The sequence below is a fragment of the Bradyrhizobium sp. JYMT SZCCT0428 genome (assembly GCF_018131075.1).
Classification (GTDB): domain Bacteria; phylum Pseudomonadota; class Alphaproteobacteria; order Rhizobiales; family Xanthobacteraceae; genus Bradyrhizobium.
In genome coordinates this window covers 169768-227438 of record NZ_JAFCLS010000006.1, presented here as the reverse complement: position 1 = coordinate 227438, position 57671 = coordinate 169768, and the positions used below count along the sequence as shown (strand labels likewise).

General features: G+C 63.1%; 51 protein-coding genes (2 of these 51 only partly in view). 28 read left to right on the top strand and 23 right to left on the bottom strand.

Annotated features, from left to right (window positions below; genetic code table 11):
• A protein-coding gene (locus JQ575_RS08680) for a tripartite tricarboxylate transporter substrate binding protein (RefSeq protein ID WP_212032790.1) crosses the window boundary here: on the bottom strand, window positions 1-647 show its 5' portion. Its footprint begins 280 nt before the window's first position; 647 of the gene's 927 nt are visible here — the first part of the coding sequence; the start codon lies at window positions 645-647; its stop codon lies off the left edge, out of view.
• Window positions 648-881: 234 nt separating this feature from the next.
• On the opposite strand from JQ575_RS08680, the gene JQ575_RS08675 reads away from it, so the two are divergent.
• Entirely contained in the window at window positions 882-1880 is a 999-nt protein-coding gene (locus JQ575_RS08675) for a LysR family transcriptional regulator (protein WP_212032789.1), read from the top strand.
• Window positions 1881-1901: 21 nt separating this feature from the next.
• Here the strand turns inward: JQ575_RS08675 and JQ575_RS44480 are convergent, their stop codons facing one another.
• The 3 genes from JQ575_RS44480 to JQ575_RS08665 form a co-directional block, all read right to left on the bottom strand.
• Window positions 1902-2597, bottom strand: a complete 696-nt coding sequence (locus JQ575_RS44480) for a M48 family metallopeptidase (protein WP_312015906.1) — start codon at window positions 2595-2597, stop codon at window positions 1902-1904.
• Window positions 2483-3748: a DUF898 family protein gene (locus tag JQ575_RS44475; RefSeq protein ID WP_312015905.1), complete on the bottom strand. Its 1266-nt coding sequence runs from the start codon at window positions 3746-3748 to the stop codon at window positions 2483-2485. The genes JQ575_RS44480 and JQ575_RS44475 overlap by 115 nt, the downstream gene beginning before the upstream one ends.
• 73 nt (window positions 3749-3821) lie before the next feature.
• Window positions 3822-4994, bottom strand: a complete 1173-nt coding sequence (locus JQ575_RS08665; protein ID WP_192736591.1) for an isovaleryl-CoA dehydrogenase — start codon at window positions 4992-4994, stop codon at window positions 3822-3824.
• Window positions 4995-5226: 232 nt separating this feature from the next.
• Here JQ575_RS08665 and JQ575_RS08660 point away from each other — a divergent pair, with 232 nt between their 5' ends.
• From JQ575_RS08660 to JQ575_RS08645, 4 genes are all read left to right on the top strand, one after another.
• Complete coding sequence (locus JQ575_RS08660; RefSeq protein ID WP_212032788.1) at window positions 5227-6513, top strand: cytochrome P450; 1287 nt, start codon at window positions 5227-5229, stop codon at window positions 6511-6513.
• 106 nt (window positions 6514-6619) lie between these two features.
• Window positions 6620-7891: a cytochrome P450 gene (locus JQ575_RS08655; protein ID WP_212032787.1), complete on the top strand. Its 1272-nt coding sequence runs from the start codon at window positions 6620-6622 to the stop codon at window positions 7889-7891.
• 155 nt (window positions 7892-8046) lie between these two features.
• A complete protein-coding gene (locus JQ575_RS08650) occupies window positions 8047-8613 on the top strand; it encodes a thiamine pyrophosphate-binding protein (RefSeq protein WP_212032786.1) in 567 nt (188 codons plus the stop codon).
• Window positions 8613-9203: a thiamine pyrophosphate-dependent enzyme gene (locus tag JQ575_RS08645; RefSeq protein WP_249166524.1), complete on the top strand. Its 591-nt coding sequence runs from the start codon at window positions 8613-8615 to the stop codon at window positions 9201-9203. Before JQ575_RS08650 ends, JQ575_RS08645 begins: the two co-directional genes overlap by 1 nt.
• A gap of 165 nt (window positions 9204-9368) precedes the next feature.
• Here JQ575_RS08645 and JQ575_RS08640 read toward each other — a convergent pair whose 3' ends face one another.
• Window positions 9369-10292 (bottom strand): LysR substrate-binding domain-containing protein, encoded by a 924-nt coding sequence (locus JQ575_RS08640; RefSeq protein ID WP_212032784.1) that lies wholly within the window; start codon window positions 10290-10292, stop codon window positions 9369-9371.
• Between the two features lie 110 nt (window positions 10293-10402).
• Between JQ575_RS08640 and JQ575_RS08635 the strand changes: the two genes are divergently transcribed.
• The 4 genes from JQ575_RS08635 (at window position 10403) to mdlC (ending at window position 15287) form a co-directional block, all read left to right on the top strand.
• Window positions 10403-11572 carry an acyl-CoA dehydrogenase family protein gene (locus JQ575_RS08635; protein ID WP_212032783.1) on the top strand — a complete coding sequence of 390 codons (1170 nt, stop codon included), beginning with the start codon at window positions 10403-10405 and terminating at the stop codon, window positions 11570-11572.
• A 9-nt stretch (window positions 11573-11581) separates the two neighbouring features.
• Window positions 11582-12709: a CaiB/BaiF CoA-transferase family protein gene (locus tag JQ575_RS08630; protein WP_212032782.1), complete on the top strand. Its 1128-nt coding sequence runs from the start codon at window positions 11582-11584 to the stop codon at window positions 12707-12709.
• Window positions 12706-13560 (top strand): MaoC family dehydratase N-terminal domain-containing protein, encoded by an 855-nt coding sequence (locus JQ575_RS08625; RefSeq protein WP_212032781.1) that lies wholly within the window; start codon window positions 12706-12708, stop codon window positions 13558-13560. The genes JQ575_RS08630 and JQ575_RS08625 overlap by 4 nt, the downstream gene beginning before the upstream one ends.
• Before the next feature lie 107 nt (window positions 13561-13667).
• A complete protein-coding gene (gene mdlC, locus JQ575_RS08620; protein ID WP_212032780.1) occupies window positions 13668-15287 on the top strand; it encodes a benzoylformate decarboxylase in 1620 nt (539 codons plus the stop codon).
• A gap of 114 nt (window positions 15288-15401) precedes the next feature.
• On the opposite strand, the gene JQ575_RS08615 is transcribed toward mdlC, so the two are convergent.
• Window positions 15402-16196: an SDR family oxidoreductase gene (locus tag JQ575_RS08615; RefSeq protein WP_192736602.1), complete on the bottom strand. Its 795-nt coding sequence runs from the start codon at window positions 16194-16196 to the stop codon at window positions 15402-15404.
• A gap of 229 nt (window positions 16197-16425) precedes the next feature.
• Between JQ575_RS08615 and JQ575_RS08610 the strand changes: the two genes are divergently transcribed.
• Window positions 16426-17889, top strand: coding sequence for a YcjX family protein (locus JQ575_RS08610; RefSeq protein ID WP_212032779.1), 1464 nt, complete (start codon window positions 16426-16428; stop codon window positions 17887-17889).
• Complete coding sequence (locus JQ575_RS08605; RefSeq protein WP_212032778.1) at window positions 17886-18917, top strand: YcjF family protein; 1032 nt, start codon at window positions 17886-17888, stop codon at window positions 18915-18917. Before JQ575_RS08610 ends, JQ575_RS08605 begins: the two co-directional genes overlap by 4 nt.
• Here the strand turns inward: JQ575_RS08605 and JQ575_RS08600 are convergent.
• Window positions 18837-20414 (bottom strand): glycosyltransferase family 39 protein, encoded by a 1578-nt coding sequence (locus tag JQ575_RS08600; protein ID WP_212032840.1) that lies wholly within the window; start codon window positions 20412-20414, stop codon window positions 18837-18839. The genes JQ575_RS08605 and JQ575_RS08600 overlap by 81 nt on opposite strands.
• A gap of 214 nt (window positions 20415-20628) precedes the next feature.
• On the opposite strand from JQ575_RS08600, the gene JQ575_RS08595 reads away from it, so the two are divergent.
• From JQ575_RS08595 to JQ575_RS08575, 5 genes are all read left to right on the top strand, one after another.
• On the top strand, window positions 20629-22365 hold the full coding sequence (locus JQ575_RS08595; protein ID WP_212032777.1) for an adenylate/guanylate cyclase domain-containing protein: 1737 nt from the start codon (window positions 20629-20631) through the stop codon (window positions 22363-22365).
• 309 nt (window positions 22366-22674) lie between these two features.
• Entirely contained in the window at window positions 22675-22920 is a 246-nt protein-coding gene (locus tag JQ575_RS08590) for a hypothetical protein (RefSeq protein ID WP_212032776.1), read from the top strand.
• A gap of 428 nt (window positions 22921-23348) precedes the next feature.
• Window positions 23349-23606, top strand: a complete 258-nt coding sequence (locus JQ575_RS08585; protein ID WP_192736607.1) for a hypothetical protein — start codon at window positions 23349-23351, stop codon at window positions 23604-23606.
• Window positions 23607-23677: 71 nt separating this feature from the next.
• Window positions 23678-23956, top strand: a complete 279-nt coding sequence (locus JQ575_RS08580; RefSeq protein WP_212032775.1) for a hypothetical protein — start codon at window positions 23678-23680, stop codon at window positions 23954-23956.
• A 313-nt stretch (window positions 23957-24269) separates the two neighbouring features.
• The gene (locus tag JQ575_RS08575) at window positions 24270-24470 is read left to right on the top strand and encodes a cold-shock protein (RefSeq protein WP_027539571.1); all 201 of its coding nucleotides are present in this window, start codon (window positions 24270-24272) and stop codon (window positions 24468-24470) included.
• A 138-nt stretch (window positions 24471-24608) separates the two neighbouring features.
• Here JQ575_RS08575 and JQ575_RS08570 read toward each other — a convergent pair whose 3' ends face one another.
• Together JQ575_RS08570 and JQ575_RS08565 are read right to left on the bottom strand one after the other, a co-directional pair.
• Window positions 24609-25259, bottom strand: a complete 651-nt coding sequence (locus JQ575_RS08570) for a hypothetical protein (RefSeq protein ID WP_210337306.1) — start codon at window positions 25257-25259, stop codon at window positions 24609-24611.
• A 141-nt stretch (window positions 25260-25400) separates the two neighbouring features.
• Window positions 25401-25862 (bottom strand): Lrp/AsnC ligand binding domain-containing protein, encoded by a 462-nt coding sequence (locus JQ575_RS08565; protein WP_212032774.1) that lies wholly within the window; start codon window positions 25860-25862, stop codon window positions 25401-25403.
• Window positions 25863-25975: 113 nt separating this feature from the next.
• Between JQ575_RS08565 and putA the strand changes: the two genes are divergently transcribed.
• From putA to JQ575_RS08550, 3 genes are all read left to right on the top strand, one after another.
• Complete coding sequence (putA, locus tag JQ575_RS08560; RefSeq protein ID WP_212032773.1) at window positions 25976-28987, top strand: bifunctional proline dehydrogenase/L-glutamate gamma-semialdehyde dehydrogenase PutA; 3012 nt, start codon at window positions 25976-25978, stop codon at window positions 28985-28987.
• A gap of 263 nt (window positions 28988-29250) precedes the next feature.
• Entirely contained in the window at window positions 29251-30456 is a 1206-nt protein-coding gene (locus tag JQ575_RS08555) for a CaiB/BaiF CoA-transferase family protein (RefSeq protein WP_212032772.1), read from the top strand.
• Between the two features lie 17 nt (window positions 30457-30473).
• Entirely contained in the window at window positions 30474-31118 is a 645-nt protein-coding gene (locus JQ575_RS08550; protein ID WP_212032771.1) for a glutathione S-transferase family protein, read from the top strand.
• Window positions 31119-31248: 130 nt separating this feature from the next.
• Here JQ575_RS08550 and JQ575_RS08545 read toward each other — a convergent pair whose 3' ends face one another.
• From JQ575_RS08545 to JQ575_RS08535, 3 genes are all read right to left on the bottom strand, one after another.
• Window positions 31249-31416, bottom strand: coding sequence for a hypothetical protein (locus tag JQ575_RS08545; protein ID WP_212032770.1), 168 nt, complete (start codon window positions 31414-31416; stop codon window positions 31249-31251).
• A 96-nt stretch (window positions 31417-31512) separates the two neighbouring features.
• Complete coding sequence (locus tag JQ575_RS08540; RefSeq protein WP_212032769.1) at window positions 31513-33069, bottom strand: hypothetical protein; 1557 nt, start codon at window positions 33067-33069, stop codon at window positions 31513-31515.
• 91 nt (window positions 33070-33160) lie between these two features.
• Window positions 33161-34177: a hypothetical protein gene (locus tag JQ575_RS08535; protein WP_409364772.1), complete on the bottom strand. Its 1017-nt coding sequence runs from the start codon at window positions 34175-34177 to the stop codon at window positions 33161-33163.
• A 280-nt stretch (window positions 34178-34457) separates the two neighbouring features.
• On the opposite strand from JQ575_RS08535, the gene JQ575_RS08530 reads away from it, so the two are divergent.
• The 3 genes from JQ575_RS08530 to JQ575_RS08520 all read left to right on the top strand — a co-directional run bounded on the left by JQ575_RS08530 (window position 34458) and on the right by JQ575_RS08520 (window position 36435).
• Window positions 34458-34832, top strand: coding sequence for a Crp/Fnr family transcriptional regulator (locus JQ575_RS08530; protein WP_212032767.1), 375 nt, complete (start codon window positions 34458-34460; stop codon window positions 34830-34832).
• On the top strand, window positions 34829-35641 hold the full coding sequence (locus JQ575_RS08525; protein WP_212032766.1) for an MBL fold metallo-hydrolase: 813 nt from the start codon (window positions 34829-34831) through the stop codon (window positions 35639-35641). Before JQ575_RS08530 ends, JQ575_RS08525 begins: the two co-directional genes overlap by 4 nt.
• A gap of 182 nt (window positions 35642-35823) precedes the next feature.
• Entirely contained in the window at window positions 35824-36435 is a 612-nt protein-coding gene (locus JQ575_RS08520; protein ID WP_212032765.1) for a glutathione S-transferase family protein, read from the top strand.
• A 58-nt stretch (window positions 36436-36493) separates the two neighbouring features.
• Here JQ575_RS08520 and JQ575_RS08515 read toward each other — a convergent pair whose 3' ends face one another.
• Genes JQ575_RS08515 through JQ575_RS08505 form a run of 3 tightly spaced genes read right to left on the bottom strand, consistent with a single transcriptional unit; the run spans window position 36494 to window position 38517 of the window.
• Window positions 36494-36994 carry a TPM domain-containing protein gene (locus JQ575_RS08515; protein WP_212032764.1) on the bottom strand — a complete coding sequence of 167 codons (501 nt, stop codon included), beginning with the start codon at window positions 36992-36994 and terminating at the stop codon, window positions 36494-36496.
• Window positions 36995-37885 (bottom strand): YgcG family protein, encoded by an 891-nt coding sequence (locus JQ575_RS08510; protein WP_212032763.1) that lies wholly within the window; start codon window positions 37883-37885, stop codon window positions 36995-36997. It abuts the gene before it with no gap.
• Window positions 37886-37905: 20 nt separating this feature from the next.
• Window positions 37906-38517, bottom strand: coding sequence for a LemA family protein (locus tag JQ575_RS08505; protein ID WP_212032762.1), 612 nt, complete (start codon window positions 38515-38517; stop codon window positions 37906-37908).
• Between the two features lie 198 nt (window positions 38518-38715).
• Between JQ575_RS08505 and JQ575_RS08500 the strand changes: the two genes are divergently transcribed.
• Genes JQ575_RS08500 through JQ575_RS08490 form a run of 3 tightly spaced genes read left to right on the top strand, consistent with a single transcriptional unit; the run spans window position 38716 to window position 41927 of the window.
• Window positions 38716-39567 carry an enoyl-CoA hydratase gene (locus JQ575_RS08500; protein ID WP_212032761.1) on the top strand — a complete coding sequence of 284 codons (852 nt, stop codon included), beginning with the start codon at window positions 38716-38718 and terminating at the stop codon, window positions 39565-39567.
• Between the two features lie 5 nt (window positions 39568-39572).
• On the top strand, window positions 39573-40718 hold the full coding sequence (locus tag JQ575_RS08495; RefSeq protein WP_212032760.1) for an acyl-CoA dehydrogenase family protein: 1146 nt from the start codon (window positions 39573-39575) through the stop codon (window positions 40716-40718).
• A 12-nt stretch (window positions 40719-40730) separates the two neighbouring features.
• Window positions 40731-41927, top strand: a complete 1197-nt coding sequence (locus JQ575_RS08490; RefSeq protein ID WP_212032759.1) for an acyl-CoA dehydrogenase family protein — start codon at window positions 40731-40733, stop codon at window positions 41925-41927.
• Window positions 41928-42045: 118 nt separating this feature from the next.
• Here JQ575_RS08490 and JQ575_RS08485 read toward each other — a convergent pair whose 3' ends face one another.
• From JQ575_RS08485 to JQ575_RS08475, 3 genes are all read right to left on the bottom strand, one after another.
• A complete protein-coding gene (locus JQ575_RS08485) occupies window positions 42046-42918 on the bottom strand; it encodes a division plane positioning ATPase MipZ (RefSeq protein WP_212032758.1) in 873 nt (290 codons plus the stop codon).
• Window positions 42919-43157: 239 nt separating this feature from the next.
• Window positions 43158-45491 (bottom strand): xanthine dehydrogenase family protein molybdopterin-binding subunit, encoded by a 2334-nt coding sequence (locus JQ575_RS08480; RefSeq protein ID WP_212032757.1) that lies wholly within the window; start codon window positions 45489-45491, stop codon window positions 43158-43160.
• Window positions 45492-46513: 1022 nt separating this feature from the next.
• A complete protein-coding gene (locus JQ575_RS08475; RefSeq protein ID WP_212032756.1) occupies window positions 46514-46741 on the bottom strand; it encodes a hypothetical protein in 228 nt (75 codons plus the stop codon).
• Between the two features lie 570 nt (window positions 46742-47311).
• On the opposite strand from JQ575_RS08475, the gene JQ575_RS08470 reads away from it, so the two are divergent.
• The 3 genes from JQ575_RS08470 to JQ575_RS08460 all read left to right on the top strand — a co-directional run bounded on the left by JQ575_RS08470 (window position 47312) and on the right by JQ575_RS08460 (window position 51639).
• Window positions 47312-48469, top strand: coding sequence for a TRAP transporter substrate-binding protein (locus JQ575_RS08470; RefSeq protein ID WP_249166523.1), 1158 nt, complete (start codon window positions 47312-47314; stop codon window positions 48467-48469).
• Between the two features lie 132 nt (window positions 48470-48601).
• A complete protein-coding gene (locus JQ575_RS44470) occupies window positions 48602-51253 on the top strand; it encodes an ATP-binding protein (RefSeq protein ID WP_212032755.1) in 2652 nt (883 codons plus the stop codon).
• Window positions 51250-51639, top strand: coding sequence for a response regulator (locus JQ575_RS08460; protein WP_212032754.1), 390 nt, complete (start codon window positions 51250-51252; stop codon window positions 51637-51639). The genes JQ575_RS44470 and JQ575_RS08460 overlap by 4 nt, the downstream gene beginning before the upstream one ends.
• 132 nt (window positions 51640-51771) lie before the next feature.
• On the opposite strand, the gene JQ575_RS08455 is transcribed toward JQ575_RS08460, so the two are convergent.
• The 5 genes from JQ575_RS08455 to JQ575_RS08435 all read right to left on the bottom strand — a co-directional run.
• The gene (locus JQ575_RS08455; RefSeq protein WP_212032753.1) at window positions 51772-52647 is read right to left on the bottom strand and encodes a dihydrodipicolinate synthase family protein; all 876 of its coding nucleotides are present in this window, start codon (window positions 52645-52647) and stop codon (window positions 51772-51774) included.
• A gap of 77 nt (window positions 52648-52724) precedes the next feature.
• Window positions 52725-54338, bottom strand: a complete 1614-nt coding sequence (locus tag JQ575_RS08450) for a gamma-glutamyltransferase family protein (protein WP_312015904.1) — start codon at window positions 54336-54338, stop codon at window positions 52725-52727.
• Between the two features lie 318 nt (window positions 54339-54656).
• Entirely contained in the window at window positions 54657-56333 is a 1677-nt protein-coding gene (gene pgm / locus JQ575_RS08445) for a phosphoglucomutase (alpha-D-glucose-1,6-bisphosphate-dependent) (protein ID WP_249166522.1), read from the bottom strand.
• Window positions 56334-56421: 88 nt separating this feature from the next.
• On the bottom strand, window positions 56422-57429 hold the full coding sequence (locus tag JQ575_RS08440; protein WP_249166521.1) for a tripartite tricarboxylate transporter substrate binding protein: 1008 nt from the start codon (window positions 57427-57429) through the stop codon (window positions 56422-56424).
• A gap of 56 nt (window positions 57430-57485) precedes the next feature.
• Window positions 57486-57671: the end of a VOC family protein gene (locus JQ575_RS08435; protein WP_212032751.1), read on the bottom strand. It continues 723 nt past the right edge of the window; the window shows 186 of its 909 coding nt (coding positions 724-909); its start codon lies off the right edge, out of view — the gene reads right to left on this strand; the stop codon is at window positions 57486-57488.

The following is a 57671-nucleotide window of genomic DNA, read 5'->3' as shown; positions in this document are numbered from 1 at the left end:
GTCGGAAAGCGCCGCGCCGTGGTCAGCAGCAGGCACTTTGCTTTTCCTTCGGCGACAAACTGCGCGATCGAGGCGATGGCGCCGCCATAGATGTCGATGGTGCGCGCAAGGAAGGCCGTTACGGTCTGGTCGGCGCCGGTAAAGGGGATGATCCGCTGGCGGATGCCCTGGGGTTGAAAAATCCGCGCGGTCGAAAACTGCACGAAGGCGCCGACGCCGTCCGAACCATAGGTGTATTTGTCGGGGTTGTTCTTTAGCTCGGCGAGGAACTCGGTAGCGTTCTTCGCCGGAAAATCCGGGTGGACGCAGAGCACGCCGGCAGCCTGCGTGACCATCGCGACAATGCGGTAGTCGGCCTGCTGGAAGCTTTGCGCCGCAACATGCGGCGCCATGGTGATGGCGCCGCTCGGCACCCCGCCGATGGTGTAGCCGTCCGGATCGGACTTCGTCACAAAGCCGACGCCGATGGTGCCGCTGGCGCCGGGCTTGTTCAGGATCACGATCGGCTGGCCGAGCATCGGCGCGGCGACCTGGGCCAGCGACCGCATGATGGTGTCGGTGCTGCTGCCGGGCCCGGCGGGCACCACCAGTTGAACCGGCCGTTCGGGATAGTTGTCGGCCGACGCCGGCGAAACTACGCCGGCCATGAGGGCAGCTATTACGGCTGCCGCGCCGATTCGGGCCGGCCTGGCGAAGCGGCGCGACCAGGGCCACCACATCATGTCGGCGAATTTCTCCGTCTTGCCCTCCCCAATTGCCAGCCAGCGCTGTGATCTGGGTTTCGGCCAGCGACAACGCTGGGTTTTGTCTACGAATACTTGTGACTTGCGGCAGCAAATCTTGTCTAATGAGTTAAAGGAAATCTGGTATAAGCTTTTCAAATGAATGACCTTCCCCGTACCCAGGCCCTGCGCTGCTTTATTACCGTAGCGCGCGAGGGCGTTGTGTCGCGCGCGGCCAGTTTGCTGAACCTGACCCAGCCGGCCGTCAGTTTGCAGCTAAAAGGGCTGGAGGAAAGTACCGGCCTGCTGCTTTTCAACCGGACACCGGGCGGCTTTACCCTGACCGAAGCCGGCGCCGCCCTGCTGCCGCTGGCGCACAAGGCGATATCGGCCTCGTCGGACTTCAAGACGATGGCGGATTCCCTGCGCGAGTCGGTACGGGGATCGCTTCGGGTCGGCACGATCCTGGATCCCGAGTTCATCCGGCTTGGACCGTTCGTGCGGAGCCTCGCCACTTCCTTGAAACAGACCGAAGTTTTCCTGCGCTACGGCATGAGCGACGACGTGCTGGCGCAGATCGGCAGGGGCGACCTCGACGTCGGATATTATGTCGACGCCACGCCTGACGAATCCCTGTCGTTCCCGAGCTTCTCCGAGCGCCACATCGACGACGGAAAGTACCAGCTCGCCCCGTTGATGAGCTACCCGTACCGGGTGATTGCCCCAGCGGAATGGAGCGACCGGGTGGTCGGCAAGGACTGGCCCGACCTGATCGGCCTGCCGTGGCTCGCGACGCCGCCGCACTCGGCGCATCGGCGCCTGCTCGACAACATCTTCCGCCCGATGGGCTCGCTGCCGAAGCGCGTCGCCTATGCCGACCAGGAAGAGGCCATGATCGACTTCGTCGAATCCGGCATCTGCCTCAGTCTCGCGCGCGACTGCACCCTCGATCGCATCACCCGCAAGCGGAACTTCGTGATCGCCGACAAAGTGACGGTGACCTGCGACCTCAGCTTTGCCTGCCTGACATCGCGGCGGCACGAGCCGGTGATTTCGCACGCCTTCTCGGCCATGCAGGCGGTGTGGGATTTGAAGCCGACCAACGCCCTGCCCGCGCCGGTGGCCGCGCCAAGGTCACGGAAAAGCGCGCGAAGATAGCCAGCCCCGCCGAATTAGCCGTCAGATCTTGCCATCGGAATCGCAGATCGATTTCAGCGCCTGCCATTCCTCCGGCGTCAGCAGCGGCGGCTTGCTGGCCGGCCGGTCTTCCCGGGTCATCCGCGCCAGCCGATCCTCGCTCATCGGATGGCTGGAGATGATGGAGAGGCCCTTGCCTCCCTTGCCGGTGACGCGGACGAGCAACTCGCCCATCGGCTTGGTCGGCCGGCCCAGGCGGTGCATGACGTCGATCGAGAAGCCGTCGGCATCCTGCTCGGCCTCGCGCGAATGGGACGAGGTGACCAGCGTCTTTGAAGCAAAGATCAGGGCGCCGGAGCCCGTGATGTCGCCGAACAGCAACCCGACCAGAAACGCCGTGCCGCCGTCGCGGATCAAGCCCCGCATGTTGTCGCGATGCTTGTGGTGGCCGAGTTCGTGCGCCAGCACGCCTGCGATCTCGTCGGCGTTCTCGGCCTTCGCCAGCAATCCGTTGAACATGTAAACCCTGCCGCCCGGCAGCGCGAAGGCATTGGGCACCGACGACGACAGCACGCTGGATTGAACGGCCGTATCCATCCCGGCGGATTCGCGTATCGCGGTCATCAGCTTGACGAAGGCTTTTTGTCCGGCCGCATTGTCGCAGACCTTGGCGTCGAAGATCGTCTTGACCTGACTTTCGGCGGCCTCACCGAGCCGCCGTTCGAAAGCCTCCGGCACCAGCGGCGCCAAACGATCGGCGGCGAGCGGGACACCGAACAATACCACCGCGATGATCGAAACCGTGGCGGCGAGCGACCAGCCGACGATCGCGGCGACACCGCGGCGGCCCGGCGTGTTCTCATCCAGCGTTGCGCAACGCGGATCACGACGTTGAGCGCCAGTGCGAACACCAGGTAGCCGAGGCCAGCAAACACCAGCAACAGGATGCTCTGAGAAGATTCCTGCGACTTGAAGAACTCGCCAATTCCCTCGCCGCTCATGCTGGCAACCAGTGCCGTGGCAGCTGCGAGGTAGACCGAGAAAACCAGACCGAGCACGACGATCCAGCCGACCACCTTCCAGTACAGGCCGATCAGCCGGCTGCGTGGCAATTCCGATTCCAGGCGCACGCCGCCGATCCGGATGCCGGACAGCCACCAGCGCCATTCGACCGCCTTGAACGCGCCGTAGATGAAGGGTGCGAACAGCGGCATCAGGAACGCCATCGGCGCCAGCAACCACAGCCACCAGCCGCGCTTGAAGAATTCCCAGCCGCTTCCCTCGAACTTCCCCTGCAGATCGCCATAGTATGAATGGCGCATCTTGTAGCGCTCGAGCGCCGCCGTGCGCCAGGGCGGCGCCAGGCCGAAGGTCACCATCGACAGCATGCCCCACAGCGACGCCTGCAAGGCATAGATCCAGCCCGAGCCACTCATCCAGAACCGAGCGCCGCGCCACACCGTGCGCGTCAGGCGATAGCGGCGGGCGCGAAAGATCGCGAACTGTCCGAACAGATAGAAGAATGCGACCAGCGGAATGCTGGCAAACGCCTTGTAATGCTCGGCTTCGAGGCCGGCGAGAAAGTAGGCCAGATAGATCGGCACCAGGATCGCGAGGGCAACCAGGAACCCGATCAGCAATTCCCGGCCCCGGCCGGTATATTCGGCGCCGTCGCCGTCGATCTGGGTATTGCTCCAGAGATGACGGCGGATGTCGGTGGTGAGCCAGAAGCGGTAGAAGCCCAGCGTGACCAATTCCAGCCCGGCGCCGCGCTTCACCAGATGAAAGAATTCATCACGCTTGCCGGAAAACCCCACCGGCATCGGCGGCGGTTTCGGCAGCGGCGGCAGCGATGGCGGCCCGAGCGGGGTCCAACTCATCTCGTTCACGGGTCAACTCCAGGGCAGCGGGCAACAAATCGGATTTACACCAATTTGTCGACCGGAGTGTGATCCGGTTCACTTACGCCGACTTGTCGAACAGCTCCCGCCCGATCAGCATGCGCCGGATTTCGCTGGTTCCAGCACCGATCTCGTAGAGCTTGGCGTCGCGCAACAGCCTGCCGGTTGGATAGTCGTTGATGTAGCCATTGCCGCCGAGCAGTTGGATGGCGTCGAGCGCGCATTGCGTCGCCTTCTCGGCGGCATAGAGGATGGCGCCGGCGGCGTCCTCGCGCGTGGTCTCGCCGCGGTCGCAGGCCTTCGCCACCGCATACACATAGGCGCGCGAGGCGTTCATCGTGGTGTACATGTCGGCGATCTTGCCCTGCACCAGCTGGAAGGTGCCGATCGGCTGGCCGAACTGCTTGCGCTCATGCACGTAAGGCAGCACCACGTCCATGCAGGCCTGCATGATGCCGATGGGACCCGCGGCCAGCACCGCGCGTTCATAATCGAGGCCGGACATCAGGACGTTGACGCCGCGGCCGACTTCGCTGAGCACGTTCTCTTCCGGCACTTCGCAATTGTCGAACACCAGTTCGCAGGTGTCGGAGCCGCGCATGCCGAGCTTGTCGAGCTTTTGCGCGGTGGAAAATCCCTTCATGCCCTTTTCGATGATGAACGCCGTGATGCCGCGCGGGCCGGCATTGGCGTCGGTCCGGGCATAGACCACCAGCGTGTCGGCGACCGGGCCGTTGGTGATCCACATCTTGCTGCCGGTCAGCACGAAGCGGTCGCCTTTCTTGTCCGCGCGCGTCTTCATCGACACGACGTCGGAGCCGGAATCCGGCTCCGACATTGCCAATGATCCGACATGTTCGCCCGAGATCAGTTTCGGCAGATATTTGCGCTTCTGCGCGTCATTGCCGTTGCGGCGGATCTGGTTGACGCAGAGGTTGGAATGCGCGCCGTAGGAAAGCCCGACCGCCGCTGACGCCCGCGACATTTCCTCGACCGCGATACAGTGCTCGAGATAGCCGAGCCCGGTGCCGCCATATTCCTCCTCGACGGTAATGCCGTGCAGGCCGAGCGCGCCGATCTTGGGCCAGAGATCCCTTGGAAACTGGTTGCTCTTGTCGATTTCGGCCGCGCGCGGCGCGATCTCCTTGCTCGAAAAGGCAAACACGGTTTCGCGAATGGCATCCGCGGTTTCACCGAGATCGAAATTGAACATCCGGTACGCATTGGGAATCATGGTCGGGCGACCTCCGGCGAAATATCTTTGTTGGGATAAGCCTTAACCCCTGCAGGCGCGCTTGTCACGAGGAATGATACGGCTCCGTATCGGCCCCGGCCGGGGGTAAAGTTCATTGCGGCCGAAGCAACAAAACTGTCCCTTGCCCCGGCACGTACGAACGGCTGTAATCACCCCAAAATACCGCCACCGGGCGAATCCCGGCGCGCGGAAAACAATCAGGGAGCCGCTCATGCAGGGAACCGTCGAACTCACCCAGGATTCCATTGAACTGGACTCCCGGCAAAAGACCGCACGCGAGCGCGCTTATTCGCTGCCGCTGGCCGAGTTCGACCCCGGCGATCCCGAACTCTTCAAGACCGATACGTTCTGGCCGTATTTCGACCGGCTGCGCCGGGAAGCGCCGGTGCATTACTGCAAGGACAGCATGTTCGGGCCGTATTGGTCGATCACCAAATACAACGACATCATGGACATCGAGACCAACCACGCGGTGTTCTCGTCGGCGGCCTATCTCGGCGGCATCACCATCCGCGACGTCGCGACCGATCTGCGCCGCGAGAGCTTCATCGCCATGGACCAGCCGCGCCACTCGGCGCAGCGCAAGACCGTGGCGCCGATGTTCACGCCGACCCATCTCGACCAGCTCGCGATCAACATCCGCAAGCGGTCGGCCGAATGCCTCGACAATCTGCCGCGAGGCGAAGTGTTCGACTGGGTCGACCGGGTCTCGATCGAGCTCACCACCCAGATGCTCGCGGTGCTGTTCGACTTCCCCTGGGAGGACCGCCGCAAGCTGACGCGCTGGTCCGACGTTGCGACGACGATACCGGGGCCCGGCGGCCTCGTCCCGACCGAAGAGGCGCGGCAGGCCGAGCTTCTGGAATGCGCGACCTATTTCGCCACGCTGTGGAAAGACCGGATCAACCAGCCGCCGAAGAGCGACCTGCTGTCGATGATGGCGCACAGCGAAGCCACCCGCGACATGGACCCGAAGAACTTCCTCGGCAACCTGATCCTCTTGATCGTCGGCGGCAACGACACCACCCGCAACACGCTGTCGGGCAGCATCTATGCGCTGAGCAAAAATCCGGATCAGTACAAGAAGCTGCGCGACAATCCCGCGCTGATCGACAGTTTTGTTCCCGAGGTAATCCGCTGGCAGACGCCGCTGGCGCATATGCGGCGCACCGCGCTCGAGGATATCGAGTTCCGCGGCAAGCAGATCAAGAAGGGCGACAAGGTCGTGATGTGGTACGTCTCGGGCAACCGCGACGAAGAGATCATCGAACGCCCCTACGAGTTCATCATCGACCGGGCCCGGCCCCGCACCCACATCTCGTTCGGCTTCGGCATCCACCGCTGCGTCGGCTTGCGGCTGGCGGAACTGCAATTGAAGATTATCTGGGAAGAGATCCTCAAGCGCTTCGACAAGATCGAGGTGATGGACGAGCCGAAGCGGGTTTATTCAAGCTTTGTCAAGGGTTACGAGACCCTGCCCGCGCGCATCTCGAACTAGGCAGCCAGTTCCGCAACTACCTGCACGGGCTTTGCGCTTAGAAGGCCTATAAGTTATAGTCTAATACATTCCTTCTACGTTTCCTTGTACCCGGGGATGAACGACGATGAACGTCCAGGCCGCGATCCGAGCCGACAGACAAGAGCTTCTGCGCGCCGCGCGCGAGGAGGCCTACTCGACGCCGCTCAGCGAATTTCATCCCGGTGCGCCAAAGCTGTTCCAGAACGATACGTTGTGGCCGTGGTTCGAACGGCTGCGCAAGGAAGAGCCGGTGCATTACTGCACCAACGCGCCGATCGAGCCGTACTGGTCGGTGACCAAATACAACGACATCATGCATGTCGACACCAACCACGGCATCTTCTCCTCCGACTCGACGCTCGGCGGCATTTCGATCCGCGACGTGCCGCCCGGCTATGACTATCCGAGCTTCATCGCGATGGACCAGCCGCGGCACTCGGCGCAGCGCAAGACGGTGTCGCCGATGTTCACGCCGACGCATCTGGACGAGCTGGCAAAACTGATCCGCGAGCGCGCCTGCAAGGTGCTCGACGATCTGCCGCGCAACGAGACCTTCAACTTCGTCGACCGGGTCTCGATCGAACTGACGACGCAGATGCTGGCGACGCTGTTCGACTTCCCCTGGGAAGAACGCCGCAAGCTGACGCGCTGGTCCGACGTCTCGACCGCGCTGCCCAAGAGCGGCGTCGTTGAATCGCCGGAACAGCGGCGCCAGGAAATGGACGAATGCTACGGCTATTTCTCAAAGCTCTGGAATGAGCGCGTCAACAGCGAGCCACGCAACGATCTGCTGTCCATGATGGCCCATAGCGAAGCGACGCGGCACATGGACCCCGACAATCTGATGGGCAACATCATCCTCCTGATCGTCGGCGGCAACGACACCACCCGCAACACCATGAGCGGCTCGGTGCTGGCGCTGAACGAGCATCCCGAGCAGTACCAGAAGCTGCGCGACAATCCGGCAGTGATCGACAGCATGGTGCCGGAAGTGATCCGCTGGCAAACGCCGCTGGCGCATATGCGGCGCACCGCGCTGGTCGATACCGAGATCGGCGGCAAGAAGATCGCAAAGGGCGACCGTGTCGTGATGTGGTACGTCTCCGGCAACCGCGACGAAGAAGGCATCGAGAAGCCCGACGAGTTCATCATCGACCGCGCCCGGCCCCGCACGCACCTCTCGTTCGGCTTCGGCATCCACCGCTGCGTCGGCATGCGGCTGGCCGAGTTGCAGCTGAAAATCGTGTGGCAGGAAATGCTGAAGCGGTTCGACCGCATCGAGGTGGTGGGCGAGCCGAAGCGGGTCTATTCCAGCTTTGTGCGCGGCATCGAATCCCTGCCGGTGCGGATTTCCTGAGAGCGCCTGAGGCTATCAACGCCAAAGGCTTTACCGGCGCCCCTATAAAATCGCGGCATGGCAGCTTGAACCAGATGAGAAGGCCGCACCGCGGTCTTCTGGGCTAAACCTTGGGCGTGGTCACGCGGGAGACGTGACCCGGAACCGAGGCTGCCATGAACGATGTTGCTGTCAGCGATGACGCCAAAGACGATACCCAGGCCGGCCAAAGCTGGCCGCTGCAGATCTACAAGACGCTGAAAGCGCATGGCGTCTCGCAAATCTCCTATGTTCCCGATGCCGGCCACTCCCGGCTGATCGAGTTGTCGCACGCCGATCCCGCGATCCAGACCACCGTACTGACCACCGAAGAGGAAGGCGTCGCGCTGTCCGCCGGTGCCTGGCTCGGCGGCGACCGCTCAGTGCTGTTGATGCAGTCGAGCGGCGTCGGCAATTGCGTGAACATGTTCTCGCTGGCCGCGAGCTGCCGCCTGCCTTTCCTGACATTGGTGACGATGCGCGGCGAATGGGCCGAATTCAACCCGTGGCAAATCCCGATGGGGAAAGCGACGCCGCAGGCCTTCGAAATCATGGGTATCACCGTGTTCAGGCTCGAACGGCCTGAAGATGCGGAAGAGGTTATTTCGGCCGCCTGTTCGCTGGCATTCGAGAGCGACCAGCAGATCGCGGTGCTGATTTCGCAGCGCATGCTCGGCCGCAAGAAATGGACGGAGACGAAGTGATGGTCCAGAATTTCACGCTTGGTCGCCGCGAGGCCGTCAGGTCGTTGCTCGCCGATCGCAAGGACCTGCTCGTGGTAACCGGGCTCGGCTCGGCATCCTACGACGTGTTCGATGCCGGTGAGCATCCCGGTAATTTCTATTTGTGGGGCGCGATGGGCGGGGCCGGCATGGTCGGCCTTGGCCTTGCGCTGGCGCAACCGAAGCGGCCGGTGGCCGTCATCACCGGCGACGGCGAGCAGTTGATGGGGATCGGCAGCCTGCTGACGATCGCCACCAAGACGCCGGGCAATTTGACCATCGTCATTCTCGACAATGGCCATTTCGGCGAGACCGGCATGCAGGTCAGCCATTCCGGTCTCGGCGCCCAGCTCGATGTGATCGCGACCGGCGCGGGCTTTCGCTCGGTCACCGAGATATCAGACATCAAGGGCGTCAATGATTATCGGCCGACGCTGCAGCGCATCGACGCCGGGCCGCGGCTGACGCGCATTCGTATCGCCACCGGCCATGTCGATCGCGCGCTGCCGCCGCGCGACGGCGTGTTCCTGAAGAACCGGTTCCGGGAAAATCTGGGGTTTGCGGTTACGTAGGTGGTGATGCCGCTTGGTGCTAGCAGCGCGCTCGCCGTCATCCTGAGGTGCGAGCCCAGCGGTGCACTTGCACCGCTGGACGAGCCTCGAAGGATGGGCCACGGGCCGTCTATCCTTCGAGGCGCGCAAGAGCGCGCACCTCAGGATGACGGAGGTGCCAGTGGTTCAGCCGACCTGGATATCCCAGAGGCCTTCCTTGCGGCAGGCATCGACCTCCTTGCGGAGCAGATCAGTGACGAGCGTGATGGCGGTCGAACCGGGATGCTCGATGGGGGACGCGATGGTGAGTTCGCGCATCGGCGCCGGTTTTGCAATCGTGGCGACTTCCAGCCGGCCGTCGGCGACTTCCGCGCGCAGCGAGGATGGCGGCAGCAGCGCATATCCGAGGCCCTCCTCGACCAGGCTGGTCAGGACGCGAAAGGAATCGGCCTCGACCTGGACATCGAGCTTCAGTTTCTTCTTTGCCGCCGCATGCTCGATCAGCGTCCGGAGCCCGTGCGAATGACTGGGCAACACCAGCCGCTGCCGCAACAGCCAGTCGATATCGACCTGCTTCTTCTTCGTCAGCCCGCAACCGCGCGGGCCGACGGCCACGATCTTGTCACGGCCGAGGTGTTGCACGGTGAGGTGCAGATCGGCCGACGGTCCGTAGATCACGGCGAGATCCATCTGGCCGCGGTGCAGCCACTCAATCAGATGTCCGCTGTAACTCTCGACGATGCAAAGCGAGATGCCCGGATAGCTTTCGACGGTGCGCCGCGCCAGACGCGCCGAGATCACGCAGCTCACGGTCGGAACCAGCCCCAGCACCACCCGTCCCGACGGCGGTCCGCCGGAGGACTGGATATCGTCGCGAATTTGATCGATTTGCCGTACGATGCCAGCGGTCCGCGCCAGCAGCAGACGGCCGGCTTCGGTCAGCACCATGCCGCGGCCGTTGCGGGTAAACGGCTCGGCGCGCAGCTCGTGCTCGAGCAGCTTGATCTGGCGGCTGAGCGCCGGCTGCGCGACCCGCAACGTGTCGGAGGCCTTGCTGAGGCTTCCGAGTTCGGCCACGCAACTGAACGTCCTTAGCTGTCGGAAATCCATGCTTGCCAATCTTGGAATGCAGGTTAATACGCTATAACAATTGAGCATAGGGACTTCACGGTGGTTTCACAACTGCAAGCCCATCCCCAATCACAACGACGGCACTTCAAATGACCGCACACGAACAACCCGACGAGTTCGCCGATATCCGCAACGCAGTCGCGAAACTCTGCGCCCAATTCCCCGGCGAATACTGGCGCAAGCTCGACCGCGAGATGAAATATCCGAGCGAGTTCGTCGATGCGCTGACGCAGGCCGGCTATCTCTCGGTGCTGATCCCCGAGGAATATAACGGCGCCGGACTGAAACTGTCCGCGGCGGCTGCGATCCTCGAAGAGATCCAGCGCGCCGGCTGCAATGGCGGCGGCTGCCACGCCCAGATGTACACGATGGGCACGCTGCTGCGGCACGGCAGCGACGAGCAGAAGGCAAAATGGCTGCCCAAAATCGCGAGCGGCGAATTGCGGCTGCAGGCGTTCGGCGTCACCGAACCGACCAGCGGCACCGACACCTCCTCGCTGAAGACCTTTGCCAAACGCGACGGCAACAACGGCTACATCGTCAACGGCCAGAAAATCTGGACCAGCCGCGCCGAATATTCCGACCTGATGATCCTCTTGGCGCGCACCACGCCGAAGGAGGACGCCAAGAAGCGCACCGATGGTCTGTCGGTGTTCATCGTCGACATGCGCGAAGCGAAAGGCAACGGCCTCGAGATCCGCCCGATCCGCACCATGATGAACCACGCCACCACGGAAGTGTTCTTCACGGACATGCGGGTGCCCGCCGAAAACCTGATCGGCGAGGAAGGCAAGGGTTTCCGCTACATCCTGTCCGGCATGAACGCGGAACGCATCCTGATTGCCGCGGAATGCGTTGGCGACGCCAAATGGTTCATCGCCAAAGCCACCGCCTACGCCAAGGAGCGCGTGGTGTTCGGCCGTCCGATCGGCCAGAATCAGGGCGTCCAGTTCCCGATCGCCAAGGCCTATGCGCAGATGCGCGCGGCTGAGCTGATGGTGAAGGAAGCCACCCGCAAATATGAAGCCGGGCTCGAATGCGGCGCCGAAGCCAACATGGCCAAGATGCTGGCAGCCGACGCTTCCTGGGAAGCCGCCAATGCCTGCGTGCAGACCCATGGCGGCTTTGCCTTTGCCGAGGAATACGACGTCGAGCGCAAGTTCCGCGAGACGCGGCTCTATCAGGTGGCGCCGATCTCGACCAATCTCATTCTTTCCTTCGTGTCCGAGCATGTGCTCGGCATGCCCCGCTCCTACTGAGAACACATAATGCTGCCGTTAGAGGGATTGATCGTCGTCGCCGTCGAACAGGCGGTCGCTGCGCCGTTTTGCAGCTCGCGGTTGGCGGATGCCGGCGCCCATGTCATCAAGGTGGAACGCCCCGAGGGCGATTTCGCCCGCGGCTATGACGCCGCGGCGAAGGGACAGAGCAGCTATTTCGTCTGGCTCAACCGCGGCAAGAATTCCGTGGTGGTCGATCTCGCCACCAAGGACGGGCGCGCGGCGATGGAAGAACTGATCGCCAGCGCCGACGTGTTGCTGCAAAACCTGAAACCCGGCTCGATGGACAAGCTCGGCTTCTCGCTGGAGCGGTTGCGCAAGGATTATCCGGCGCTGATCTGCTGCACCATATCAGGCTATGGCGATGACGGCCCCTATGCCGACCGCAAGGCCTATGACCTCCTGATCCAGGCCGAGAGCGGCCTTGCGTCGATCACCGGCGGGCCGGAGGGGCCTTCGCGGGTCGGCATCTCCGTCGTCGATATCGCGACCGGCGCCACCGCGCATGCTTCCATCCTTGAGGCGCTGATCGCCCGCGGCCGTACCGGAAAGGGCGCCGATATCCGGATTTCGATGTTCGACGTGATGGCCGACTGGATGGCGGTGCCGCTGATCAATTCGGAAGCCGGTAATCCGCCGAAGCGGATGGCGCTGGCGCATCCGTCCATTGCCCCCTACGGCGTATTCCAGTCCAAGGACGGCAAGGGCATCCTGATCTCGATCCAGAGCGAGCGCGAGTGGAAGAAGCTCTGCGCCGAGGTGCTGGACCAACCCGATCTGCCCAATGATCCCCGCCTGGCCAACATGGTCGAGCGCGTCAAAAACCGCACTGTGACCGACAAGATCGTGGCCGACAGTTTTGCCACGATGGATCGCGTCGATCTCCTGAAGCGGCTGGCCGACGCCGACATCGCCTTTGCCGAGGTCAACACCATGGCCGATCTTGCCGTGCATCCCCATCTGCGCCGCATCGAGGTCGATACGCCAAAGGGCAAGGTGAGCTACGCCGCGCCGGCCGCGATCTTCGTCGGCGAGAACAGGCATTACGGCGCGGTGCCTGCGATCGGCGAGCACATCGAACTCCCCAAAGCCTCTGCACGGGCCAAATCTTCATGACGGAAAAACTCGACCTCGATCACTTGCGCGGCTGGATCGGAAAAACCACGGAGGCTTCGGACGCCGTCACCGCGCAACTCGTGAAGGGCTTGCGCGCGACGCTGTTTCAGGAGATCGGCGAGCCCAAGACAGGCGATGCCGCGCCCTGGACCACGCATTGGTGCCTGGCGCAGCCGGTGTTTCCGATGTCGATGCTCGGCCCGGACGGCCATCCCACCCGCGGCGGCTTCCTGCCGCCGGTGCCGCTGCCGCGCCGGATGTGGGCCGGCGGCGAACTCGAATTCCTGGACGCGTTGCGCGTCGGCGATGAAGCCAAGCGTACCTCGCGGATTGCCGACGTCACCATGAAGACCGGCAGCACCGGCGCGTTATGTTTTGTCGCGGTCGAGCACATCATCACAACCTCGCGTGGCGTAGCGATCCGCGAGCGCCAGGATATCGTCTATCGTGACCTGTCGAGCACGCCGCCGGCGGCTTCCGGCAAGGCGCCCCCGCCGCCACCGGTCGCAAAGCACCGCGAAAGCCACATGGCCGACCCCGTGCTGCTGTTCCGTTATTCGGCGCTGACCTTCAATGGTCACCGCATCCATTACGATCGCGATTACGTCACCAAGGTCGAGGGCTACCCGGGCCTGGTGTTCCACGGCCCGCTGCAGGCTGCCCTGATCGTGGAGTTCGCCGCTAAACTGCACGGCGGCGCGGCGCCGAAGAAACTTGGCTATCGCGGCGTGCAGCCGCTGTTCGAAGGCAGCGAGTTCTCGGTCAATGCCAACGACACCGGCGCCGGCATGGAGCTGTGGACCGCCAATTCGGCCGGCCGGCCGACCATGAAGGGTACGGCCAGCTGGTAAGCTAGGTCGTCATTGCGAGCGCAGCGAAGCAATCCATCTTGACTGCGAGCAAAAATCTGGATTGCTTCGTCGCTTCGCTCCTCGCAATGACGAAATAAGGACATCCCTTGTCCCGCAAGCCCACCGAAACCAAATCCACCACCGTCAAGGACGCCACCTTCAACCTGCTGCGGGCGTTCGGCGTCAAGAAAGTGTTCGGCAATCCCGGTTCAACGGAACTGCCGTTCCTGAGCGACTGGCCTGACGACATCGATTACGTGCTGGGGCTGCACGAAGCCTCCGTGGTCGGCATGGCCGACGGCTATGCGCAGGCGACCCGCAACGCCGGCTTCGTCAACCTGCATTCCGCCGCCGGCGTCGGCAATGCGCTGGGCAATATCTTCAACGCCTACCGCAACCAGACGCCGATCGTCATCACCGCCGGCCAGCAGGCGCGCTCGATCATGCCGCTGCTGCCGTTCCTGTTTGCCGAACGGGCGACGGAATTTCCGCAGCCTTACGTGAAATACAGCATCGAACCGGCGCGGCCTGAGGACGTACCGGCCGCGATCGCGCGCGCCTACTACGTGGCGATGCAGCCGCCGTGCGGACCGACCTTCGTCTCGGTGCCGGTCGATGACTGGACACGGCCGACACAGCCGGTCGAGGCGCGCCAGGTCAGCCGCGAGCTCGGGCCCGATCCAGATGCTATGAAGGCGCTGGTATCAGCGCTCGCCGACAGCAAACGTCCTGCCCTCGTTGTCGGTCCCAGTGTCGATCGCGCTGAGGCCGTCGACCTGATGGTGCGCGTGGCGGAGAAAGCCCGCGCCGCGGTGTGGGTCAGCCCGTTCTCGGCGCGCTGTTCGTTTCCGGAGCGGCATCCGCAATTCGCGGGCTTTTTGCATGCCTCGCCGGGACAGGTTTCCGACGCGCTGCGCGACCACGACCTTGTGGTCGTGATCGGCGCGCCGATTTTCACCTTCCATGTCGAAGGTCACGCCGCGATCTTCGATGGCACCACCACGATCTTCCAGATCACCGACGATCCGACCGCGGCGGCGGTGACGCCATCAGGCACCAGCATCGTCGCGACGATGAAGCCGGCGCTGACGATGCTGCTGGACCTGCTGCCCGAGACCAAACGCGTGATCCCGGCCGGCCGCGCGCCGTTGCCCGCGCCCACGGCCGCCGATCCGATCCCCACCGAATTCCTGCTGGATGCGTTGTTCCACGCCATGCCGAAAGACGCTGCGCTGGTCGAGGAAGCGCCGTCGCACCGCCCGGCGATGCAGAAATTCATGCCGATGCGCGGCCAGGACAGTTTCTACACCATGGCGAGCGGCGGCCTCGGCTTCAGCCTGCCCGCCGCTGTTGGAATATCGCTGGGACGTCCCGATGTGCGCACCGTCTGCCTGATCGGCGACGGCTCGGCGATGTATTCGATCCAGGCGCTGTGGACCGCGGCCCAGCGCAAGCTGCCGCTGACGGTGGTGGTGATCAACAATTCCGGCTACGGCGCGATGCGCTCGTTCAGTCAGGTGATGCAGGTCCGCAACGTGCCCGGCCTCGAACTGCCGGACATCGATTTTGTGAAAATCGCCGAGGGCATGGGGTGTCACGCGGTTCGCATCAGCAAGGCATCGGAGCTTGGCGCTGCGCTGAAGCGCGGGCTGGCGCATCAGGGTGCCAGCCTGATCGAGGTGATGGTGGATTCAGCGGTGCCGCTGCTTTACACGAAGAAGGATTGACAAAGAACCTCATCCTGAGGAGCGGCCTCTTGGCCGCGTCTCGAAGGATGGCCAAGCATCCGGGCCTTCATGGTTCGAGACGCGCGCAAGCGCGCTCCTCACCATGAGGAGCAATTATTTCCCGTACGCTTCCCGCATCTTGGCCTGGATCTTCGCCATGCCTGATATCCAGCGATCGTAATTCTCGGTCTTCTTGCGCATGTAACCGAGCACCTGCGGGTGCGGCAGGATCGCAAAGGTTTCCTGCTCAAGCCCCGCGAGCACATCCTGCGCCACCTGCTCCGCCGACAGGTCGCCGTCGCCGGATTGCGGGCCTTTTGGAATCGACCTGAGCATCGCGGTATCGACGCCCTGCGGGCACAGGATCGAAACCTTGATGCCGTCGGCCTTGTGCGAGATCGCCAGATTCTCCGCAAAGCCGACCGCCGCATGTTTGGTGGTCGAATAGGCCGGGCTGCCGACCTGCGACAGCAGTCCCGCCGCTGATATCGTGTTGAGGAAATAGCCGCCGCCGCGCGCCTTCATGCGCGGGATCAGGTGCCGCGCGGCATAGACATGCGCCATGACGTGAACGGCCCAGCTTCGCGACCAGGGCTCATCCGAAGTTCCGCCCGCATTGGTGGACAACGGATCGAAGCCGCCCCCGATGCCGGCGTTGGAACAGAACAGCGCGATCGGGCCGAATTGCTTCTCGGTCTCCTCGATGACGTGCAGGACATCCTTCTCCTTGCCGACATCGCATTTGAACGCCGCGCCATTGATCGGCGTGGCGACGGTTCGCGCGCCGTCCGGATTGATATCGGCGACCACGACCTTGGCCGCGCCGGCGCGGTGGAAGGCTTCGCACAGCGCGCGGCCGATGCCGCTGGCGCCGCCGGTGACAACCACGACTTTTCCGGTCACCTGCATGGCCGTTCTCCCTTGATTACTGTTTTCAACTGAACCCGGATCGGAAACGTAAGCCTCGCCCGGAAAATTGTCACGGAGCGATAAAACGTGCCCCCTGGATCGTCAATGCGCTGTCCGATCCCCCGGCCGGCATCGCAACTGAAGCTTGATTTTGGCCCGCCAATCGCCACTTTTGCGGGTGATCGCCCGCCCATTGTCTCCTGCCCTCTCATCGAGCCCTCCACGACGCATGGCCCCCAGTTTTCAGGATATCGTCGAGGAAGCGCGGCTGTCGGCGCGGGCGCTGCTCGATTACGGCGACAGCTTCTTCCATCCGACCGTGCGGCTCGGCGTCACCGGCCTGTCCCGCGCTGGCAAGACCGTGTTCATCACGGCGCTGATCCACGGCCTCACCCGCGGCGGCCGTTTTCCGGTGTTCGAAGCATATGCGACCGGGCGCATCGCCCGCGCCCGCCTCGAGCCGCAGCCTGACGATGCGGTGCCGCGCTTCGACTATGAGAACCACGTCCGCACCCTGATCGAGGAGCGGCGCTGGCCGGCCTCCACCGTCGACATCAGCGAGTTACGACTGGTGATGGACTATCAGCGCCAGAACGGCGCCGATCGCACGTTGACGCTTGATATCGTCGACTACCCCGGCGAATGGCTGCTCGACCTGCCGTTGCTCAACAAGAGTTTCGAGCAATGGTCGGCCGAGAGCCTCGCGCTCTCACGCGAAGGCCCGCGCGAAAAGCTCGCCACGCCGTGGCATGAACAGCTGGCAACGCTGAATGCCGAGGCCCGCGAGGACGAACCGGCGGCGCGCATGGCAGCCAAATTGTTCACGGATTATTTGCGCGCCTGCCGCGACGAGCGCTTCGCGATGAGCCTGCTGCCGCCCGGCCGTTTCCTGATGCCGGGCAATCTTGCAGGTTCGCCGGCGCTGACCTTTGCGCCGCTCGACGTGCCCATCGACGGCACCGCCCCTGACGGTTCGCTGTGGGCGATGATGCGGCGGCGTTACGAGGCCTACAAGGACGTCGTGGTGCGGCCGTTCTTCCGCGATCATTTCGCGCGGCTCGATCGCCAGATCGTGCTGGTCGATGCGCTCGCGGCGTTCAACGCCGGACCGGAGGCGCTGCACGACCTGGAAGCCGCGCTCGCCGGCATCCTCGATTGTTTCCGGATCGGCCGCAGCACGATCCTGAGCAATCTGTTCCGGCCGCGGATCGATCGCATCCTGTTTGCCGCCACCAAGGCCGACCACTTGCATCATTCGAGCCATGACCGACTCGAAGCCATATTGCGGCGAGCGGTCGCCAAGGCGGCCGACCGCGCCGAATATGCCGGAGCGTCCATCGACGTCGTAGCGCTAGCCGCGGTGCGCGCCACCCGTGAGGCGATGGTCGCGCGGGGCCGGGAAAAACTGCCCTCGCTGCTCGGCACGCCGGCCTCAGGCGAAGTCGCCAACGGCGATACGTTTGACGGCGAAACCGAAGTGGCGACGTTTCCGGGTGACCTGCCCAGCGATCCCGAGGAACTGTTCAAGGGCACGTTCCGCGGTCTCTCCAGCACGCCTTCGGAAAAGGCCGACTATCGCTTCCTGCGCTTCCGGCCGCCGCTGCTGCTGCGCGAAGGCGGCGAGGAACCCGCTTTGCCTCATATCCGCCTTGACCGCGCCCTTCAGTTCCTGATCGGAGACAAACTGCAATGAGCGAGAAGACGCCCCATCGGCGGCCGGCGACGTTCAAGCTCGACGATCCCGGCGTGGTCGTGATGGATCCGGATGATGCCAGCCGCCCCGCCCGCGGCACGGTGCACATCACGCCGGAGCCCGACCCTGCGCAATTGCCGGTGCCGATCGACAGGCCCCTGGTCCCGGCCAGGCGCGGCTTCCGCTGGGGCACGCTGTTCGGGACCGCCACCGGCGGGCTGGTGCTGCTCGGCCTCGGGCTCGGCGTTGTCAATTTGATCGAGGATCTGTTCGCGCGCAGCCAGACAATGGGTTATGTCGCGCTGACGTTTGCCGTCGCCGCGGCGCTGGCGCTGACGGTTGTGATCGCGCGCGAAGCGTTCGGGCTGGCGCGGCTTGCCGCCATCGAGAAGCTGCACCAGCGCGCCGCCGAAGTGTTGCTTAGCGACGATCGCGCCGCCAGCCGCGCCATCGTCAACGACCTCTTGAAGCTCGCGCATCAGAACCCGCAACTGGCGCGCGCCCGCGCCACGCTGGTGGGTCACGCCGACGACATCATCGACGGCGCCGACATGATCAAGCTGGCGGAGCGCGAATTGATGGCGCCGCTCGACGAGGAGGCGCGGCGGCTGGTCTCCACGGCGGCGCAACGCGTCTCGGTCGTGACAGCGGTCAGTCCGCGCGCGCTGATCGACGTGCTGTTCGTGTTCGTGGCCGCGATGCGGCTGATCCGGCAACTGGCGCGGCTCTATGGCGGCCGGCCGGGAACGCTCGGCATGCTCAGCCTGCTGCGCCACGTCATCGGCCACCTCGCCGTTACCGGCGGCATGGCGATTGGAGACAGTCTGGTGCAGCAGATGCTCGGCCACGGCATCGCGGCAAAGCTCTCGCAGCGGCTCGGCGAAGGCGTGCTCAACGGGCTGCTCACCGCGAGGCTCGGCCTCGCCGCCATCGACGTGACGCGGCCACTACCCTTCACCGCGCTGCCGCGGCCCGCGCTCGGCGATCTCGCGAAAGACCTTCTGCGCAAGCGCGACGGCGAGGAGTGACATTCCCGGCTGCGCATTGCCGGCCAACACGCGCCAGCGGAAGAGCGGCGTGTCCGGCGGCGGCGAGAGTTCGGGCGTCCAGCCGGTCAGCTTCTCCAGCGCATAGGTATCCATCACCACGCCGCGCCAGCTGCGCTCGACGCGTTCGAGCGGCTGCCGCTTGGCTGAGGTGAAATCCCAGATCGGCAGGCGGTTGTCCGGCTCGCGCGCGACGTAGAGGCCGGCGTGGTCCCGGATGAGGTTCATGCCGGGATCGCGAAAGCCCTGAAATCTGCCGCGTTCGTTGATTTGAATGACCGGCACGCGGCCGTTGAAATACCAGCGCAGCATCGCGTAGGTGCGATAGTCCGTGGTCGCGATCCAGGTCGCGCCGGTTTTTTGCAACTGATCCTGCGCGCGCGCCACCACCTGCTCATAACCGGCCTCGCCGCCGACCGGATCGGCGCGGCCGATCAGGTTCCAGGGGACGGCGACATAATAGAAGAACACGCCGACGACAAAGGCGATGCCTGAAATCACCGCCACCCTCGCCCATTTGTTGGTGGACGTGATCATCCATTCCGGCCAGCCCTCGCGCGGCAGCATTGCAAGGTTGATGGCGGTGGCGGCAAATCCGGCCGGCCACAGGAACATCGGCCAGGTGTCGCCGACGCGCAATGTCAGCGACTTCCAGAAGAAGTAGCCGAACGGCACGATGACAGCGGTCGAGAGCAGGATCGCGACCGGCTCGCGATGGCGATAGCCGCGCCACGCCGTCAGCGCCACGCCCGACAGCACCACCGGCAACAGCACGAAGCCGACGAGGCCGAACTGCAGGCCGAGATAATCGCCGACGGTGCGGAGCGACAATTGATGGGTCGCGACTGCGCGCACGAACTGGAAGCGGAACGAGGCCCAGTCGTGCTGGTAGTTCCAAATCAGCACCGGCGCAAACATGATCAATGCAATCAGCGCCGCTGCCCACGGATAGGGACTGAGCAGCCAGCGCCGCCGCCAGTCCGGCACCAGCGCAAACGCCAGCACTGCGGGCAGCAGCATGATCACGGTGAATTTCGACAGCATCGCCAGGCCGGCGAACAGCCCGGCGGCGAGCCACCAGCGCGCATTGCCGCTTTCGTGCAGCCGGACCAGCGACCACAGCATCGCGACCGCGAGCGGGATCATCGCCGTATCCGGCGCCACCTTCGCCATCAAGAGCCCGTAATAGAGCGCGGCCTCCGGCATCAGCAGGGCGAACACGATAGCGCGAAAATCACGGGTGACACGGCGGACGATATCGGCAAGCAGCAACTGCGTGATCAGCATCGCCACGATGCCGCCGAACCGCACGCCGAGATTGGTGTCGCCGAAAATCGCAGTACCGAACCGGATCAGCCAGGCAATCCCGGGCGGATGGTCGAGGAAGGTCAGCGCGCTCTCCTTCGACCAGGTCCAGTAATAGGCCTCGTCGGTGCGCAGCTCGATGATTCCAGCATAGATCAGCCGCATCGCCGTCATCGCGGCGATCAACGCCACCACGGCAAGCCATGGCCGGCCGGCGCTATCCGGTTTGTTGCTGTTGTCGGGGGCGTTCGTCACGGCGCTTTTTCTTCGACTCCCGAGGGGGTGTCAACGTTTCGCGGCGGAAAAGGTGATTGCCGGGGCCACGTTGCAGGGTGTTCACCAAGCGAATAAGGCAATATTGTCGCCGACAGCTTCACTGATGGACCGCATGGCCTCCCTGTCCCGTCAACAAATCACCGCCACCCTGCGCGGCACCAGCCTGCGGCAAATCCGTCTGGCCAGCGGCGTGGTGCTGTTTGCCTATCTGGTCAGCCATTTCGTCAACCATGCGCTCGGCAATATCTCGATGGAGGCCCTGGCCAGCGGCGTCTATTGGCACACGCTGTTCTGGCATTCCCTGCCGGTCACGCTGGTGTTCTATGCCGCCTGCCTCATTCACACCGGGCTCGGCATCTGGGCGCTGTACGAGCGCCGGCAATTCCGCTGGAAAGCCATCGAGCCGCTGCAGCTTGTGCTGGGCCTCAGCATTCCCGCGATGATCATCACCCACGTGATCGGCGTGCGGCTCGGCTATTCGCTGTACGGCCTCGAAATACTCTACCCGCAGGTGTTCTTTGCCTACTGGATCTCATGGCCGCCGCTCAAAATGTGGATGCTGTTTGCGGTCCTGGTGATTTCCTGGACGCACGGCTGCATCGGTCTGTATTTGTGGCTGCGCATGAAGGCGTTCTTCAAGACCGCCGCGCCCTATCTGCTGGCCATCGCGGTGCTGATTCCGACGCTTGCCATGCTCGGCCTCTATCAGGGCGGACGCATCGTCGTCGACAGCGACAGCGTCGAATGGCGGGCCGAGAATCTCAAACGATCCCAGACGGGGACATCGGCCGAAAAAGCCGTGCTGAACGAAATCACGGACTATCTTCTGCTCGGCTACTGGGGCCTGCTCGGATTTACACTGCTGGCAAAGGGCGCCCGCGCCATCCACGAGCGCCGCGGCGGCATGATCAACCTGTCCTATGGCAACGGCCGAACGGTCCGGGTTCCCAAGGGCCTCAGCGTGCTCGAGGCCAGCCTGCGCCACAACGTGCCCCATGCCAGCGTGTGCGGCGGCCGCGCGCGCTGCTCCACCTGCCGTATCCGCATCATCGGCGACCACGACGACCTGCCCGCGCCCTCGCAGCGCGAAGCCTTCGTGCTCGGCCGCGTCGGCACTTCGGATCCGTCGATCCGCCTCGCCTGTCAGTTGCGGCCGGCGAACGACCTCTCCTTTTTCCAGCTCTTCCTGCCGCACACGATGTCGGCCGACGCACCGTCGTCCAGTCCGACGCGGATCGGCCAGGAGCGTTATCTCGTCAGCATGTTCGTGGACATGCGCGGCTCGACCAAGCTTGCGGAAAAACGCCTGCCGTTCGACACCGTCTTCATCGTCAACCGATTCCTCGGCGCGGTATCGCAAGCGGTGATCGAAAGCGGCGGCCGGCCGAACCAGTTCGTCGGCGACGGCATGCTGGCGCTGTTCGGGCTTGCCACCAACCGGCAGGAGGCCTGCCGGCAGGCGCTGCGGGCCGCCGCCATGATCGCCGCCAATGTCGACGAGGTGAACAGGTTTCTGGAACATGATCTGCGCGAACCGATCCGTTTCGGTATCGGCATCAATGGCGGCGAGGTGATCGTCGGCGACATCGGTTACCGCGACCATATGGTGTTCACCGCGCTCGGCGATCCCGTCAATGTCGCCGCACGTCTGCAGGACATGACCAAGAGCCTTGCCTGCGAGGTGGTGATCTCGGACGAGGTTCGTGCCGCCGCAGGCCTGTCCGCCGACGCGCTGCCGCAACATGAAGTCGAGATCCGCGGCCGCAACGAGCCGATGATCGTGCGCAGCGTTTCGGATGCGAAGGAATTGTCGGCGCTGATCGACGATGTGACGCCTGCCGCGGCGTGATGGCGATGTAAGCCGATGTCGTAGGGTGGGCAAAGGCGCGTTGCGCCGTGCCCACCATTCTCTCGCGCAAATGCCGAAAAGGATGGTGGGCACGCTTGCGCTTTGCCCACCCTACATTCCATTCGCGATCCTCACCCTCCCTGAACAAGCATTCAGAAAATTCTGTCCAACCGAAACGCAAATTTCTCGAACCCGCTTTTTGGCGGGTACGACTGATGGGCGATGGGTAACTAAAACCCAGGCTGAAACTGAAAGATCAACCCGCGCCAGGACAAGATGTCGAACGCGCATCATTGAAGGAGAAAGACCATGCGTAAAGTTGCTCTCGCTCTCGCCGCCGCCACTTCCCTCGGTGTTATGGCGCTGGCTCCCACCACCGCTTCGGCGTGGCATCACCACCACCATCACCACGGCCATCACCACCACGGTCACTGGGGCCACGGCCACGGCTTCCGCATCGGCATCATCGGTGGCGGCCATGACGGTTGCTACGTGACCCGCCGGGTGTTCACCCCGTACGGCGTTGTCCTCCGCACCGTCAACGTCTGCTACTAATCCAACCACACGTTCGGTTCAGAAACCCCGGTCGCCCAGCGCGGCCGGGGTTTTCTGTTTCGGGTGCTGTTAGACGTCATTGCGAGCGAAGCGAAGCAATCCATCTGGCTAAGCAATAAAAGAATGGATTGCTTCGTCGCTTCGCTTCTCGCAATGACGAAAATGCCTTTTCGCCGTTCCACACAACGCTCCGTTTAACGACGTGAAGTCCGGCGCAAACCGCGCCGCCTAGCCCATCGCGGCTTTCCGTTGTGTGATCTATTTCACATCTGAACAGCCATTCAGGTAGTTGTCCGCAATGTAATGCGGCTTTCTCGAACCGGCTTTCTCGCACGCACGACTGATGGGCGATGGGTAAGACTGAAACCTGAACGATCAACCTGCGCCAAGACAAGATGTCGACCGCGCTTCACTCAAGGAGAAAGACCATGCTTCGTAAAGTTACGCTCGCTATCGCTGCCGCCGCCACCCTCGGCACCATTGCAATGGCTCCGACCGCCGCTTCGGCGAAGCCGGTGCACTGGCCCGCCTTCCCGCATCACCACCACCACGGCCATCACCATCACCACCACGGCTTCGGCTTCAACGTCGGCTACATCGGTGGCGGTTACGACGGCTGCTACGTGAGCCGCCGCGTGTACACCCCGTACGGCGTTGTGTTCCGCACCGTCAACGTCTGCTACTGATCGAACCACAATTTCGGTTCAGAAACCCCGGTCGCCCAGCGTGACCGGGGTTTTCTGTTGTTGCAATGCAAATGCAAGAAGAAGGTGCAATCGATGCCGATCCGGAATCCGGCCGGCTGTTCGCGCACATCGTCGAGACCGTCGAACGCGAATTGATGCAGAACAATTGCACCGCTGTCATTCCGACGACAACGTCAAGACGCGCCGCGCGGCAAGAAGTTCAAGAAGGATTTTTGGGCGGCCGAAGTGACCAGGAAGATGAACGTCTAACGTCGCGCCTATTGACGATGCGAATGTCGGCAAGATGGTGGATTATCTCACCGCGAACGACTGAAACGAGCGGCGGATGAAGGCGCAGATGCCCCAACTCGGCGCGTCTATTTTGTGGTGCCCCCCTCCTCCGCACGTCAGGCGAGGCAGGATTTCTGGTCAATCCTCCCATCGACGAGGCTCGCGCCGGCCACGATTTCGCCGCGTCAAATGAGCGCGAAACGGGCAAAACGGCGGAAATACGGTACGATATGGCGGATTTTTGCGGAATCCGTGGTGCCGTTTGCGCTACCCAGTCCGCCACAACCCGCGTATCCTGAAGTCTCGGGCATGCCCGGTATGTGCGGGGACCGGCGGCTCGGATATTTTTTTGATTCCGCGGAGACGACGTGAATGGCTAAAGGTACGGTGAAGTGGTTCAACCCGACCAAGGGTTATGGATTTATCCAGCCCAGCAACGGCGGCAAGGACGTTTTCGTTCACATTTCGGCAGTTGAGAAAGCTGGGCTTTCGACGCTTAACGAAGGGCAGACCGTTGAATACGAAGAGATTGCCAATCGCGGCAAGACTTCGGCCGAGAACCTCAAGGTTTAGCGCTACCGCGCGATCGGCAACGGCGCGCTCTCGGAACTAATCCGGGAGCCGGGCTTGAAAAAACTCTCAAAAAAACTGTGAGCGTTCGGCGGAGCGAGCACCGTAGTTGCTCGCACTCTCTTTGGGCCGACCGGCCGCTCAATCTTCCTTCACCCATTTCTCGACCGGCATGACGTCCGGAGGCTGCAGATAGCCTCGCGGCCAGAGGTCGACGACCCATTCGGCCCTGGTTGCGCGATCGACCAGCACGGCGGTGTTGTGCGGCGTCTGCAGCACCAGCGTATTGCCGCGATAGCGGGGATCACCGATCGCATGATGCTTCAGCAGCCCCCAATCCCGCAGCACCAGTAACAGGCTGGTGGTATTGCGGGTGGTGTCCCAGCAATCGTAATTGTGCTTGTCGTCGAAGTAGCGGAAATCCGCTTTCGCCACGCGCTTGTTGGTGCCGAGGATCGGTCCCATGCGGCGGTCGAACCACACCACGGCCTTCTGCACCGCCGCGCGCTCGGCCACGGCCGACGCACGGCCCGCGGCCATGATCTGCGTCAGCGCGGTGCGGTCTTGCGGCGTGAACTCCAGTATCTGGCGGCGCCGGCAGACGAAGCCGTAACAGACCGTCATCGAATTCGCCGACGGCGGATAGATCGACACCGACGTATAGAGGTCGGCGACCGCCGAACTCATTTCGGCCGCTTCGGAAGGCGCGCCTGACAACGCCGCCCCGACAACGCCAAGCACGCCCGCAAGCCGGGCAAACGTCTGGCGTAACGCTCGATCGGCGTCTCTCATGATCCCTGCTATCCAAACCACGGCGGTGCCCGAGAATTAGCGCGTGCCCTTCACGCTGCCAAGTTGCAAGACCGCCACCTGTGGAACAGGCCACGGCTATTTTTGGCATGGTGCGTTTTGGTCACGGTCGTTTTGTTGGCGCTACCCGACCGGCAACGGCGCGTCGCGCTTGACCTCTTCCATCACGGCGTAGGTCCGCGTTTCGCGCACCCCCGGCAGCGCCAGCAGGGTCTCGCCGAGAAAGCGCCGATAGGCCGTCATGTCGGCGAGGCGGGCCTTCACCAGATAATCGAAGCCGCCCGCCACCATGTGGCATTCCAGTACTTCAGGGGCCGATTGCACCGCTTTAGCGAAGCGCTCGAAGACATCGGGCGTGGTCTTGTCGAGCATCACCTCGACGAACACCAGCAATCCCAGCCCCAAGAGATGCGGATTGAGCCGGGCGCCATAACCCTCGACAAAGCCGTCGCGCTGCAGCCGCTTCAGGCGCTCGCCGATCGATGTCGGCGACAGCCCGATCCGCTCGGCCAGTTCGACATTCGCAATGCGGCCATCCCCTTGAAGAATAGAGAGGATTTTACGGTCTATCTTGTCAATTTCCATTGTTTATCCGGTTAACTAGATCATATTCCACATTTCCTAAGGCAAAATGGCGAATTTGTCTATCGAACTACGGCTGGAGCAGCGGTAAATTGGGTTAGACCGAGGGAATCACCATGCCGGACCGCCCACCGCCTCTTCCGCCCTTCAAGGCGGCCTGCGCGCCCGATGATTGGAAAATCGCCGCCCGCCTGCTCGCCACCGCCAAACTGAGCGGCGAGCAGGAGGCGCGGATCGACCGCACGGCAACGCGCCTGGTCGAAGCCGTCAGAGCCAATGACGATCCGCTCGGCGGCGTCGAGGACATGCTGCGCGAGTTCGCATTGTCGACCAAGGAAGGCCTCGCACTGATGGTGCTTGCCGAAGCGCTGTTGCGCGTCCCGGACGCCCGCACCGCCGACCAGTTCATCGAGGACAAGCTCGGCCAGGGCGACTTCGTGCATCACGAGACCAAGTCCAGCGCCTTCCTTGTCAATGCCTCGGCATGGGCGCTCGGCATGTCGGCGCGGGTGATCCAGCCCGGCGAGACGCCGCAGGGCACCATCGGCCGGCTGACCAAGCGGCTGGGCGCACCCGCCGTGCGCGCCGCGACACGCCAGGCGATGCGGCTGATGGGCAGCCATTTCGTACTCGGCGAGACCATCGAGGCCGCGCTGGCGCGGGCCGAAGCGCATGCATCGCGCCATCGGCGCTATTCCTTCGACATGCTCGGCGAAGGCGCGCGCACCGCCGCCGACGCCGCGCGCTATTTTGATTCCTATGCACGCGCGATCGATGCGATCGGCCGCGCCGCCAACAATCGTCCCTTGCCCGACCGGCCCGGCATTTCCGTCAAGCTCTCGGCGTTGCATCCGCGCTTCGAAGCGGTCAGCCATTCACGCGTGATGAGCGAACTGGTGCCGCGCCTGATCGATCTGGCGCGGCAGGCCAAAACCTTTGATCTGAATTTTACCGTCGATGCCGAGGAAGCCGACCGGCTGGAATTGTCGCTCGACGTGATCGCGGCGGCATTCGCCGATCCATCCCTGGCTGGCTGGGACGGATTTGGCCTCGCGATCCAGGCCTATCAGAAGCGCGCCCGCGAGGTGATCGACCATGTCGATGGTCTCGCGAAAAGCCTGAACCGCCGCATGATGGTGCGGCTGGTGAAAGGCGCCTATTGGGACACCGAGATCAAGCGTGCGCAGGAGCGCGGCCTCGACGGTTATCCCGTGTTCACCCGCAAGGCGATGACGGACCTGAACTACGTCGCCTGCGCGCAGCAATTGCTGGGCTTGCGGCCACGGATCTTTCCGCAGTTCGCGACCCACAATGCACTGACGGTCGCGACGCTCCTTGAACTGGCAAAGGACAAGAGCGGGTTCGAATTCCAGCGCCTGCACGGCATGGGCGAGGCGCTCTATGCCCAGCTCAGTGAAGACCATCCCGACATCGCCTGCCGCACATATGCGCCGGTCGGCAGCCACCGCGATCTCCTCGCCTATCTGGTGCGGCGCCTGCTCGAGAACGGCGCCAATTCGTCGTTTGTCGCGCTCGCCGCCGATGAGGCTATTCCCGTATCAACGCTGCTCCGGCGTCCGGCGGATGCCATCGGCAGTGCCGACAAGGCCATGCATCCGAACATCCCATTGCCGCGCGATCTTTTTTCGCCGCATCGGGCGAATTCGCGCGGGCTGGAATTCGGCGAGCGCGCGGCGTTGGGCCGGCTCATTGCTGGTGTTGCCGCGGAGACCACGCCCACGGCCGGCAGTATCGTCGATGCGACGCCGGCCGCGGTGAATACAGCGATATCGGCCGCGCGCGACGGCTTCAGGAGCTGGAGCCGAACGCCGGCCGCGACGCGCGCGCGCGCGCTGGAGAGAGCCGCCGACTTGTTGGAACAACGCACAGCACATTTCATCGCGCTGCTGCAACGTGAGGGCGGCAAGACGCTGGATGACGCCCTGTCGGAAGTCCGCGAGGCCGTCGATTTCTGCCGTTACTATGCCGCGCAAGGACGCGCGCAGTTCGGTGACGGCAAGGCGATGCCGGGCCCGACCGGCGAGAGCAATGTGCTCGCCTTGCGCGGCCGCGGCGTCTTCGTCGCGATCTCGCCATGGAATTTTCCGCTCGCGATCTTCCTGGGGCAGGTTACGGCGGCGCTGATGGCCGGCAACGCCGTCATCGCAAAACCTGCCGAGCAGACGCCGCTGATTGCGGCCGAAGCCGTGCGGCTGTTGTATGAAGCCGGCGTGTCACCTTCCGCCTTGCATCTGGTGCAGGGCGACGGGCGGACCGGTGCGGCGCTGGTGGGACATCCCGACATATCAGGCGTCGTCTTCACCGGCTCGACCGAGGTGGCACGATCAATCAACCGGACGCTGGCGGCCAAGGACGGCCCGATCGTGCCGCTGATCGCGGAAACCGGCGGCATCAATGCGATGATCGTGGATGCCACCGCGTTACCCGAGCAGGTCGCCGACGACGTCGTCACCTCGGCGTTCCGCTCGGCCGGCCAGCGCTGCTCGGCGCTGCGGCTGTTGTTCCTCCAGGACGACGTCGCCGACCGCATGATCGAGATGATCGCCGGCGCCGCGCGTGAACTCCGGATTGGTGATCCCTCTGATCCTTCAACCCACATCGGGCCGGTGATCGATGCCGAGGCCAAGCAACGCCTGGATGCACATATCGCGCGGATGAAGCAGCAAGCGCGGGTGCACTTTGCCGGCACCGCACCGGAAGGCAATTTCGTCGCGCCGCACATCTTTGAACTGTCCGATGCCGGGCAATTGACCGAGGAGGTGTTCGGCCCGGTGCTCCACGTGGTACGCTACCGCGCCGACCGTCTTCCCCACGTGTTGCAATCGATCGAGGGCTCCGGCTACGGACTTACGCTCGGCATCCACTCCCGGATCGACGATACCGTCGACGACATCATCGACGCCGTTCAGGTCGGCAATATCTACGTCAACCGCAACATGATCGGCGCCGTCGTCGGCGTGCAGCCGTTCGGCGGCCATGGCCTCTCCGGCACCGGCCCCAAGGCCGGCGGACCGCATTATCTGGCGCGGTTTGCCACCGAACAGACGGTGACCGTCAATACCGCCGCCGCCGGCGGTAATGCAGCCCTGCTCTCGGGCGGGGAGTAGTTGCTCTTACCCTCCCCTGGAGGGGGAGGGTCGGCTCGCATCGCGCGAAGCAAGATGCGAGACGGGGTGGGGTGATCTCTCAACTCGGGGACCGTTCAAGAGGAAAGACTGTCACCCCACCCCGCCGCTTCGCGTCGACCCTCCCCCTCCAGGGGAGGGTATGCAAGAAGCGCCGTTGCATCCGCTGCCCAAGATGGGCCAAATGACGCTGCAATATTTCCAAGCGGAACAAGACCAACAAACGTCACGGGAGCGACATCGAGATGGAAAAAGGCATTTTTGACGGCCTCAAGGTTCTGGACTGCGCGAGTTTCATCGCAGCCCCCGCGGCCGCCACCGTGCTGTCCGATTTCGGCGCCGACGTGATCAAGATCGAACCGCCGGTTACCGGCGATCCCTATCGCAATTTGCCGAACTTGCCGGGCTACCCGCACAGCGAACACAATTTCGCGTGGATGCTGGAGGCCCGCAACAAGAAGAGCCTGGCGCTCGACTTGACGAAGCCGGAAGCGCAGGCGGTGCTTTACAAGCTGGTCGCCGAGGCCGACGTCTTCATCACCAACATGCCGCCGCAGGTCCGCACCAAGCTCGGCATCACCTGGGACCACCTGGCGCATCTCAACGACCGGCTGATCTATGCATCGTTCACCGGCTATGGCGAAAAGGGCGAGGAAGCCAACAAGCCCGGCTTCGACTCTAACGCCTATTGGGCGCGTTCGGGCCTGATGGACCTGGTGCGTGCGGACGAGCACACCACGCCCGCGCGTTCGATCGCCGGCATGGGCGATCACCCCTGCGCGATGGCGTTTTACGGCGCGATCGTGACCGCGCTGTTCAAGCGCGAAAAGACCGGCAAGGGCTCGCATGTCAGTTCCAACCTGATGGCCAACGGCGTCTGGGCGGCTTCGGTGCTGGCACAGGCCAAACTGGTCGGCGCCAAGTTCGGCGAGCGGCGGCCGCGCGAGCGCGCGCTGAACGCGGTGACCAATCACTACCAGTGCCAGGACGGCCGCTGGCTGATCCTGTCGCTGCTGAACGAGGACCGGCAATGGCCGACGCTGGCGCGCTGCCTCGGCCGCGAGGACCTGGTGAGCGACCCGCGCTTTGCGACCAAGAAGGACCGCCACGCGCGCTCGCTGGAACTGATCAAGATCTTCGACGAAATCTTTGCCGGCAAGGACCTCGCCGAATGGCGCAAGATCCTCGACGGCAACGGGCTGGTGTTCGGCGTCGTCGGCATCCTCGACGACATTCCGGGTGACCAGCAGATGATCGAGAACGAAGTGCTGGTGCCGTTCGAGAACGACACCATGATGACCATCAGCAGCCCGATCTGGGTCGACGGCAGCAAAAAGGTCCAGCCGCGCAAGCCGCCCGGCCTCGGCGAGCACAGCGACGAGATTTTGCGCAACGCCGGCTATGACGAGGCTGCGATCAAGAAGCTGCGCGCGTCCGGCGCGGTGGCGTGAGCCTGCGGAACAGCGGCATGACGACCTACCGCCTGCATTACTTTCCGGAGTCCGGAAACAGCTACAAGCTTGCGCTGATGCTGACCCTGTGCGGCCAGACCTTCGAGCCGGTCTGGACCGATTTCGGCGGCGGCATCACGCGCACAGCGGAATGGAGGCGCACGGTCAACGAGATGGGCGAAATCCCGGTGCTGGAAGAGGACGGCGTCCGCCTCACCCAGACCGCGCCGATCCTGCTGAAGCTCGCGAGGCAGTTCGGCCAATTCGGCGGCGAGACTGAACAAGAACAGTTCGAACTCCTGCGCTGGCTGTTCTGGGACAACCACAAGCTCACCGGCTACATGGCTTCATACCGGTTCATGCGGACGTTCATCCCGTTCACCGATCCCGCGGTGCTGAAATATTACCGCAAACGGCTCGACGATTTCTTAGGGATTCTGGAAACGCACCTGCAGCAGAATGCGTTCGCGATCGGCGCGCGGCCGAGCATCGCCGATATATCCATGATGGCCTATCTGCATTATCCGAGCGACGAGACTGGATATGATTTTGCGGTGAGCCACCCGGCCATCAGCGCCTGGCTTGGCCGTATGGCTGCTCTGCCCGGCTGGAAGTCAGCCTACGATTTGCTGCCCGGCAAGCGGCTGACGCATTACGCGTAGTGCGACGCGTTCGTACTGTCTCCCGTCATCCTGAGGTGCGAGCGCAGCGAGCCTCGAAGGATGAATCGGCCACAGCCGGGCCGTCGTCCTTCGAGGCGCGCAAGAGCGCGCACCTCAGGATGACGGGACCTCACCGGTTGAGCCAGGCCCACGCGATGCCAAAGACGATCACACCGGCAAGGACGGTGAGCGCGATCGCCCAGGTGCTGACGCGGACGTTGCTGACCGCCTCGCGCTTGGCTTCGTTCTCGGCGATTTCGCGATTCCGCTGCCTGTTCTCCTGGTCGGAAGAGCTCATCGCCGGTCCCCGCTCGGTTGGTCGCTACCCACCACTCTAGCATCAAACGGTGACGGTGCATCGGCACCCTTGCCCGCTGCCAGGGCCGAAACCTGCCTAACGGCTTTTCACGAAACACATGCCCATGCGTGCGGTCTTGCCGCTGACCTGACAGGCCAGCCCCTCAGCGCAGGTCCAGGTACGGAAGCTCGCGTCGTTGCTGGCCGCTATATTGCTGGGAGCGTAGCAATGCGCGCCCCAGCCGTCGCTATATTCGGTCCCCACCAGTTCCGTGCTGCCGCGCAATTGCGGGCGGCTGGCAAAGCCGCGGGAATAATCCGGCGCCTTGCCATCCCTTACTGCGGTGAGGATGTCACGGCGGCGAACCTGGTCGCCGAAGAAGTGCGGCGAGGCCGGAACGACCGTCGAGTTGGAAGGATTGACCGCCATCCAGTCGACGCCGGGAAAATGAAATCCGCCGATGCCGCGCGTCTGGTGGCACCCGGAACAGGTGACATCGTTCAGCCGCCGCTCGAAGCCGCCGGCCGAGCGGATGTTTTGCAACTTCATACCGCCAGCCGCGGCCTTCTTCAGCGCCGTGACAACGTCAGCTTCGCTGAACACCGCCTTGGCCCCCTCGCCCTGCATCAGGCCGAATTCAGGCTGCAGGTCGGAAGCTTCAAATCCGGCCGGCGTTGCGGCAATCGCGCCGTTGGCAAGGAATTTTTCCGGGATCAGTACCGCGCCGGAATCGAACTCGGCGAGGTGTTTGGGATCGAGCAGCCATGACTTGAACTCGCGCCCGAGCGCGTCGTCAGCCAGAATGCGGTCGCGGTCGATCTGGTTCTCCATCGGCGCTTCCCGAAATTCCCGCGCCGCGGCGTCATAGCGAAACACCTTCAACAGGTAATCGGTGCGGAAATCCCGCACGGGCGATTTCGGCGCATGCGCGATCTGCAGATTGGTCTCGATACGATCGATGTTTTCGTAACTCAGCAGTTCGAGCGGACCAGCCTCTGCCAGCAGTCTCTCCGCGAGCGGCGCACCAGTCAGCGAAGATTCGCCCGCGGCGAGCCAGCGTTTTGCGATTTCGGAACAGGTGATGGATTGGCCGTTACGGTCGATCCCAAGGCCGGCCTTGGCTTTCAGCACAAGATTCAACGTCATTGGCAGACGGGGCAAAATTGCCCTGTCGTCGGCCCCCGGCGTTTTCATTCGCGTCAGCCGATAGATCAGCCGGATGTCGCCGCAGCTGGCCTCGTCGACATAAGCGCGATCCATGCGGTTGACGATGCCCGCCAGCACGAAACGGGTGTCGGCGGAATCGAGCTGGATGCGGTCGAACAGTTGAAAGGCAAAGCCATCGCCGACGCCGATGGTCTCGTTCGGCAGGCTACTTTTGTGTCGCGCAATATAACGGTCGAACTCCGCGTCGATCGCCTGGCGGACCGGAACCATCGACGGCAGGGTGAATAGCTGGCCGCTCGTGGGCGGAGCATCGGCCGATCGCTCCGGCCACAACAGACGGCGGATGCCGAACCTGCCGCCGTCGAGTTCGCGCAGCGCCAGGGGATCCGTTATCGCGATCCCACGCTCCAGTGGCGCGGCGGACGCCGGCAATGCGCCGCACAGCAGGGCGAATAGGGTGACAAGAAATCGCAGCGCGCGGCTCATGCCCCCACTAACACCGCGCGAAGTGGCCTATTCAAGCAAAAAGGCGCTTCACATCCCGGTGAAGCGCCTTCTTCATTCAGGTTTCGCGTAATCAGCGGGCGACGATCAGACCCTTGCTGGTCACGACCACCCATTTGCCGTCCTGCTTGCGGATGGCATCGATGCGGCCGAGACCCGGGACGGGATCGCCGGCATAGACTTCAAAGATGCCCTGGCGGCCTTCGATCAGCGCGCTGCCATTAGCGGCGTCACGCAGCACCCAGCCGTCCACGGTCGGCAGCCGTGCAATCTCGGGCTTCGGTGCGGGGAGCGGCACCGCCGCGGCCGTTGCGGGCGGCGACACCGTTCCCGTGACGTCCCTTGCGGCGGCCGGCGTTGCGGCGGCGACGGGTGCGGGTGCAGCAGCTTGCGCGCGGAGTTTTTCGACGGCCTCGCTGAGCTTGGCGAGCTTGGCGGCCGGCTCGGCCTGCGCCTTCTCGACCTTGTCGAGGCGATCGCTGGTCTTGTTGAACTGGCTCACCCCGGTTTTGGAGGTGTGCTCAACGCTGGCCTTCAGCGCCAGGATATCGGCATCGATCCGCGCCACCGAGGCTTCCAGCGCGCTGTTGCTGTTCGCGACGGCGGAATTTCCGGCCATCACGTATCCAAGGCCCGCGGTTGCGAGCGAGCCACCAAGCGCACCGGCGATCGTCGCCAGCGCCACCACGGCTGCCATCGCCGACATCCTGCGCTTGCCGGACGCCCCTTCGGCTGCCACCGCTTCCGGCTTCGCATCGGCTTCGTCGCCGTTCCACGCGCGCTCGCCGGGCGACATAATCAACAGCTTGCCGGGAATCCGCGGCGGTTCAACTTTCGGAGCTTCCGATGTGGCCGCTTCGACTTTCGTCGGTTCAACTTTGGCCGCTTCAACCTTGGAGGCCTCGACCCTGGGCGCTTCCACTTTGGGCGCGTCCGGCTTGGGAGAGCTTTCTACCTGGTCGGGCGCCAGCATCGGAGGCTCGATCGCCGCCGTCACCGGCTCTTTGGCTGCGGACATATCGGGAGCGGCCGGCCCGGCGCCGACGGAACCGGTTTCACCGCTGGTGGCCTCGGACTGCTGTTCGCTCACGTTCAATTCTCCAGAATGGGTTGAACTTTTGGTAACTTTTATTGCTTGCGAAATCGTTACCGGGTGGGACCTGACCGATGGCCTTACCTAAATTTTAGGAAGTCATCCGGGCCGGTTTGCGGCCGCAAGGCGACGGCGGCGCGGCCGGCGATTCCCGGCTTTCGTTCATCTTGCCGTCGTTCATGTTGCCCTGCGACAATCCGTCGACAGCTCCGTTGGCGTCCCGTTCATTTACCGATTAACATGGCCCGACCATCCAGCCAGAAGGCAGGAGGCCGCCATGACCATCGAAAAATGCATCAACGAGTTTGATGTAGATGACGTCATTTTTGAGGAAGGCTCGACCGGGCGTGAGCTGTTCGTCGTGCTCGACGGCAAGGTCGAGATCGCCAAGGTTAACGGTGCCAGCAAGACCGTGATCATCACGCTCGGCAAGGGAGAATTCTTCGGCGAGATGGCCGTGATCGACGGCTCGTCGCGCTCGGCGACCGCGATTGCCGCCGCAGCGCACACCCGCGTGATGCGGATCAACCACGCCCGCTTCGTCTACCTGGTCAGCCAGCAGCCGGCGTTTGCCCTGATGATCATGGATGCGCTGAGCAAGCGGCTGCGTGCCTCGAACGCGATCACGTTCAAAGCCGCGGCCAATCCATGAGCGAGCGCAGGCCGAGCCCGTTCAAGACCCTGCTCGAAAGCGACGTCTGCACGCTGATCGAGGCCGCCGAGGACGTCTATCAGATCCGCTTCAAGAACCGCGCGGCGAACGCCTATCTGGTGCGCGGCAGCTCGCGGACCATCATGATCGATGTCGGCCTGTCGTCGAACTATCCGCATCTGCTGAAATGTCTGCAACACGTCGATTGTCCACCCGAGAAAATCGACATGGTGGTGCTGAGCCACGAGCATCTCGACCATATCGGCGCCGCCTATCATTTCAATGGCCGCGCCTTCATCGCCGCGCATCGGCTGGCCGCCAACAAGATCATGCTGCGCGACGACTTCTCGATGCTGCGCAAGATGTTCAACGAACCGAATATCCCGATCAATGTCGACATCTGGCTCGAGGAAGGCAATCTGCTCGACCTCGGCAATTTCCGCCTCAACGTGATGTACACGCCCGGCCATACCTCGGCCTGCATCACGCTGTTCGACCAGGACAAGGGCCTGCTGTTCGCCAGCGACACGCTGATGCCCGGCGGCGTGATGGGCGGCGTGTTCGGCTCCGGCAGCATCGCCGACTACATCCAGTCACTGGAGCGGCTGAAGGGGTTGAACTCGAAGATCCTGCTGTCCGGCCACGGCCGCCTCTCCGACACGCCGCAGGACGATGTACGGGTCGCCATTCAACGTTCGCACAATTTGCTGTCCGACACCGCGCAATTGTTCGATGCGCTGGATGCGCGCTCGAACTTCGAACCGATCATGCAATCGGTGCGCGACCTCAACAAGCTGGATGATGGCTAGACAGCCAACACTACCGAATAATTGCGCCATCCGGAATTATTCCCCGCCTGACAGATCCTGACGTGATTCCAAATCACACTCGCTGGCCTTCCGCTGCGGCCCATCCATTTGACAAAATTTATGGCGGCCTGTTCAACAACAGCAACAATGACGCCTCCAAGAGGCACTGGGGAGAGAGCACCATGAAACTTTACGACTCGGTCGGACCAAACCCGCGCATTGTCCGCATGTTCATGGCGGAAAAGGGCATCGAGATGCCGAAGCAGACGGTCGACCTGCGCAAGGGCGAAAACCGCGAGGCCGAGCATTTGCAGCGCAACCCGCACGGCCAGATGCCGGCGCTTGAACTCGACAATGGCAGCTATCTCTCGGAAGTCATCCCGATCTGCGAATATCTCGAGGAGAAGCACCCGGCGCCTGCGATGATCGGAACGACACCGGAAGAGCGCGCCGAATGCCGGATGTGGGCACGCCGCGTCGATCTCAACATCTGCGAACATCTCGCCAATGGGTTTCGCTTCGGCGAGGGCCTGAAGTTCTTCGAAAAGCGCATCCTCTGTGCGCCGGAAGCCTCACCCGGCCTGAAGATGATCGCGGCCAACCGCCTGCAATGGCTCGACGGCCAGATGGCGGCGAAGGATTACATCTGCGGCAAGCGCTTCACGATGGCCGACATCCTGCTTTATTGCTGGCTCGATTTCGGCGGCACGGTCGGGCAGCCGCTGGATCAGAGCAACGGCAATATCGTGGCGTGGATGGCGCGGGTTGCGGAACGGCCGTCGGTGAAGGCGTAGACTCTGCCGTCATTCCGGGGCGATGCGAAGCATCGAACCCGGAATGACGACGACCTCACTAAATCACCACCGGCTTGTCCGGCAGTTCATTCATCCCGCCGCCCTGCGGTGGAAAATGCGCCGCCAGTTCGCGCGACACCGCCTCGATCCCCTTGATCACGCCGCGCTCGAACTTACCTGCCCGAAATTCCGTTTCCATCTCGACGCAGATTTTCTCCCAGCCGGCGGTGCCGACGTGCGCGTGGATGCCGCGGTCGGCGACGATTTCGACGTCGCGGTCGGCCAGCAGGAGATAGATCAGCACGCCATTGTTGTGCGCGGTGTCCCAGATCCGCAGTTGCGAGAAAACATCCAGCGCGCGTTCCCGCGCCGGCTGATTGCGGAACAACGGCGCGCCGTCGAGCGCGCCCTCGACGACGAAGCGGACCTGGCCGGAATGCGTGGCCTCGCCCGCCCTGATCGCGGCCTCGATCGCGGCCAGCACTTTCGGTGGAAAGTTGCGCCGCTCTCGCCAGCGGTGTTGCAGAAGATGCCTGCCAATGCGTTTGATATCTGCCATCTACCAGCTCCCCGACGCGCCGCCGCCGCCGAAACTGCCGCCCCCGCCGCCGCTATCGCTCGAGCTGCTGCTCGAACTGCCTCCGGACCATGAGCCACCGCTGCTGCCCCCTGACCAGCCGCCGCTTCCACTGCTCCCCGGCGATGACGACACAATGGAGTCGCTGAACAGGACGAAAAACACGGCGATCAAGCCGGCGAATATCGCCGCGGCCAGCGAGCCGAACAGGAACCAGGCGATCAGCATCACCACGCCGCCGCCAACGCCCGCGCCGACCAGCCGCCCGAGCATGGTCCGCATCAACCCGCCGAACAGGAACACCGGAATCAGGAGGAACGGATTGAACATCGCATCGACGTCGAACAGCCCGGTCTGATCTTGCCAATGCGGCGGCTGCGGCTCCGGCAGTTTCTCGCCATCGATGATCCGGATCATCTTGTTGAGGCCGGCCGAGACGCCGCCGGCGAAATCACCGGACTTGAACTTCGGCGTGACCTCCTCGTCGATGATGCGCTTGGTGGTGACGTCGGTCAGCGCGCCTTCGAGGCCATAGCCGACCTCGATGCGAAGATGACGATCGTTCTTGGCGATGACAAGCACGGCGCCGTCGTCGACCTTCTTGCGGCCGATCTTCCAGGCTTCCGCCACGCGGAGCGAGAACTGCTCGATCGCCTCGCCGTCCGTCGTCGGCACGATCAGCACCGCGACCTGGCTGCCCTTCCGCGCCTCGAAACTCCGGATGGTCTGGTTCAGCGAAGCGATATCGCCGCTGGTGAGCGTCCCGGTCTGATCGACCACGCGCCCGACGAGCGGCGGCACCGCGACGACGGCCAGGGCTGAAGCAGCCCAGAACACGAGCAGCGCAAGAATGGAAACTCTTGCAGCATTCATTGCGATTGATCTTTGATCCGCTACTTCGCGGGCGCGGCCGGTGTCGGATTGAAATCCACCTTCGGCGCCGTGGAGATTTCCTTCTCGTTCTCGACCGCGAAGTTCGGCTTTTCCTTATAGCCGAACATCATCGCCGTCATGTTGTTCGGGAAGGTGCGGATGCCGACATTGTAGTCCTGCACCGCCTTGATGTAGCGGTTGCGCGCCACGGTAATGCGGTTCTCGGTGCCTTCGAGCTGCGCCATCAGATCCTTGAACAGCGCATCGGATTTCAGCGCGGGGTAGTTCTCGGTTACGACCAATAGCCGCGACAGCGCGCTGGAGAGTTCACCCTGGGCGGCCGTGAATTTCTGAAACGCGGCGGGATCGTTCAGCACCTCGGGCGTGGCCTGGATGCTGCCGACCTTGGCGCGGGCGTTGGTGACCCCGAGCAGCACGTCCTTTTCCTGCTGCGCAAAGCCCTTCACCGAATTGACGAGGTTGGGCACCAGATCAGCGCGCCGCTGGTACTGGTTCACCACCTCCGACCAACCCGCCTTGACCTGCTCGTCATTGGTCTGGATCGCGTTGTAGCCGCAATTGGTCAGGCTCAGCGTCGCCAGCGCCGCCAGCACGTTCCAAAATCTGCGCATAAAACACTCCCGGTATAATTTCGCGTCACGGTATCAGAATGTCGTGCTTTCACACAATTATTCCGGGGCTGGGCCTAATGGCCCATCCCGGAACGACGGCGGTGATTGAATGAACTTCGGGCCGCTTTCGTTCCGATGGCTCTTGCCTATCGTCAGCTGAAATAGTCACATGGCTGCATAATAATAACGGGAGGGCCCATGACCGCATTCGAAACCATCGTCGTGGAGCGGCCGGAGCCGCGCATCGCGCGGATCGTGATGAACCGGCCCGAGGCGCGCAATGCGCAGAACCTGCAAATGACCTACGACCTCAACGCCGCCTTCGATGCGGCGGTGCAGGACGACGCGGTCAAGGTCATCATCCTGGCAGGAAGCGGCCCGCATTTTTCCGCCGGCCACGATCTGCGGCCGGGCAGCAAAAATGAAGCCGGGGTGGATTTTCCGCCGGTCGGAAATTGGGGCGGCTTTGCCGAACCCAACGCCCATGGCCGCTTCGCCCGCGAGCAGGAGATCTATCTGCAGATCACGCGGCGCTGGCGCAACCTGGCGAAGCCGACCATTGCTGAAGTGCACGGCAAATGCATTGCCGGCGGCCTGATGCTGGCATGGGCCTGCGACATGATCGTCGCCAGCGCCGATGCCGAGTTCTGCGATCCCGTGGTCACCATGGGCGTCTGCGGCGTCGAATGGTTCGTGCACCCCTGGGAGCTGGGCCCGCGCAAGGCCAAGGAATTGCTGTTCACGGCGGACACCTGGAGCGCGGACGAGGCGCACCGGCTCGGCATGGTCAACCACGTCGTGCCGCGCGCGGAGCTTTCCTCGTTCGTGATGACGCTGGCGCAGAAGATCGCGGCGAAGCCATCGTTCGCGCTGAAGCTGACCAAGGAGGCCGTCAACCGCTCGGTGGACGTGATGGGACAACCCGCCGCGATCGACCAGGCGTTCGCGCTGCACCAGCTCTGCCATGCGCATAATCTTCAGGAGTTCGGAATGGTGGTGGACCCCGCGGGCCTGCATCCCTCCGTCAGGAAATCAGCGGTAACGAAGTAGATCATATGGACCTGACCTTGAGCGACGAGCAGCGGCTGCTGCGTGAGAGTGCCGAACGTTTTGTCGGCGAGACGTATGACGCCGAGCATCGCCGCAGGGTGGCGAACGATCCGCTCGGATTCAGCGCCGAAATCTGGAAACAGTTCGCCGAGCTCGGCTGGCTGGCACTGCCGATCGCCGAGGAGCATGGCGGGCTTGGCGGTGGCGCGGTCGAGATCGGCATTTTGATGGAAGCCTTTGGTCGGGGACTGGTGTCTGAACCCTATCTGTCGACGGTGGTGATTGGCGCAGGGCTGATCGGTGCATGCGGCAGCGAGGCGCAGAAGCAGGCGCTGCTGCCCAAGGTCGCCGACGGTTCGCTGTATCTGGCGCTCGCGCATTCGGAACGCGCCGCACGGTTCGATCTGGCTGAGGTCGCGACCAAGGCTTGGAAGACGGCAGAGGGCTGGCGCCTCGACGGCCGCAAGACCGCGGTGCTCGACGGCAATGCCGCCGGGCAGATTATTGTTTCGGCGCAGGTCGCCGACGACAATGGGGTGGGAGAGCTCGGCCTGTTCCTGGTGCCGGCGGAGGCGGCTGGTCTCACCAAGCGCGATTTCCCGCGGCTCGGCGGCGGCCGCGCATGCAACCTTGACCTTCGCGGCGTCCACGTGGGCGCCGACGCCCTGCTCGGCGACGGCAGCGATGCGCTGCCTGTTATCGAGGCCGTGGTCGATCGCGCGATGGCCGCACTCGGCGCGGAAGCCGTCGGCATCATGCAGACGCTGCTGGATCAGACGCTCGAATACACGAAGATTCGGAAACAGTTCGGACGGCCGCTGTCCGCCAATCAGGTGATCCGCCATCGGCTCGCCGACATGGCGATGAACTGCGACGAGGCCCGCTCGATGGCGCTGCGCGCCGCGCTGATGATCGATGCCGAACCGGTCGCGCGCGGGCGCGCCGCCTCGGGCGCCAAGGCCAAGATCGGCAAATGCGCGCGCTTCGTTGCCGAACAATCCGTGCAACTGCATGGCGCGATGGGCGTCACCGAAGAGCTCGACATCGGTTCCTACTTCAAGCGGCTGCTCGCCTTCGACACGCTGTTCGGCGGCAGCGCCCATCATTATCGCCGCCACGCCGCCCTCGGCGGCCGAACCGTACAAAGTTAGCGGGAGCACACCATGGATCTCACCTTCAGCGCCGAAGAGCGCGCCTTCGAACAGGAAGTCCGCGACTTCATCGCCCAGAATCTGCCGGCGGAAATGAAGCACGCGCAATCGCTGACCCCATCGGTGTTTTCCGATCCGGACATTGGGATCGCCTGGCAGAAGGCGTTGCACCGCAAGGGCTGGGGCGCGCCGGGATGGCCGGTGGAGCATGGCGGGCCGGACTGGACGCCGGCGCAGCGCTGGATTTTTGAAGCCGAATGCGCCCGCGCCGGTGCGCCGAACGTCAATGTGATGGGCGTCAAGATGGTCGGCCCCGTCATCATCGGGTTCGGATCGCCGGAGCAGCAGAATTTTTATCTGCCGCGGATCCGCTCGGGCGAGGATTACTGGTGCCAGGGCTATTCCGAGCCCGGCTCCGGCTCCGACCTCGCCTCGCTGAAGACGCGCGCGGTGCGCGACGGCGACGATTACATCATCAACGGCACCAAGATCTGGACCACGCACGCCCACCACGCCAACCGCATGTTTGCGCTGGTGCGCACCAACGAGACCGAGCGGCAGCAGGACGGCATCTCCTTCATCCTGATCGACATGAAGAGCCCGGGCATCACGACACGGCCGATCCTCACGATCGGCGGCGACCACGAGGTCAACCAGGTGTTCTTCGACGATGTGCGCGTGCCCGTCGCCAACCGGGTCGGCGAGGAAGGCAAGGGCTGGACCTACGGCAAATATTTGCTCGAATTCGAACGCGGCTCCGGCATCGCCTCGGCCAAGTTGCGCGAGGCGCTGAAGACGGTATCCGACCTCGCCGAATCCGAGGCCACCGGCCGTGCCATTGACGATCCCGATATTTCGATGCGGATGTCCGAGATCGAGGTCGATATCGACACGCTCGAGATGACCGAATTGCGGGTGCTGTCGGCGCTGCAGACCGGGCAGAATCCCGGCGCGGTGTCCTCGCTGCTCAAGTTGCGCAACAGCGAGATTAGGCAAGCGGTGACGCGGCTCGGTGTCGATGTGATCGGCCATGACGGGCTCTATGTCGAGCCGATGCGGCCGTTCTACAAGCTCAACGAGGCACCGGGGATTCCCGAGGAGATGCTGCCGGTGGTGCCGGAATATCTCAACAGTCGGGCGTACACGATCTTCGGCGGCTCATCGGAGATCCAGCGCGATATTATCGCGAAGATGGTGTTGGGACTCTGAGGACTCACCTACCGTCATTCCGGGGCGTGCGAAGCACGAACCCGGAATCCATTTCACGACGGAGCATGCGGCTTGATGGATTCCAGGTTCGCGCTGACGCGCGCGCCGGAATGACAATTCAAGCCACTGCCTGCCGCCGGCCCACAATCTCGTGGGCCGTTGCGGCGTTGCCCAATCCGATCGCGGTGAGCAGCTTCAGCATCTCCAGCCGCGCGGTGACGTGCGACATGGTGGGGCGGCTGCCGAGCGTTATCTCGTCGAGATCATCGACCGCCGTCAGGCCCCGCGGATAGAATTCGCGGAAGATCACGCGTTCGGCCAACCCCTCGATGCAGCGGAAGTTCAGCCGCTGCGACAGCTGCTGGATACTCTCGCCGACGAGGCGCTTGTTGCGCGAGCCGAGCGTCGAAAGGCGATTGCGCAGCACGATCCAGTCGGTGACGCCGAGATAGCGCACGCGGCGCCTGCCGCGCGCTTCCTCCACCATCTCTGCATAATGGCTGGTGCCGGTGACGCGGAAGGATTCCGGATCGACGGTGCCGAGCACATCGAGATCGACGAAGCTGTCATTGAGCGGCGTGATCAAGGTGTCCGCCATCGCATGCGCGACATGCGTCAGATAATCGTCGTGGCCGGGGGTGTCGATGATGACGACGCCATAGCGACCGGCGAGTGTCTCGACGGTCTTTTCCAGCGCCCGGCAGCCGGCGGCCTGTTCGTCGGCCGAGGGATAATCGAGTTGCTGGAAGCAGAAATGCTGGGGCATGCCGAGGTCGCGGCCGACATGACGCGCCCAGGCGCGCCGGTTCTCGATGTGATGGGTGAGGCTTTTCTGCCTGGTATCGAGATCGATGGTGGCAACTGCCTGGCCCGATTTGATCAGGGCGATCGCGATATGCATCGCGACGGTGGATTTTCCTGACCCGCCCTTCTCGTTGCCGACGACGATCACACGAGCAGACAGTGCCCGCATCGCACCTTCAACCGACATCGGATCGCCCCCGAGAGTGTGACCGCATTCTTGCTTCTTGACGTTGTCATTGGCCTTGATTCGGCGGATTCTCGCAACGGTGCGGGCTGCTGATTTTTGAGGCGTGCTGCTTTGAGTCGCAGCTTGCGAAGATGGACGCTACTAGTCGTCATGCCCGGGCTTGTCCCGGGCATCCACGTCTTTGGTGTCCAAGCAAGCAAGACGTGGATGGCCGGGACAAGCCCGGCCATGACGGAGTTCTACGATTGCGCGAGCGCCGCCCGCGCATCCCTGATCGCCTGCCAGACCTTGGCCGGCGTCAGCGGGGTGTTGAGCTGCTTGATGCCGAGCTCGCTGAGCGCATCCATCACGCCATTGGTGATGCAGGGCGGGCCGCCGATGGCGCCGGATTCGCCGCAGCCCTTGGCGCCCAAGGGATTGGTACGGCACGGCGCGGAATCATCCAGCGTGACTTCGATCGGCGGAATGTCGTCGGCGCGCGGCACGCAGTAATCCTGATAGCTCGCGGTCAGGAGCTGGCCTTCCTCGTTGTAGGACACGCCTTCATACAGCGCCTGCCCGATGCCCTGCGCGACGCCGCCATGCACCTGGCCGGTGACGAGCATCGGATTGACGGCGATGCCGACATCGTCGACCGTGGTGTAGCGCACCACCTTGCTGACGCCGGTTTCCGGATCGATCTCGACCTCGCAGATATGCGTGCCGTTCGGCCAGCTCGGGCCGTCGACCTCGCCCTCTGAGTCGACGCTGAGCCGCGCGCCGTCTTCCTTCCTGGCGATCTCGAACAGGCTGATGCGTCTGTCGGTGCCGGCCACCGTGAGAAAGCCGCCCTGATACTCGATATCCTCGACCGAGGTCTCCAGCACGTTGGAAGCTTTTTCGCGCGCCTTGTTGATCATGTCGTTGGTGGAAACCGCCACCGCCGTGCCGCCGACGAACAGCGAGCGCGAGCCGACGGAGCCGAAACCGGTCGCGAGATCCGTATCGCCCTGCACCACGTCGATCTTGTCCATGGGGATGCCGAGCGTATCCGACACCATCTGGGTGTACGTGGTCTGCAGGCCCTGCCCCATCGCCATGGTGCCGGAATGCAGGATGATGCGCCCCTCGGCCGTCGCGTGCAGTGAGACCTTTTCGGTGTGCGCGCGCCCGCCGGTCCATTCGATGTAGCTGGTGAGGCCGCGGCCGTAGAGCAGGCCCTTCTTCTTCGCGGCTTTCTTGCGCGCGGCAAAACCGTCCCAATCGGCGAGATCGGAGGCGCGCTGCATCATGTGCGCGAAGGCGCCGGAATCGTACACCTGGCCGGCGGCGTTGGTGTAGGGCAATTGCGCGGGCTTGATGTAATTGACCTTGCGGATGGCGCGCGGGTCCATGCCGATCTGGCGCGCAGCGGCGTCCATCAGCCGCTCGACGATGAACACGGCCTCCGGCCGGCCCGCGCCGCGATAGGCGCCGACCGGCGCGGTGTTGGTCATCACGGATTTGACTTCGAAATGCACCAGCGGAAGATCATAGACGCCGGTCTGCACGAACGGCCCGAGCACCAGCGGGATGATGTTGCCTGCGCCGCTGCTATACGCGCCGGTGCCGCCGATCGAGCGCACGCGGTAGGCCAGCACGCGGCCCTTGGCGTCGAGCGCGAATTCGCCGGTCGAGGTCAGATCGCGGCCATGGGTGCCGCCGACGAACTCATCGGTGCGGTCGCCGCGCCAACGGATTTTCTTGCCGAGCTTGGTGGCGGCATACGCCACCACGCCGTCTTCCGGATAAAGGCTGGTCTTCTGCCCAAAGCCGCCGCCGATATCGCCGACCAGCACGCGGACGCTTTCCTTCGGCCGTTTCAGGATCGATTCGGCGAGCAGGTCGCGGGTCGAGCCCGGGGTTTGCGATTGGACGTGCAGGATCAGCCGGCCGGACTTCTTCTCGATCTCGGCAATGGTCGAGCGCGGCTCCATCGCCGATGGAATGAGGCGCTGGCTGACCAGATCGAGCGACACGGTATGCGCGGCGCTGGCGAAGGCCGCTTCGACCTTGGCGGCATCGCCATAGCTCATGGCGCCGACGATGTTGTCGGGCGCCTCGGGCCACACCACAGGCGCGCCCGGCTTGACCGCCTCAACGGGATCGACCACCGACGGCAGCACCTCGTAATCGACCGCGATCGCTTCGGCCGCGTTCTGCGCCAGCACCCGTGAGGTCGCAACCACGGCTGCGACCGGCTCGCCGGCAAAGCGCACGACCTCATGCGCCAGCAGCCGCCGCGGCGGCACCGTCATCGGCGAACCGTCCGGCCGCTTGAAGATCGCCAGCGTCGGGATGGTGCCGATATCGTCCCTGACCAGGTCGGCGCCGGTATAGATGGCTTCGACGCCCGGCAGCTCCGCCGCGGCCCTGGTATCGATCGCGACGATCTTGGCGTGGGCATGCGGCGAGCGCAGCACGTGCAGCCACAGCGCGCCCTCCTCCGGCCTGTCGTCGATGAACTGCCCCTTCCCGGTAAGCAGCCGCTGATCTTCCAAACGCTTGACCGGCTGGCCCGCACCAAAACGCATATTGCCGGGAAGAATGTTCATCAGTTGGTCCTTCGATTTTCTTCGCAAAAGTTGGGCTGGTTCTAGCCGATAGATAGGGTGCGAGCCAACCCTATGGAAGCGCCTGGGAAATAGGCATTTGTCTTGCTCAGCGTCGTCCCGGCCTTACGATCGTCGTCCCGGCCTTGAGCCGGGGACCATACGCCGCGGCGGTTGTTGTTGCGGAAGGTCTCTAACGCCGGTGCTCATATCGATAGGCCGCGGCGTATGGGTCCCGGCGTTCGCCGGGACGACGGGGATATACGGCCGCGATCTCGCGGCACATTGCGCCCGAGCTCTGCCAGAAATTCCTTGCCCTTGAAAATAGAGGGCGCAGGGAATGCCGGATGCGCGCTGCACCCGCGGTCCCGTGTGCGATTGTGCTAAGAAAGCTGCACACGAGCATACAGGGCAGCGGAGAACATCCGACATTCCCTGCGCAGTGGCTTTACGGCTTATGACGCGCTCTCCCCGGTGAGACGGCCTCTATTGCCACCGTCACCCTTCGGGAGCGTTGGCTCCCGAAAGACTTGACGCCGTTACGGGCGCCAGGACCACACGCTTTCGCCGTACGCTTCAGCCGCGACCGTCAATCGCAACGTCAGCGTCCACCGCATCCCCGCCCCTCGTCATGACGACGGCCGACGCCCCTCTGAGTGGGACGGGATGGGCATAGATGTGCAGGTGATTTGGGGTCGAAGGAAAGGGAAATATTTTTGATTTTCGGCAATTCTTGACTTGACACGATTTCCGTAAATCGGAATTGATTTGCCCGTCGGGTTGTTTTGTCGCACCGCGGATCCCGAACTGTGCTTGCCGGCGGGGCGAAGCAGTTTGCGGTCTGCAACATCAACCTGAAGGCCAAAGCAGATTTGAGCGGGCTGGCGACACGGCGTCGCGCAGAATCACACCCGATTCTGCCGGACGTTATCCACCCCCGGAACCGCATGTCTGTTCCCGGAGGTAATGTCAGTAACCACGACGCCGATCACATCACCAGAACAGCGATGCGATCATGGAATCCTCTACACCCGCGGTGGCAGATAGATGCACACCGGGAGGTTGGCGACGCAGACATGACAATTACCATCGGGCGAGGCGCGCAGCGTCCATCTCGGAAACGTCCTGTCTCGCCAGCGCCAGCCGTCATCGCCGAGATCGATCACCTCGTTGCACGGCACCGGGCGGCAATGATGATCTTCGCAACATTCGTGCGAATACAGCATGTGGATGAGGATCAGCACCGTCTTCATCTTCGTCATCCTTGGCGATGATAGCTTGTGACGTTCACCATCAGCAGTCGGTTTGTCCGATGGCCGTCCTATCCGCACACCGCAGTTTGCCTTAAATGTGACCTGTGGATCACCGACAGCTATTGTGCACTGAGCGGACGAGATGCGCTCCACGCTTGATGTCAGTTCACGGCGTCAGAGCGGACATCACTGATGCGAGGACCGACTTTCGTTTTTGCCCCGAAGCGAACGTGTCGTCGACGCTACCTTGTGGGTTCGTCAGCCCTCTCGCGGTTGCGAGATGGACAGCCATTCTCTTGATCGTTGGCTCGCGTTGAAAATCAAGCGTCTGCAGATGGCTGTTTAAACGTCGAAAGCGAAGAAAGCTCTGGTCGCGGTCATGATTTGCGATAGGGTGCAGAAGCTTGTCCGATGGTTCAGCGATTAGGACGTTACCGGTGCAGTCAGCCGCACCTGTGCAGGAGCCCTGACCCTATCGGTGTGAAGTACATTGCAGACCCGCGCGGTTGGGTATGCTATTAACCATTTCAGTTTCTCGCGATCTTACGTGCCGACCAGTGGACGCTTCGGTTGTCCTTGGGTCGCCTACACCAGTTACATGGAAATAGGGCTGCCTGTAAAACGGGAGGAGAGACTATGGATCGCCGCCAATTCGTTGCGGGCGCGAGCATTGCGGTCGCCGCCGCTTCTGCCTTTCCAGCGCCTGCCATCGCCCAAGGCGCGCGCGAACTCAAGATGGTCACCATATGGCCGAAGGGCTTGCCGGGCCTGCAGTCAGGCGCCGAACGTGTCGCACAGTCGATTACGACGCTGTCGGGCGGCCGACTGCAAGTCAACGTCTTCCCCGCCGGTCAGCTGGTCGGCGCAATGGAATCGTTCGATGCCGTCTCCTCCGGACTGGCTGATCTCTACCACGCATCAGAAGTCACATGGGCGGGCAAGTCCGCCACCTTCGCCTATTTCTGCAACGTCCCGTTTGGATTTACCCCGGACGAGATCAACGCATGGGTTTACTACGGCGGTGGTCAGGCGCTGTGGGACGAGCTGAGCGCCGGGTTCGGCCTCAAGGCGTTCCTGTGCGGCAATACCGGTCCTCAGATGGGCGGCTGGTTCACCAAGGAGCTCACAAGCATCGATGCCTTCAAGGGCCTGCGCTATCGCATGCCCGGCCTGGGTGGCGACGTGTTGCGCCGGCTGGGCGCCGTGGTGGTTACCTTGCCGGGCGGCGAGATCATTTCGTCACTTCGATCAGGCGCGATCGACGCGAGCGAATTCGTGGGTCCCTGGGTTGACATGGCGTTAGGCCTGCACAAGGCGGCTAAGTACTACTACTATCCGGGCTTCCATGAGCCGGGGGCGGCGGTCTCGCTTGCCGTAAACAAGAAACTTTGGGAAAGCCTCGGCAGCACCGACAAAAGCATAATCGAGGGTGCCGCCGCGCTCGAGAACACACGTTCCCTTGCTGAGGCCACCGCCGCTAACGCCACTGCACTCGAGGAGCTTGTCAAAGATCCCGCGATCCAGATCCGCAAGGTCGATGACGCGATCTTGCTGGAGTTCGGCAAGATCTCCGGCGAAGTTCTATTCGAGTTAAGCCGCAAGGACGACCTGGCGCGGCGGGTCTACGACAGCTTCATGAAGTTCCGTACCGCGGCCGTTCGCTGGAGCGACGTTTCGGAACGCGCGTTCCTGAATGCGCGGGCGCTGCCGTATCCATTTGGAGGGTGACGGAGGCATTTCGCACCCTCAGGCCAAGGCGAGAACATGGGTCTGGCGAGGTCTAGCCGGTCAACAGCGCTCTTGAGTCCGAACCTGCGGACATGGGTGCCATCTCGGCTCGGCGTAGCAAACCGACTGCTATTGGCCTTCCTCGGAATCAGCGGCCTGGGTGTCGTCGGTGCGACCGTTGCAATCTTCTCCTTCCGCGATATCGGCCAGGCTCTCGATCGCATCACGGCACGACGCGTGCCCGCCGCACTGGCTTCAGTGGAAGTATCGCGACGGGTCGAACGGATTGTTTCCGCCGCGCCGGCCCTGCTCTCTGCTGCCACGCCAGCCGATCACAACGAGAGTTCGCAGAGGATAGGCATCGAGATGCAGGAGCTCGCCGCACTGCTGGAAAGCCTCGAGCACCGTGGCGCCGACAGCGATGCCCTCGGCTCAATGCGATCAGCCGTTGGTCGTCTGCGGACCAATCTTGAATCGCTGGACAAGCTGGTCGCGGATCGCATGATCGTAAGCGCGCTGAAGCGCGGCCATTCGAGCAACGCGCTCAGTACTCACAATGAAAGCCAAAGCCTGCTGGCACCCTGGCTCCAGATTGTCGAGGGGGAGGTCGCGCAATCGCGCCGCGCGTTCGACGACGCCAAGATGAGCGCCCAGGAACGGATTGCGGCCGGCAGCGGGCTGGTCCGCTCCACGGCGTCCTATCATGCACTCCAGCGCGTGCAGTTTCTCATTACGTCGGTAAGTGACAGGTTGCAGCAGATCTCGGCAGCAAGCGATTCAGACAGCGTGCGTGTGCAAATGTTTCGAATCCAGCAATCCCTGCGTGAGACGAGGCAGATAACACCCAACCTGGATCCGAGATTGCAACCGCTTCTGATTGGCAGGCTCGAGGAATTCCGTGCACTTGTCGAGGGGATCAACAGCATTCCCGAGTTGCGGTTGCAAGAGCTTGGCATCGTTGCTCAGGCTACCCGCAACCTGACGGAGAATGCTGCGCTCTCGCGAGACCTCACTCAGGCGGCGAATCGCCTCGTCTCAATTGCAAACCGCGATATCGTGCAGGCTAATGATGAGGCGTTCGCGGTTCAGCGATTCAGTTCGACCGTCCTGATCGCAGCGGTAGCGCTCAGCCTACTCAGCTCTATCGGGATTGTTTGGTTGTATGTGGGGCGCAACATCGTCTCGCGGTTGACCGCACTTAGCCGCAGCATGCTGGCGATTGCCGAGGGCAATCTTGCGACCAGCGTACCGACCGGGGGTAGCGACGAGATCTCGGAGATGGGCAGAGTAGTCGAGGTTTTGCGTAAGAACACGCTCGAACGGAACGAATTGCTGATAGAGAGAGAGCAAACGGCCGTGCGGCTCGAGAAGCAAGTCGAGGCGCGCACCATCGAGCTGGCCCGGTCGGTTGAGGAGCTTCGCGCGCTCGGCGACGTCAGCCAGGCGGTCAACTCGACCATTGATTTGCAAACGGTGCTGTCCACGATCATCTCGAAAGCGGTCCAACTATCGGGCACCGACGCCGGCACAATCTATGCGTTCGACGATGCCCGTCAGGAATTCCAATTGCGCGCCAGCTACGGCATGGACGAGGCGTTGGTCGCAGCCATAAAGGACCGCAACGTCCGCCTGGGCGAGACCCTGATCAGTGAGGCGGCGATACAGCGCAGGCCCGTTCAGGTTGCCGACATTAGCAAGGATCCTACGTTGGTCCTCGACATCATCAGGCGCGCTGGATTCCGTGCGCTGCTGGCTGTCCCGCTGTTAGGCGCAGACCGGATCGTCGGCGCGCTGGTGGTCCGTCGCAAGCAGCCGGGCGACTTCCCCCAAGGCACGGTTAACCTATTGCAGACCTTCGGGGCACAATCGGTACTAGCCATCCAGAACGCTCGCCTCTTTGACGAGGTACAGTCGCGCACACGCGAATTGGCGAAGTCGCTGGAGGGCCTGCGGGCCACGCAAGACCGTCTCGTCCAGACTGAGAAGCTTGCCTCGCTCGGCCAGTTGACGGCCGGCATCGCGCACGAGATCAAGAATCCGCTCAATTTCGTAAACAATTTTTCGGCCGTTTCCGTCGAGCTTGTCGATGAACTGCGGGAGGCACTCGCAAGGGCCAGCCTTGCTCCCCAGTTGCGAGGCGAGATCAGCGAGATTTCGGATATGCTGCAGGACAATCTTGACAGGGTTGTGCAGCACGGCAAACGGGCCGACTCGATCGTCAAGAATATGTTGCTGCACTCGCGCCAGGGATCCGGGGAGCATCAGCCCACCGATATCAATGCCGTCGTCGAGGAGAGTCTCAATCTCGCATACCACGGTGCACGGGCAGAGAAGCAGGATTTCAACGTCACGCTGGAGAAGTCCTTCGATCCTGCGGCCGGCGAGGTCGATATGTTTCCACAGGAGATTACGCGCGTGCTGCTTAACCTCATCTCGAACGGTTTTTATGCGGCGACGAAACGGAATTTGGAAGCCAACGGACGCGGCTACGCACCCACGCTTGCCGTTCTGACCAGAAATCTGGGTGAGAGCGTCGAAATCAAAATTCACGATAACGGTACGGGAATTCCAGCCGAGGTGAAGGAAAAGATGTTCGATCCGTTTTTCACCACAAAACCCCCGGGCGAGGGGACAGGCCTCGGTCTTTCGCTCAGTTACGACATCATCGTGAAACAGCATGCGGGATCGATTGAGGTCGATACGCAGCCCGGCCAATTTACCGAATTCCGGATTGTCTTGCCGCGGCGCGCTGCGAAGCTCGCCCAATTGGGAGAGCGCTCGTGAACCTTCTTATTCTTGTTGTCGACGACGAACCGGATGTGGAGGCGCTTTTTCGCCAACAGTTTCGGCGCGATATCCGCGCAGGCCGGTTCACGATGGAATTTGCGCAGTCTGGTGACGTCGCGCTCTCGCGCATAAGCGAAGCGCGTGAGCAATCGCTCATTCTGATCCTGTCGGACATCAACATGCCGGGAATGAGCGGCCTGGAAATGCTTCCCAAAGCGAAGGCGATACGGCCGGATGTCCCGATCATCATGATCACGGCCTATGGCGATGCAGAAACCAAACGCCGGGCGCTGGATGGTGGCGCCGAGGCGCTTCTGACAAAGCCGATCGACTTTGGGGCACTCCGTGGCAAGATTGACAGTCGTGTTGAAAGGGCTGCGTGACTGGACGAATGTCCGTTGTTGGGCACGAAGCGGACCCAAGTCATTGTCCGCTCTTCTTTGGCTTTTGGCGGAACGGCGGACTGGGCGCCATCGATCCAGCACGATTGATGATTGCACGACCTGGCAAGCCAGCTAGCTGACATCCCTTAACGCTGCCTCGACCACCTTGCGCTGCTCCGCCGTCAGCGCCGCCTGCGGCGGGACGGGGTCGCCGACGGCGTAGCCTTGAATCTCAAGGCCGGCCTTGATGCAGGCCGCGAGGTTGAAGCGGGCGAAGGCTTCGTTGATGCGCCACAGCTTGCGCTGCAGCGTCATCGCCTCGTCCCAGCGTTTTGCGTGGCAGAGATTGTAGAGCTCGACGCTCTGGCGCGGGATGATGCAGGCCGGGCCGGCCATCCAGCCGAGGCCGCCGATCAGCATCACCGCCGCCGGAATGTGCGCCGAGGCCGAGAACACGCGGATAGAGTCGCCGCAGCGGTTCATGATCGACAGCAGCCGGCCGGTGTTGGTCGAGGCGTCCTTGATGTAGCCGATGCGCGGATGCGCGGCGAGGCGCTCGATTACGTCGAGCGTGAGATCGGAGCGCTGGAATTGCGGGTTGGTGTAGATCACGACGGGAATCTCGACCGCGTCGGCAATGGCACGGAAATAGGATTCCACCTGCGCATCCGAAATCGGAAAGTAAGCTTCGAGGATCGCGAGAATGCCGTCGGCGCCGAGCTTCTGATACGCCTTCGCCTGCGCCACCGCGTCCGCCGTCGAGGTCGAGGCGACGCCGGCAATCACGGGCACCCGGCCTCTGGCGGCCTCGATCGTGGTCTGCACCACGGCGGTGCGCTGCGCCTGGTTGAGATAGGCGAACTCGCCGGTCGAGCCCAGCGGTGTCAACCCGTGCACGCCTGATGTGATCAGATCGTCGCAGAGCCGGCTGAGGACGTCGGTGCGGATGTCGCCTTCGGGGCCAATCGGTGAAACCAGATAGGGGAAGACGCCGTGCAGGTCAGCCATTGAGACAAACGCCTTTTGAAACCCGGGAACGGATGGAAGCGATCGCCCATATATCAAACGGGCCTGGTCGTTCAAGTTCAGGAAGCCGTAAGCGCCATCCCGTCGGTCGCTGGATCGGCACCACCTTGCATCCCTTCAGAAGAAATCTTGATACCGTGTACCCAACCGAATGTGTGGCTAAGTGCGGATCGTACCGTCTGATATCCGAGCCCATTCAGCGCCCGCTCGGCAGAGCGCGGGATCCGGTTCGAGAGATCGATGATATCGCTGGTAGCCGAAAAGCGGGGCGTTGAGACCGCCTCCAGCATCGACATTTCGAAGTCGAGGACGTTCAGCGATACCTGGAGCACGCCCATGGCGATCTGGGTCGCACCGGGTGCTCCGATCACCAGGACGGGCTTGTCATCCCTGAAGACGATCGACGGGCAAATGGAGGAGAATCTCGCCTTTCCCGGCGCCAGCGAGCCGGCGCGGCCGGGCCGCGGATCGAAGACCCCCATGCATCCATTGTACATGAAGCCCAGCCCCTCAGTGATCACGCCAGATGGCAACCCGAGCGAATGGGTCATCGAGATGCAGTTGCCGTCGGCATCGCATATCGAAACCTGTGTCGTATCCTTGCTCGGGAGGCCGGCATTGAGCCTGACCACGTTGACCTTGTCGCCACGCTTGATGCCATCAGCGATTTCGGCGCAGTGCTCCTTGGAGATCAGGCGATCGGTCGGAACGTCAACGAAGGAAGGGTCGCCGATAAAGAGATCCTTGTCGCGCGTTGCGGCCTTCATGGCTTCGGCAACGACGCGAATGTATTCGACGCTGTTGTGACCGATGGACTTCAAGTCGAAATTCTCGAGCGTCCGAAGCATCTCCAGCAGCATGATGCCGCCGCCCGGCGCCTGATTTGTGGTCACCCGTGAGTTTCGATAGGTGGCTGAGAGCGGCTTGTTCCTTGCGGTTCGCAGCTTCTCGAGATCAGAGCGGCGCAACAGACCGCCGTGGGCCCGCATGTCCGCGTCGATGGCATCGGCGATCTCGCCGCGAAAGAAGGCGTCGGGTCCATCCTTCGCGATAACCCGCAGCACGTTTGCATAGTCCCGATTGACGACGCGATCTCCCACACGCTTCGGCGACCCATCCGCTCGGCAATAAAGCGCCTTGGCCGATGGGACGAATGAAATTCGGTTGGCATTGCCCACCCGTCCCATCGTTCCTTCTTCCGACCACCAGCTGTAGACATGCGGCCGGACGTTCCAGCCGCTTTCCGCGTAATCAATGGCCGGGCCAAACAGCTCCGACCAGGGCAATTTGCCGAGATCACGGTGCGCGTCGGCAAAGGCCCTGAGCGAGGAAGGCACGCAGATCGATTGATAACCGATGTCGTTCACGTTCCCCTTGAGAATAAAGCCGTATCCGTCACGCGCTTCGCCCTCGATCAGATCCTGCCACATGTCAGGTCGTACGGCTGATGGCGCCGGGGCATGGAAATCGTAGTAGGTATGCACCTTCTTCGACGGGAAATAGGCGGCCAGGCTTCCGAAACCGGCAATTCCGCACATCATGGGGTCAACGACTGTCTGAACCAGCGCGGCCGCGATGGCAGCATCGATCGCATTGCCGCCGGCGACGAGGATGTCCCTGCCCGCCTCTGTGGCCTCGGGTTGCGGAGTTACCACCATGCCCTTGTGCGTCACGTTCTTCTCCCTGGCGCCGTGAGTTGAGATCCGGTCGCTGCAAGGAGCGAAGCAGCTAAGAATTCTTTTGGCAACAGCGCGATCGGCATGGGCCTTTGCGAGACAAACCAAACCTCGGGCAGCCGTACGGATCTTCGCGACTTTCCTCGGTGTCAAACTCTTCACGCTCGCGCGGTGGACTCGCGGCATGCCCAGATCGGCTGCCAGCAGGCCGCAACTGGGCGCCTACTTGCAGCGCATGATCGGCCGGCCGGCTGTGCAGCGTGCTCACGCACAGGAGCACCTGCCTCAGCCGTGGGCTTAACAGCGAGCGCTTCGTCAGAACGCCTTGGCGATCGCGGCTTTGGCATCGCTCTGGATCTTCCCGAGATGATCCGTGTCGCGAAAACTTTCGGCGTAGATCTTGTAGACGTCTTCGGTGCCGGACGGCCGTGCCGCGAACCAGCCCTGATCGGTCTCGACCTTGATACCGCCGAAGGGCTGATCGTTGCCGGGCGCCTTGGTCCGGATCGCCGTCACCGGATCGCCGGCCATTTCCTTCAGCCCAAGCTGATCCGGCCCGAGCGCCTTGAGCGCGTTCTTCTGCTTTGGCGTTGCCGGCACGTCGATCCGCGCATAGACCGGCGTGCCGAGTTCGGCGGTCAGTCCCGCAAACAACTCGCTGGGATTGCGGCCGGTTTTGGCGAGGATTTCAGCCGCCAGCAGCCCCATCACGACGCCGTCCTTGTCGGTGGTCCAGACCGATCCGTCGCGTTTGAGGAACGAGGCGCCGGCGCTTTCCTCGCCGGCAAAGCCGAATGCGCCGCTGCCGAGCCCCTCGACGAACCATTTGAAGCCGACGGGAGTTTCAACGAGCTTGCGGTTCAGCTTCTTCGCAACGCGATCGATGATCGAACTGGAAACGATGGTCTTGCCGATCGCGGCATCCCTGCCCCATTGCGGCCGGTGCTCGAACAGATAGGCGATCGCAGCCGCAAGGAAATGGTTCGGGTTCATCAACCCGCCGGTGCGCGTCACGATGCCGTGGCGATCGGCGTCGGTATCGTTGGCGAAGGCGACGTCGAACCTGTCGCGCATCTGAATCAGGCTCGCCATCGCGTAAGGCGAGGAGCAATCCATCCGGATCTTGCCGTCCCAGTCCGCGGTCATGAAGCGGAAGGTGGGATCGACGACGTCGTTCACAACAGTGGCGTTGATGCCGTAGTGCTCGATGAGCGGCTGCCAATAATGCACGGCGGCGCCGCCGAGCGGGTCGATGCCGATTTTCACGCCGGATGATTTGATCAGGGCCATGTCAACGGCATTGCCGAGATCGGCGACATAGGGGCGGATGTAATCATGCAGGTGCGTCGTCGGCGCCTTGCGGGCGCGCTCATACGGCATCCGCGCCACGCCCTTCATGTCCGCCGCCATAAAGGCGTTCGCGGCTTTTTCCACCCTGGCCGTGACATCGGTATCGGCCGGCCCGCCATGGGGCGGGTTGTATTTGTAGCCGCCGTCCTCGGGTGGATTATGCGACGGCGTGATGACGACGCCATCGGCAAGGCCGCCCGTCCGGCCCTTGTTGTAGCTCAGGATCGCGTGCGAGATGACCGGCGTCGGCGTGTAGCCGCCGCGATCGTCGATCATGATCTCGACGCCGTTGGCGGCAAACACTTCCACCGCGCTCACCAGCGCCGATTCCGCCAGCGCGTGGGTGTCGATGCCGATGAACAGCGGGCCGGTCAGCCCGGTTTCGCGGCGGTAATCGCAGATCGCCTGCGTGGTGGCCAGAATGTGGTTTTCGTTGAAGGAGTTTTTCAGCGACGTGCCGCGATGACCCGAGGTGCCGAAGGCAACGCGCTGCGCCGGATCGGCCGGATCGGGTTTTCCGGCGAAATAGGCCGTCATCAGGCGCGGAACATTGACGAGATCAGCGGAACCGACCGGTTTACCCGCGGCAGGATTGGTTGCAGTCACATGGCCTCTCAGGAAGGAGTGGTTTCCTGAGAACATACGCGAAAGGATGGCGGCGACAAAGGCGCTTTCGGCCGCTCACGATGCCGGAAATGCAAGCAGGCCCGCCATGACGATGCCTTGATCGTCACAGCCGCGGAATATTCGCGGTCTTGATCACGTCGGCCCATTTTACGATTTGCGACTGAATCAGCGCGCGCATCTCTTCCGGCGTACTGCCCTGCACGTCGCCGCCGATCGCGGTCTCCAGCGCCGCCCTGGTTTCGGGATCGGCGAGGGTTTCCAGAACGGCCTTGTTGAGGCGCTTGATGATCGCCGGCGGTGTGCCTTTCGGCGCCAGCAGCCCAGCCCAGGTGCGCACATCGAATCCCCTGACGCCGGATTCATCCGCCGTGGGAACGTTTGGCAAGAGCTTGCTGCGCGCAGGTGACGTCACGGCAAGCCCGCGAATGGCCCCGCTCTCGATCTGCGGCGCCAGCAGCACCGGCGTTCCCACGATCATTGGAATCTCACCGCCGAGCAGCGCGGTGACGGTGAGCGAATCGCCGCGATACGGAACGTGCACCATCCTGATGCCGGCCGTCGTTTCCAGAAGGGCGCCGGCCAGATGATGCGTGCTGCCAAATCCAACCGAAGCGTAATTGAGCTCGCCGGGTTTTGCCTTAGCGAGCGCGATCAATTCGCCGAGCGATTTTGCCTCGTAGTCAGCGCGAACCGCGACCACGAGCGCGTAGTAGACGGCGGTCGAGATCATCTCAAAACTGTCGACGGAATCGTAAGGCAGCGACTTGTAGAGTGCCGGGGATATGGCGTGGGCGCCGGTGACGAGCCCGATGGTGTAGCCGTCGGGCTCGGCCTTGGCGATCTGGGCCGCGGCGAGATTGCCGCCCGAGCCCGGCTTGGCCTCGATCACGATCGGCTGGCCAAGCCGTTTCGAGAGCCCGTTCGCCAGAATGCGCGACAGCGTGTCGGCGGCGCCGCCGGCGGCAAAACCGTGGAGCAGCCGGATCGGCCGGGTCGGATAGTCCTGGGCGCTGGCAGCGCTAATCGATCCCGCGATCGTGGCGATGAACAGCATCGCGAACAGTCGCCCGATAAAGCGGCGACGAACTGAACTACGCGCTGATCCCGCCATTTTCGTCTCTCCCCATATCGATCGTTGTTTTCGTTGTTCGTGGAAGCTCCGCGCGCTTATTTTCCGCCGCGCATCTTCGGCGAAAACTCCGCCGCGTCAGGCGACGGGCCGACGCCCCAGATATCGCGCGGCAATCCGATCCAGGTCTTCGGACGCTGCGGCCGGTCGCGATGCCAGGGACGCGGCTCGAAATAGCCGAGCTCCTCGTCGGCCATGCGGTCCATGTCGTAGAACAGCTCGAT

Excerpts from the sequence above, each read along its gene's own strand:
- JQ575_RS08675 (WP_212032789.1), top strand. The coding sequence starts at position 882 with ATGAATGACCTTCCCCGTACCCAGGCCCTGCGCTGCTTTATTACCGTA.
- JQ575_RS08665 (WP_192736591.1), bottom strand. The coding sequence starts at position 4,994 with ATGATTCCCAATGCGTACCGGATGTTCAATTTCGATCTCGGTGAAACC.
- JQ575_RS08660 (WP_212032788.1), top strand. The coding sequence starts at position 5,227 with ATGCAGGGAACCGTCGAACTCACCCAGGATTCCATTGAACTGGACTCC.
- JQ575_RS08655 (WP_212032787.1), top strand. The coding sequence starts at position 6,620 with ATGAACGTCCAGGCCGCGATCCGAGCCGACAGACAAGAGCTTCTGCGC.
- JQ575_RS08650 (WP_212032786.1), top strand. The coding sequence starts at position 8,047 with ATGAACGATGTTGCTGTCAGCGATGACGCCAAAGACGATACCCAGGCC.
- JQ575_RS08645 (WP_249166524.1), top strand. The coding sequence starts at position 8,613 with ATGGTCCAGAATTTCACGCTTGGTCGCCGCGAGGCCGTCAGGTCGTTG.
- JQ575_RS08640 (WP_212032784.1), bottom strand. The coding sequence starts at position 10,292 with ATGGATTTCCGACAGCTAAGGACGTTCAGTTGCGTGGCCGAACTCGGA.
- JQ575_RS08635 (WP_212032783.1), top strand. The coding sequence starts at position 10,403 with ATGACCGCACACGAACAACCCGACGAGTTCGCCGATATCCGCAACGCA.
- JQ575_RS08630 (WP_212032782.1), top strand. The coding sequence starts at position 11,582 with ATGCTGCCGTTAGAGGGATTGATCGTCGTCGCCGTCGAACAGGCGGTC.
- JQ575_RS08625 (WP_212032781.1), top strand. The coding sequence starts at position 12,706 with ATGACGGAAAAACTCGACCTCGATCACTTGCGCGGCTGGATCGGAAAA.
- JQ575_RS08615 (WP_192736602.1), bottom strand. The coding sequence starts at position 16,196 with ATGCAGGTGACCGGAAAAGTCGTGGTTGTCACCGGCGGCGCCAGCGGC.
- JQ575_RS08610 (WP_212032779.1), top strand. The coding sequence starts at position 16,426 with ATGGCCCCCAGTTTTCAGGATATCGTCGAGGAAGCGCGGCTGTCGGCG.
- JQ575_RS08605 (WP_212032778.1), top strand. The coding sequence starts at position 17,886 with ATGAGCGAGAAGACGCCCCATCGGCGGCCGGCGACGTTCAAGCTCGAC.
- JQ575_RS08600 (WP_212032840.1), bottom strand. The coding sequence starts at position 20,414 with ATGACGGCGATGCGGCTGATCTATGCTGGAATCATCGAGCTGCGCACC.
- JQ575_RS08595 (WP_212032777.1), top strand. The coding sequence starts at position 20,629 with ATGGCCTCCCTGTCCCGTCAACAAATCACCGCCACCCTGCGCGGCACC.
- JQ575_RS08590 (WP_212032776.1), top strand. The coding sequence starts at position 22,675 with ATGCGTAAAGTTGCTCTCGCTCTCGCCGCCGCCACTTCCCTCGGTGTT.
- JQ575_RS08585 (WP_192736607.1), top strand. The coding sequence starts at position 23,349 with ATGCTTCGTAAAGTTACGCTCGCTATCGCTGCCGCCGCCACCCTCGGC.
- JQ575_RS08580 (WP_212032775.1), top strand. The coding sequence starts at position 23,678 with ATGCAAGAAGAAGGTGCAATCGATGCCGATCCGGAATCCGGCCGGCTG.
- JQ575_RS08575 (WP_027539571.1), top strand. The coding sequence starts at position 24,270 with ATGGCTAAAGGTACGGTGAAGTGGTTCAACCCGACCAAGGGTTATGGA.
- JQ575_RS08570 (WP_210337306.1), bottom strand. The coding sequence starts at position 25,259 with ATGAGAGACGCCGATCGAGCGTTACGCCAGACGTTTGCCCGGCTTGCG.
- JQ575_RS08565 (WP_212032774.1), bottom strand. The coding sequence starts at position 25,862 with ATGGAAATTGACAAGATAGACCGTAAAATCCTCTCTATTCTTCAAGGG.
- putA (WP_212032773.1), top strand. The coding sequence starts at position 25,976 with ATGCCGGACCGCCCACCGCCTCTTCCGCCCTTCAAGGCGGCCTGCGCG.
- JQ575_RS08555 (WP_212032772.1), top strand. The coding sequence starts at position 29,251 with ATGGAAAAAGGCATTTTTGACGGCCTCAAGGTTCTGGACTGCGCGAGT.
- JQ575_RS08550 (WP_212032771.1), top strand. The coding sequence starts at position 30,474 with ATGACGACCTACCGCCTGCATTACTTTCCGGAGTCCGGAAACAGCTAC.
- JQ575_RS08545 (WP_212032770.1), bottom strand. The coding sequence starts at position 31,416 with ATGAGCTCTTCCGACCAGGAGAACAGGCAGCGGAATCGCGAAATCGCC.
- JQ575_RS08540 (WP_212032769.1), bottom strand. The coding sequence starts at position 33,069 with ATGAGCCGCGCGCTGCGATTTCTTGTCACCCTATTCGCCCTGCTGTGC.
- JQ575_RS08530 (WP_212032767.1), top strand. The coding sequence starts at position 34,458 with ATGACCATCGAAAAATGCATCAACGAGTTTGATGTAGATGACGTCATT.
- JQ575_RS08525 (WP_212032766.1), top strand. The coding sequence starts at position 34,829 with ATGAGCGAGCGCAGGCCGAGCCCGTTCAAGACCCTGCTCGAAAGCGAC.
- JQ575_RS08520 (WP_212032765.1), top strand. The coding sequence starts at position 35,824 with ATGAAACTTTACGACTCGGTCGGACCAAACCCGCGCATTGTCCGCATG.
- JQ575_RS08515 (WP_212032764.1), bottom strand. The coding sequence starts at position 36,994 with ATGGCAGATATCAAACGCATTGGCAGGCATCTTCTGCAACACCGCTGG.
- JQ575_RS08510 (WP_212032763.1), bottom strand. The coding sequence starts at position 37,885 with ATGAATGCTGCAAGAGTTTCCATTCTTGCGCTGCTCGTGTTCTGGGCT.
- JQ575_RS08505 (WP_212032762.1), bottom strand. The coding sequence starts at position 38,517 with ATGCGCAGATTTTGGAACGTGCTGGCGGCGCTGGCGACGCTGAGCCTG.
- JQ575_RS08500 (WP_212032761.1), top strand. The coding sequence starts at position 38,716 with ATGACCGCATTCGAAACCATCGTCGTGGAGCGGCCGGAGCCGCGCATC.
- JQ575_RS08495 (WP_212032760.1), top strand. The coding sequence starts at position 39,573 with ATGGACCTGACCTTGAGCGACGAGCAGCGGCTGCTGCGTGAGAGTGCC.
- JQ575_RS08490 (WP_212032759.1), top strand. The coding sequence starts at position 40,731 with ATGGATCTCACCTTCAGCGCCGAAGAGCGCGCCTTCGAACAGGAAGTC.
- JQ575_RS08485 (WP_212032758.1), bottom strand. The coding sequence starts at position 42,918 with ATGTCGGTTGAAGGTGCGATGCGGGCACTGTCTGCTCGTGTGATCGTC.
- JQ575_RS08480 (WP_212032757.1), bottom strand. The coding sequence starts at position 45,491 with ATGAACATTCTTCCCGGCAATATGCGTTTTGGTGCGGGCCAGCCGGTC.
- JQ575_RS08475 (WP_212032756.1), bottom strand. The coding sequence starts at position 46,741 with ATGAAGACGGTGCTGATCCTCATCCACATGCTGTATTCGCACGAATGT.
- JQ575_RS08455 (WP_212032753.1), bottom strand. The coding sequence starts at position 52,647 with ATGGCTGACCTGCACGGCGTCTTCCCCTATCTGGTTTCACCGATTGGC.
- pgm (WP_249166522.1), bottom strand. The coding sequence starts at position 56,333 with ATGTTCTCAGGAAACCACTCCTTCCTGAGAGGCCATGTGACTGCAACC.
- JQ575_RS08440 (WP_249166521.1), bottom strand. The coding sequence starts at position 57,429 with ATGGCGGGATCAGCGCGTAGTTCAGTTCGTCGCCGCTTTATCGGGCGA.